51 protein-coding genes and 1 pseudogene (1 of these 52 running past the window's edge) are annotated in these 57671 nt (G+C 57.3%); 15 read left to right on the top strand and 37 right to left on the bottom strand.

All coding sequences use genetic code 11. From position 1 onward, the window contains the following. The 7 genes from ACW9HX_RS19625 to ACW9HX_RS19595 form a co-directional block, all read right to left on the bottom strand. Positions 1 to 29, bottom strand: the beginning of a protein-coding gene (locus ACW9HX_RS19625) for a YdcF family protein (protein ID WP_457381881.1). 610 nt of this gene lie to the left of the window's left edge; only the first 29 of its 639 coding nucleotides appear in the window; it begins with the start codon at positions 27 to 29; its stop codon lies off the left edge, out of view. Then, on the bottom strand, positions 26 to 733 hold the full coding sequence (locus tag ACW9HX_RS19620; RefSeq protein ID WP_457381880.1) for an HAD family hydrolase: 708 nt from the start codon (positions 731 to 733) through the stop codon (positions 26 to 28). The genes ACW9HX_RS19625 and ACW9HX_RS19620 overlap by 4 nt, the downstream gene beginning before the upstream one ends. Next, positions 699 to 1874, bottom strand: coding sequence for an MFS transporter (locus ACW9HX_RS19615; RefSeq protein WP_457381879.1), 1176 nt, complete (start codon positions 1872 to 1874; stop codon positions 699 to 701). Before ACW9HX_RS19615 ends, ACW9HX_RS19620 begins: the two co-directional genes overlap by 35 nt. Before the next feature lie 64 nt (positions 1875 to 1938). Continuing rightward, complete coding sequence (locus tag ACW9HX_RS19610; RefSeq protein WP_457381878.1) at positions 1939 to 3660, bottom strand: carbamoyltransferase family protein; 1722 nt, start codon at positions 3658 to 3660, stop codon at positions 1939 to 1941. A gap of 419 nt (positions 3661 to 4079) precedes the next feature. Further along, complete coding sequence (locus tag ACW9HX_RS19605; protein WP_457381877.1) at positions 4080 to 4973, bottom strand: NAD-dependent epimerase/dehydratase family protein; 894 nt, start codon at positions 4971 to 4973, stop codon at positions 4080 to 4082. 103 nt (positions 4974 to 5076) lie between these two features. Next, on the bottom strand, positions 5077 to 5988 hold the full coding sequence (locus ACW9HX_RS19600) for a LysR substrate-binding domain-containing protein (protein WP_457381876.1): 912 nt from the start codon (positions 5986 to 5988) through the stop codon (positions 5077 to 5079). A gap of 60 nt (positions 5989 to 6048) precedes the next feature. Further along, on the bottom strand, positions 6049 to 6639 hold the full coding sequence (locus tag ACW9HX_RS19595) for an NAD(P)H-dependent oxidoreductase (protein WP_457381875.1): 591 nt from the start codon (positions 6637 to 6639) through the stop codon (positions 6049 to 6051). Positions 6640 to 6840: 201 nt separating this feature from the next. Between ACW9HX_RS19595 and ACW9HX_RS19590 the strand changes: the two genes are divergently transcribed. Continuing rightward, complete coding sequence (locus ACW9HX_RS19590) at positions 6841 to 7155, top strand: putative quinol monooxygenase (protein ID WP_457381874.1); 315 nt, start codon at positions 6841 to 6843, stop codon at positions 7153 to 7155. Here the strand turns inward: ACW9HX_RS19590 and ACW9HX_RS19585 are convergent. After that, positions 7145 to 7909, bottom strand: coding sequence for a sulfite exporter TauE/SafE family protein (locus tag ACW9HX_RS19585; protein WP_457381873.1), 765 nt, complete (start codon positions 7907 to 7909; stop codon positions 7145 to 7147). The genes ACW9HX_RS19590 and ACW9HX_RS19585 overlap by 11 nt on opposite strands. 246 nt (positions 7910 to 8155) lie before the next feature. Between ACW9HX_RS19585 and ACW9HX_RS19580 the strand changes: the two genes are divergently transcribed. The 5 genes from ACW9HX_RS19580 to ACW9HX_RS19560 all read left to right on the top strand — a co-directional run bounded on the left by ACW9HX_RS19580 (position 8156) and on the right by ACW9HX_RS19560 (position 11079). Then, on the top strand, positions 8156 to 9037 hold the full coding sequence (locus ACW9HX_RS19580; RefSeq protein WP_457381872.1) for a LysR family transcriptional regulator: 882 nt from the start codon (positions 8156 to 8158) through the stop codon (positions 9035 to 9037). Between the two features lie 45 nt (positions 9038 to 9082). Further along, positions 9083 to 9658, top strand: a complete 576-nt coding sequence (locus ACW9HX_RS19575) for an NAD(P)H-dependent oxidoreductase (RefSeq protein WP_457381871.1) — start codon at positions 9083 to 9085, stop codon at positions 9656 to 9658. A 52-nt stretch (positions 9659 to 9710) separates the two neighbouring features. After that, positions 9711 to 10088, top strand: coding sequence for a MerR family transcriptional regulator (locus ACW9HX_RS19570; RefSeq protein WP_457381870.1), 378 nt, complete (start codon positions 9711 to 9713; stop codon positions 10086 to 10088). Between the two features lie 146 nt (positions 10089 to 10234). Further along, positions 10235 to 10744: a flavin reductase gene (locus ACW9HX_RS19565; protein WP_007953834.1), complete on the top strand. Its 510-nt coding sequence runs from the start codon at positions 10235 to 10237 to the stop codon at positions 10742 to 10744. Between the two features lie 59 nt (positions 10745 to 10803). After that, positions 10804 to 11079 (top strand): helix-turn-helix domain-containing protein, encoded by a 276-nt coding sequence (locus ACW9HX_RS19560; RefSeq protein WP_085713206.1) that lies wholly within the window; start codon positions 10804 to 10806, stop codon positions 11077 to 11079. A gap of 52 nt (positions 11080 to 11131) precedes the next feature. Here ACW9HX_RS19560 and ACW9HX_RS19555 read toward each other — a convergent pair whose 3' ends face one another. From ACW9HX_RS19555 to ACW9HX_RS19525, 7 genes are all read right to left on the bottom strand, one after another. Next, positions 11132 to 11689, bottom strand: coding sequence for a chorismate--pyruvate lyase family protein (locus ACW9HX_RS19555; protein WP_457381869.1), 558 nt, complete (start codon positions 11687 to 11689; stop codon positions 11132 to 11134). Between the two features lie 75 nt (positions 11690 to 11764). Beyond that, on the bottom strand, positions 11765 to 12130 hold the full coding sequence (locus ACW9HX_RS19550) for an ArsR/SmtB family transcription factor (protein ID WP_085713204.1): 366 nt from the start codon (positions 12128 to 12130) through the stop codon (positions 11765 to 11767). Positions 12131 to 12259: 129 nt separating this feature from the next. Beyond that, a complete protein-coding gene (locus tag ACW9HX_RS19545; RefSeq protein ID WP_457381868.1) occupies positions 12260 to 13711 on the bottom strand; it encodes an efflux transporter outer membrane subunit in 1452 nt (483 codons plus the stop codon). A gap of 9 nt (positions 13712 to 13720) precedes the next feature. Beyond that, positions 13721 to 16798 (bottom strand): MexW/MexI family multidrug efflux RND transporter permease subunit, encoded by a 3078-nt coding sequence (locus ACW9HX_RS19540; protein ID WP_457381867.1) that lies wholly within the window; start codon positions 16796 to 16798, stop codon positions 13721 to 13723. Continuing rightward, a complete protein-coding gene (locus ACW9HX_RS19535) occupies positions 16795 to 17895 on the bottom strand; it encodes an efflux RND transporter periplasmic adaptor subunit (RefSeq protein ID WP_457381866.1) in 1101 nt (366 codons plus the stop codon). Before ACW9HX_RS19535 ends, ACW9HX_RS19540 begins: the two co-directional genes overlap by 4 nt. 137 nt (positions 17896 to 18032) lie before the next feature. Beyond that, positions 18033 to 19190 carry an oxidoreductase gene (locus ACW9HX_RS19530; RefSeq protein WP_457381865.1) on the bottom strand — a complete coding sequence of 386 codons (1158 nt, stop codon included), beginning with the start codon at positions 19188 to 19190 and terminating at the stop codon, positions 18033 to 18035. Positions 19191 to 19419: 229 nt separating this feature from the next. After that, positions 19420 to 20382 (bottom strand): NAD(P)-dependent oxidoreductase, encoded by a 963-nt coding sequence (locus tag ACW9HX_RS19525; protein ID WP_457381864.1) that lies wholly within the window; start codon positions 20380 to 20382, stop codon positions 19420 to 19422. Between the two features lie 68 nt (positions 20383 to 20450). Here ACW9HX_RS19525 and ACW9HX_RS19520 point away from each other — a divergent pair, with 68 nt between their 5' ends. Further along, positions 20451 to 21587, top strand: coding sequence for an LLM class flavin-dependent oxidoreductase (locus ACW9HX_RS19520; protein ID WP_457381863.1), 1137 nt, complete (start codon positions 20451 to 20453; stop codon positions 21585 to 21587). 108 nt (positions 21588 to 21695) lie between these two features. Here ACW9HX_RS19520 and rfbA read toward each other — a convergent pair whose 3' ends face one another. From rfbA to ACW9HX_RS19495, 5 genes are read right to left on the bottom strand one after another with little or no spacing between them, the layout of a single operon-like run. After that, positions 21696 to 22619 carry a glucose-1-phosphate thymidylyltransferase RfbA gene (gene rfbA, locus ACW9HX_RS19515; protein WP_085734075.1) on the bottom strand — a complete coding sequence of 308 codons (924 nt, stop codon included), beginning with the start codon at positions 22617 to 22619 and terminating at the stop codon, positions 21696 to 21698. Positions 22620 to 22661: 42 nt separating this feature from the next. Then, complete coding sequence (gene rfbB / locus ACW9HX_RS19510) at positions 22662 to 23744, bottom strand: dTDP-glucose 4,6-dehydratase (protein WP_457381862.1); 1083 nt, start codon at positions 23742 to 23744, stop codon at positions 22662 to 22664. Positions 23745 to 23798: 54 nt separating this feature from the next. Beyond that, positions 23799 to 25976: a prenyltransferase/squalene oxidase repeat-containing protein gene (locus tag ACW9HX_RS19505; RefSeq protein ID WP_457381861.1), complete on the bottom strand. Its 2178-nt coding sequence runs from the start codon at positions 25974 to 25976 to the stop codon at positions 23799 to 23801. A 22-nt stretch (positions 25977 to 25998) separates the two neighbouring features. Continuing rightward, positions 25999 to 27249: a hypothetical protein gene (locus ACW9HX_RS19500; RefSeq protein ID WP_457381860.1), complete on the bottom strand. Its 1251-nt coding sequence runs from the start codon at positions 27247 to 27249 to the stop codon at positions 25999 to 26001. Next, a complete protein-coding gene (locus tag ACW9HX_RS19495) occupies positions 27246 to 28217 on the bottom strand; it encodes an acyltransferase (protein ID WP_457381859.1) in 972 nt (323 codons plus the stop codon). Before ACW9HX_RS19495 ends, ACW9HX_RS19500 begins: the two co-directional genes overlap by 4 nt. A 569-nt stretch (positions 28218 to 28786) precedes the next feature. Between ACW9HX_RS19495 and ACW9HX_RS19490 the strand changes: the two genes are divergently transcribed. After that, positions 28787 to 29131, top strand: coding sequence for a cupin domain-containing protein (locus tag ACW9HX_RS19490; RefSeq protein WP_096818693.1), 345 nt, complete (start codon positions 28787 to 28789; stop codon positions 29129 to 29131). Between the two features lie 94 nt (positions 29132 to 29225). Here the strand turns inward: ACW9HX_RS19490 and mmsB are convergent, their stop codons facing one another. Continuing rightward, complete coding sequence (gene mmsB / locus ACW9HX_RS19485; protein WP_007962098.1) at positions 29226 to 30113, bottom strand: 3-hydroxyisobutyrate dehydrogenase; 888 nt, start codon at positions 30111 to 30113, stop codon at positions 29226 to 29228. A 9-nt stretch (positions 30114 to 30122) separates the two neighbouring features. After that, the gene (locus ACW9HX_RS19480; RefSeq protein ID WP_457381858.1) at positions 30123 to 31649 is read right to left on the bottom strand and encodes a CoA-acylating methylmalonate-semialdehyde dehydrogenase; all 1527 of its coding nucleotides are present in this window, start codon (positions 31647 to 31649) and stop codon (positions 30123 to 30125) included. Positions 31650 to 31798: 149 nt separating this feature from the next. Here ACW9HX_RS19480 and ACW9HX_RS19475 point away from each other — a divergent pair, with 149 nt between their 5' ends. After that, complete coding sequence (locus ACW9HX_RS19475; RefSeq protein ID WP_457381857.1) at positions 31799 to 32746, top strand: LysR family transcriptional regulator; 948 nt, start codon at positions 31799 to 31801, stop codon at positions 32744 to 32746. Positions 32747 to 33325: 579 nt separating this feature from the next. Here the strand turns inward: ACW9HX_RS19475 and ACW9HX_RS19470 are convergent. After that, positions 33326 to 35101 carry an NACHT domain-containing protein gene (locus ACW9HX_RS19470; RefSeq protein WP_457381856.1) on the bottom strand — a complete coding sequence of 592 codons (1776 nt, stop codon included), beginning with the start codon at positions 35099 to 35101 and terminating at the stop codon, positions 33326 to 33328. Positions 35102 to 35621: 520 nt separating this feature from the next. Here ACW9HX_RS19470 and ACW9HX_RS19465 point away from each other — a divergent pair. The 3 genes from ACW9HX_RS19465 (at position 35622) to ACW9HX_RS19455 (ending at position 38096) form a co-directional block, all read left to right on the top strand. Then, a complete protein-coding gene (locus ACW9HX_RS19465; RefSeq protein ID WP_457381855.1) occupies positions 35622 to 36968 on the top strand; it encodes an S-type pyocin domain-containing protein in 1347 nt (448 codons plus the stop codon). Continuing rightward, entirely contained in the window at positions 36965 to 37216 is a 252-nt protein-coding gene (locus ACW9HX_RS19460) for a bacteriocin immunity protein (protein WP_457381854.1), read from the top strand. The genes ACW9HX_RS19465 and ACW9HX_RS19460 overlap by 4 nt, the downstream gene beginning before the upstream one ends. A 79-nt stretch (positions 37217 to 37295) precedes the next feature. Then, positions 37296 to 38096, top strand: coding sequence for a hypothetical protein (locus tag ACW9HX_RS19455; RefSeq protein ID WP_457381853.1), 801 nt, complete (start codon positions 37296 to 37298; stop codon positions 38094 to 38096). A 462-nt stretch (positions 38097 to 38558) separates the two neighbouring features. Here ACW9HX_RS19455 and ACW9HX_RS19450 read toward each other — a convergent pair whose 3' ends face one another. The 3 genes from ACW9HX_RS19450 to ACW9HX_RS19440 all read right to left on the bottom strand — a co-directional run bounded on the left by ACW9HX_RS19450 (position 38559) and on the right by ACW9HX_RS19440 (position 40039). Continuing rightward, positions 38559 to 39101 (bottom strand): recombinase family protein, encoded by a 543-nt coding sequence (locus ACW9HX_RS19450; protein WP_457381883.1) that lies wholly within the window; start codon positions 39099 to 39101, stop codon positions 38559 to 38561. Between the two features lie 136 nt (positions 39102 to 39237). After that, positions 39238 to 39456 (bottom strand): hypothetical protein, encoded by a 219-nt coding sequence (locus ACW9HX_RS19445; RefSeq protein ID WP_457381852.1) that lies wholly within the window; start codon positions 39454 to 39456, stop codon positions 39238 to 39240. A gap of 286 nt (positions 39457 to 39742) precedes the next feature. Beyond that, positions 39743 to 40039, bottom strand: coding sequence for a helix-turn-helix domain-containing protein (locus ACW9HX_RS19440; protein WP_457381851.1), 297 nt, complete (start codon positions 40037 to 40039; stop codon positions 39743 to 39745). Between the two features lie 175 nt (positions 40040 to 40214). Here ACW9HX_RS19440 and ACW9HX_RS19435 point away from each other — a divergent pair, with 175 nt between their 5' ends. Together ACW9HX_RS19435 and ACW9HX_RS19430 are read left to right on the top strand one after the other, a co-directional pair. Then, entirely contained in the window at positions 40215 to 40571 is a 357-nt protein-coding gene (locus ACW9HX_RS19435; RefSeq protein WP_457381850.1) for a hypothetical protein, read from the top strand. Positions 40572 to 40636: 65 nt separating this feature from the next. Continuing rightward, positions 40637 to 41059, top strand: a complete 423-nt coding sequence (locus ACW9HX_RS19430; RefSeq protein WP_457381849.1) for a 3-isopropylmalate dehydratase — start codon at positions 40637 to 40639, stop codon at positions 41057 to 41059. 745 nt (positions 41060 to 41804) lie between these two features. On the opposite strand, the gene ACW9HX_RS19425 is transcribed toward ACW9HX_RS19430, so the two are convergent. The 5 genes from ACW9HX_RS19425 to ACW9HX_RS19405 all read right to left on the bottom strand — a co-directional run bounded on the left by ACW9HX_RS19425 (position 41805) and on the right by ACW9HX_RS19405 (position 45642). Beyond that, positions 41805 to 42395: a hypothetical protein gene (locus tag ACW9HX_RS19425; protein WP_457381848.1), complete on the bottom strand. Its 591-nt coding sequence runs from the start codon at positions 42393 to 42395 to the stop codon at positions 41805 to 41807. Positions 42396 to 42823: 428 nt separating this feature from the next. Beyond that, complete coding sequence (locus ACW9HX_RS19420; RefSeq protein ID WP_457381847.1) at positions 42824 to 43306, bottom strand: hypothetical protein; 483 nt, start codon at positions 43304 to 43306, stop codon at positions 42824 to 42826. After that, positions 43303 to 43500: a hypothetical protein gene (locus ACW9HX_RS19415; protein WP_457381846.1), complete on the bottom strand. Its 198-nt coding sequence runs from the start codon at positions 43498 to 43500 to the stop codon at positions 43303 to 43305. Before ACW9HX_RS19415 ends, ACW9HX_RS19420 begins: the two co-directional genes overlap by 4 nt. Before the next feature lie 188 nt (positions 43501 to 43688). Continuing rightward, positions 43689 to 43931 (bottom strand): hypothetical protein, encoded by a 243-nt coding sequence (locus ACW9HX_RS19410; RefSeq protein WP_457381845.1) that lies wholly within the window; start codon positions 43929 to 43931, stop codon positions 43689 to 43691. Between the two features lie 349 nt (positions 43932 to 44280). Beyond that, on the bottom strand, positions 44281 to 45642 hold the full coding sequence (locus tag ACW9HX_RS19405; RefSeq protein ID WP_457381844.1) for a site-specific integrase: 1362 nt from the start codon (positions 45640 to 45642) through the stop codon (positions 44281 to 44283). Between the two features lie 43 nt (positions 45643 to 45685). On the opposite strand from ACW9HX_RS19405, the pseudogene ACW9HX_RS19400 reads away from it, so the two are divergent. After that, positions 45686 to 45823, top strand: a pseudogene (locus ACW9HX_RS19400) (LysR family transcriptional regulator); the annotation flags it as partial. Here ACW9HX_RS19400 and ACW9HX_RS19395 read toward each other — a convergent pair. The 6 genes from ACW9HX_RS19395 to recC form a co-directional block, all read right to left on the bottom strand. Further along, positions 45820 to 46320, bottom strand: a complete 501-nt coding sequence (locus tag ACW9HX_RS19395) for an OmpA family protein (protein WP_457381843.1) — start codon at positions 46318 to 46320, stop codon at positions 45820 to 45822. The pseudogene ACW9HX_RS19400 and the gene ACW9HX_RS19395 overlap by 4 nt on opposite strands. Next, on the bottom strand, positions 46320 to 47588 hold the full coding sequence (locus tag ACW9HX_RS19390) for a diguanylate cyclase domain-containing protein (RefSeq protein WP_457381842.1): 1269 nt from the start codon (positions 47586 to 47588) through the stop codon (positions 46320 to 46322). Before ACW9HX_RS19390 ends, ACW9HX_RS19395 begins: the two co-directional genes overlap by 1 nt. Continuing rightward, complete coding sequence (locus ACW9HX_RS19385) at positions 47585 to 48160, bottom strand: YfiR family protein (RefSeq protein ID WP_457381841.1); 576 nt, start codon at positions 48158 to 48160, stop codon at positions 47585 to 47587. The genes ACW9HX_RS19390 and ACW9HX_RS19385 overlap by 4 nt, the downstream gene beginning before the upstream one ends. Positions 48161 to 48282: 122 nt before the next feature. Further along, positions 48283 to 50388: an exodeoxyribonuclease V subunit alpha gene (recD, locus tag ACW9HX_RS19380; RefSeq protein WP_457381840.1), complete on the bottom strand. Its 2106-nt coding sequence runs from the start codon at positions 50386 to 50388 to the stop codon at positions 48283 to 48285. Further along, the gene (gene recB, locus ACW9HX_RS19375; RefSeq protein ID WP_457381839.1) at positions 50385 to 54074 is read right to left on the bottom strand and encodes an exodeoxyribonuclease V subunit beta; all 3690 of its coding nucleotides are present in this window, start codon (positions 54072 to 54074) and stop codon (positions 50385 to 50387) included. Before recB ends, recD begins: the two co-directional genes overlap by 4 nt. Then, positions 54071 to 57523: an exodeoxyribonuclease V subunit gamma gene (recC, locus tag ACW9HX_RS19370; protein WP_457381838.1), complete on the bottom strand. Its 3453-nt coding sequence runs from the start codon at positions 57521 to 57523 to the stop codon at positions 54071 to 54073. The genes recB and recC overlap by 4 nt, the downstream gene beginning before the upstream one ends. Positions 57524 to 57671 lie beyond the last annotated feature (148 nt).

The raw sequence follows: 57671 nt of genomic DNA, 5'->3' as shown, positions 1-57671 counted from the left end.
ACGGTCGCGTGTCGCAAAGTCGGCGTCATGAGCGTGCAAACCTCTGGGCAACCTGCCCGCTGATAAACAGACCACCGTCGGCATAGACGTGTGTATCCACCCCGCCCTGCGAGACCGGGAGCGCCGTGAAATCCGCGTACGTCCGCAGTGCCCCGTGAGCGCTCAGCGTCGGATCGTCGCCGATACCGATGCACAGCGCGCCGCTGCTGACCGCCGACTGCACGCCGCTGACGGAGTCTTCGAAAACCAGGCATTCATCGCTCTGACGCTCCAGTCGGGCGGCGGCCAGGCGATAGGGATCGGGAGCCGGTTTGCCACTGCGCACATCGTCGCGACAGATGATGCAGTCGAAAACCGACGTCAGGTCGTGTTGCTGCAGGACGTGGTCGACTCGCGCCCGCCAACTGCTGGTCACCAGCGCCAGTGGCACGCGCCCATTCAATTGGGCGATGAACGCAGCGACGCCCGGCACCAGAGGGCAAATCGAAACCTCTTCGATGGCATCGACTTCTTGCTTGATGGTCATGCGCTGCTGTTCGTCGAACTGACCAAACAGGGCCTGCAGGGTGTAACCGCCCGGGCGGCCGTGAATGTGGTCGTCGATGAAGGCCTGATCGACGGCAACACCGTACTTGCGCGCCACCGTCGTCCAGGCCAGTTCGATGACCTGGCGCGACTGGATCAGCACGCCATCCATATCAAAGCAGACGGCTGTAAACGTTCGTTGTGTCATCGGTTGCACTTCGCATTTTCTGGTGAGCAATGAATGCCAGCACGGTTCCCATCAGGGCAAACAGCGCCATGACATACCAGGACCATTGTGGCTGCGTCTCGTACAGATACCCGGCAAAGGGTGTGGCCAAACCCATGGGCAAGGCAACCGCCAGCGAGTAATAGACACCCTGGGTAAACACCTGGATATCCGGCGGAGCATGGTCGCGAATGCAGCGCATGATCGCTGAGTGGTACGCCGCGAAACTCAAGGCGTGCAGACATTGCCCCAGCAGGATCACCGGCACCGCATCGCTGTCGGAAAACAACGCCCAGCGCGCCGCCGCACAGACACTGGAAAACATCACGATGGATAACGGCGAACAGAACGACAGGACTTTGTTGGAGAACGCGAAATAGGTGATTTCCGCGATCACCGCCACTGACCAGAACACCCCGATGGCAGTTGAAGAGTAGCCCTTCACACCCCAGCCGATCGAAGCCGTGGAAAAGTACAGGGTGTGACTCAGTTGAATAAAACTGGCGGCGGCAATCGCGATCAGCAGGCCCTTTTGGGCGAACAGCGCCTTCCAGTCGGGGCGCTTCGTCGCATGCTCGGGCGGTTGTAGATGCGCCAGCGTGACCTGACGCTTTAGCCACAGACACGCAAGTGCGGTAAGCAACATGCACACCGCAATCACCACCGGCACCCATGACTGGCTGTACTGCGCAAACAACAGGCCGCCGAGGGTCGATGTCAGGATAAAGGCCGAAGAGCCCACCGCTCGAACCCAGCCGTAGTTCTGCAGGGCTTGTTTGTCACGCTTGAGCAGATAGGACTCGGACAATGGCAGCACCACCATCCACAGCCCGCCAAACAGAATGCTCAGGCACACGAATCCCCACAGGTGCACCGGCATGAAATAGAACAGCAACGTACAAAACGCTGCCGAGAAACCGAGAAACGCCGCGAGCCGCAGTTGGTCCACGCGCCAGTCGGCCACGTAGGTGATCAACACTCCGGTTACGACCTGGGGCCAATAGACCGCCGCGATCAGCAAGCCAATCTGGCTGGCGCTGAAACCCAGCGAATTCAGCCAGGTCGGCCAGAACGGATAGATGATCCCTTCTGCCGCAAAGAACCCGAAAAAGATCAGATACATGAATCAACCATACGCTCGACACTCCTGAGCAGGGCTCCAGCGGAGCCCTGTAACCATCCATCCATTATTCGAAGCGTTGTTGGGTGAAGCTGTTTTTGCCTTTGCGCCAGACAATCAGTGATTCACTCATCACCACCAGATCGACCATCCCTTCTTTCAACGCATCCAGTGCATCCTGAGGCGAACACACAATCGGCTCTTCGTGCCGGTTGAACGAGGTGTTGATCAACGCTGCCTGACCGGTCCGCTCATGCCAGGCATTCAACAGGCGATGCATGAACGCATCGCGCTCCGGGCGAATGATCTGCGGCCGCGCCGTGCCGTCGATGTGCACCACCGCCGGACTGGCCTCGCTGAACTGCGGATGACAATCGTAGGTCATGGTCATGGTGTCTGCCGCCACTTGGTCCTCATCCCAGCCGACGTAGCAGGCCGCTGCCTGTTCGATGGCGGTGACCGGGCCGAACGGCATGAACTCGGTGCGGTGCATGCGTTTGTTCAGCCAGTCGTTCACTTCGCCGTCCTGCGCGTGATAAACGATGCTTCGGTTACACAGTGAGCGCGGGCCGAACTCCATCTTGCCCTTGAACATGCCCAGCACCTGGTTTTCCATCAGTGCGTCGGTCAGCACGTCGATGATGTTCGACGGTGTGTGATAACCGAGTTCAGGGTAGTCGCGATGGATCAGATTGATGTTCTGCGAAACGCTGCGCGATTCCGGGCCGAGGGTCATTGCCGGGTTCTTGAAGCGGGTGCCGTTCTCCAGATACGCCGCCCCGACGGCCGCCGCCAGTGCCAGCCCGCCATCGCCCATGCACGGCAGCACATAGACGTTTTTCACGCCGGGAATCTCGCGCAGGCGCTGGTTGAGCTTCACGTTGCCAAACACACCGCCGGCCAGGCACAGGTTGGCGCTGCCGCGTTGTTCCAGATGATGTTTGACGACCGCCACCAGCAAATCTTCGGAGTGACGCTGCACGGCGGCGGCGATGTCCTCGGGGGTTTCCCGGGAGAACAGGGTTTCCAGTGATTCGCTGTAGTTGTTGTAGGACGGCAGGAACAGGTCGCCACAACTCGCCTTGATGCGCCCGTCTTCGAAACGGATCATCTGCTGCATCACCCCCAGCAGCTTCTGCGGATCGCCGAATGCGGCCAGGCCCGTGACCTTGCCTTCATGCCGGTTGGGTTTGTAGCCCAGCAAGTGGGTGATCCGGCCGTAGAAGTAACCCAGGCTGTCGATGCTGGTTTCGCGCTGCAGCACGGTGGTTTCGGTCGGGCTGTACCAGGTGACGGTCAGGGACTGGAAGTCGCCGCGCCCGTCACAGGTCAGGGTCAAGGCCTCATCGAACGGCGAGCAGACATAGGCACCAAGGGCATGACATTCATGGTGGTCGATGTAATACGCCTTGCCGGCCAGGCCATTGGCGGCAATGTACTGATCAAATTCGGCGCGCTTCTCTTTGTCGTTGCGGACTTCATCGGTGACACGCTGGCGGAACTGCGTCAGGCCCTCGGGGTTGTTCCGGACCTCCTCGACGATCCGGTCGAAATACAACTCAAGGTGTTTATCGGCGTTGAAACCGGCATTCCATCCGTAAGCCACGTAGTCGAGATCTTCCAGCGACACGCCAGCCTGGCTCAACACAAACTCGATGGATTTGGCGGGCCAGATCTTGTGGTCCTTGATGCGGGTGAAACGCTCTTCGCTGACTGCCGAGAGAATCTGACCATCGCGTACCAGGCAAGCGCCCGACAAATCGTTATTGGTAATGCCCAAAATGACCATAACTACTCCTTGTTCTTGCCAATTTCGCGGATGAGTGTGCCCACGACCGAAGAGCGCAATGCTCCGGCCAAGGCGCTTGGCGCCGTGTCATGAACCGTGAGGAGGCGAAATCGTCTGGTTCGCCCGGGATATGCCTTTACGAGCAGGCAGCAGAGGTGCGTATTGCCATCGCAAATTCCTTTTTGCAGAAAAATTCCACGGGCGTTACCCACCGACCTGGCCTCATGGCCAGACAACCAGTGGGTGCCCGCTATCCTACAAACCGGCCAGCTGCGTTGGCCATGTCTGTGCGGGGACCAGACTAGTAGGAAATTTCTGAACGTTTCGATGAGCCTCGGCACCCTGTCCTTCTTTTCCGGGGCACAAAAAAACCTGTGGGAGCCGGTTGGCTCCAACAGGTTCAAGAATGGTGTGTGGGCTCACACCATTTCGTTGCGAATCCAATCAACCACCGACGTGCGCTTTGGCGCCCAGCCCAACAGTTCGCGGGCGTTTTTGCCGCGTACCCGGCTGTTGGAGCCCAGGCCATAGTTGGCCATTTCGTAGCCCCACTCGGCTTCGGCGTCTTTCAGCGACCAGTCTTGCGGCTGGCCCAGGTTCAGGGCTTCGGCCATGGCGGTGGTCATGTCGATGAACGACGCTTCGCCGCTTTCGACAAAGTAGAACGTGCCCGGGACGTTTTTGGTCAGGGCCAGCAGGTACAGCGCCACCACGTCTTCGATGTGCACGTTGGACCAGATGTTCTGGCCGGTGCCGACGTGACGCACCACGCCGCTTTTGCGTGCCTGTTTCAACAGGCGCGGCAACTGCACGCTGTCGCGATTGACGCCCAGGCTGTGGCCGTAGATCAGGGTGTTGCAGATGACGGCCGAGTTCACGCCGTCCTTCGCAGCCGCGAGGATCAGGTTGTCGATGGCCACCCGTGCGGCCTTGTCGACGGTGGGCTCCGGCAGGTTGTCTTCGAAGTAAATGACTTCGCTGGATTTACCGCCCGAGGCATCGCCGACGATGCTCGAACCGCTGGTGTGCAGGAACACTTTGTTCGAGCCGCGCAGGGCATCGAGCAAGGCTTCGACGGCGCCGCGATGGTCGCTGCTGGCTGCGTTGATCACAGCGTCGGCGGCGCGGGCCTGCTCGGCCAGCAGTGCCTTGTCGTCGAGGGTACCGATCACCGGGCTGATGCCCAGTGCTTTCAACTCATCAGCCTGCTCGGCGCTGCGCACCAGACCTGTGACGGTGTGCCCGGCCTGGATCAGACCGGTGGCGATGGAGCCGCCGATAAAACCGGCAGCGCCGGTGACGAATACGTTCATGGAGAAACTCCCTGCGTGAATAAATGATGGAGCGAGTATCGACCGCCGAGCCCGGTGGAAAAACCCGCCCTCAACCAATTCACTCTTGCGCAGGGATCACGAATCAGCCTTTGAAATCGGCGCTGGCGTAAGCCGCCAGTTTGCTCTGGATGAAATCCAGGAAGCACTGAATTCGCAGCGCCAGCTGCGAGTTGCGGTAGTACACCGCGTTGATCGGCTGGCGATAACCGCTGTTGAATTCCGCCAGCAACACCTTGAGGCGCCCGGTGCGAATGTCGTCGATGGTCATGAAATGCGAAAGACAGGCAATGCCCTGGCCTTCCAGCGCCAGATGCCGAACCGTCTCGCCGCTGGAGGCGCTGATCGCCGGGGTGATCGGCCAGCGATCGCCGTGCACATAACGCAGCGGCCACTGGTTGAGGCCTTCGTTCTGGGTGAAGCCGAGCAAGATATGTTGGCTGAGGTCAGCCACTTCGACCGGCGCGCCGTGCTTTTCCAGATACGCGGGGCTGGCGACGATCAGCAGCGGACTGCAACCGAGCGAGCGGGCATGCAACGTCGAATCGGCGAGGGTGCCGATGCGGATGGCGACGTCGGTGCTTTGTTCCAGCAGGTCAATGATCAGGTCATTGCTGTTGAGTTCGAGCTGGATGTCCGGGTACAGCCGCCGGAATTCGTCGATGTACGGCACGATGGCGTGGAGCATGAACGGCGATGCCGCGTTGATGCGTAGTCGTCCTGACGGGGTTTGCTGGCGCGAGGAGAGGCGCTCTTCCAATTGATCCATCTGGTCGAGAATCAGCTTGGCCTGTTCGAAGAAATACTTGCCCTCCTCGGTCAGGTCCATGCGCCGCGTGGTGCGGTTGATCAGCGTGGTGTCGAGCTTGGCTTCCAGCCGCGACAAGGTGCGACTGACCGCCGACGGCGTCTGTCCGACCTGCTCGGCGGCGGCGGAGATCGAACCGCATTCGATCACGCAGACGAAAATCTGCAACTCATCGGATCTGGCTTTCACGGGTGTCCTCGAATCGAAAGGCCTGCTGCGCAAGCTCAGGCCTTCGATAGTAGCCGAGCGTCAGGCCTTGAGGCCAAACACCTCGCTCAGATGCTGCTCGTAGCGCGCCACGTCCGCCTCGATGTTCGGGCGCTTCATCACGTCCACACAGAGGAACGTTGGCAGGCCGGTCATGCCGAGGAACTGGTTGGCCTTGTGGAACGGAAAGTACACCGCGTCCACACCTTTGGCTTCGAAGAAGTCGGTCGGATCATCGAACGCCTGCTGCGGCGCGTTCCAGGTCAGCGACAGCATGTACTGCTTGCCCTGGATCAGACCGCCGCTGCCGTACTTCTGCGACGAGTCGGAACGGGTGCGACCATCGCTGGCGTAGAGGCTGCCGTGGCCTTCGGTGAAGACTTCGTCGAGGTACTTTTTCACGGTCCACGGCGCGCCCATCCACCAGCCCGGCATCTGATAGATGATCACGTCGGCCCAGAGGAATTTGGCGACTTCTTCGGCGATGTCGTAGCCCTCGTCGATGAAGGTGGTCTTGACGTCGACACCGCCGCGATCCAGCACGCTCAGCGCCGCTTCGTGCAGGGTGGTGTTGTAGCGACCGTCGGAGTGGGCGAATTTTTTACCGCCATTGAGCAACAGCACTTTTTTCATGGGAGAGCCTCGATCGGATTCCGATGCGCAGCGCAGAGCGCTGGATGGAGAAGGGGAAAAATTGAATGGCGGCAGATTAGCGATCCACCTCGCGCGGAATAAGCCGCGGTTGCGCAAAATTCATTTGAGTAAAACGCACGAATCGATTGCCGATTGTTGCCTTAGGATTGGCCGCCATCTGAATCTGAGGAGTTTTTTGCGATGAGCGAACGCCAGGGTTTCATCCTGCACGCCAAGACCCGCCCGGAAAAAGCCGAGGCCTTCGAAGCGTTTTTCCGCGCTTATGTTGAGCCGAGCCGCGCGGAACCCGGCTGCATCGAGTACCACATGCTGCGCGACAAGGAAGATCCAACCCTGTTCATCTTCTACGAGATCTGGGAAAGCCAGGCGCATCTGGACGTGCACTCGAACCTGCCGCACATGCAGCAATTCCTGGCCCAGCGCATGGAGTATCTGGAGCGGGATTTCGATATCCGTCCGATCGACATGCTCAGCGATTCGTCCGCTAACCGCTGATCAACAGATGGGCGCCGAGCGCGCCCAGACCAATGAAGAAAACCCGCTTGAACAGCACGGCGCTGATGCGCTGGCGCAGCCATTGGCCGAGCAGCATGCCAAGCATCGCCGGGATCAGCGCCAGCAAGGAGGCGCTCAGTTCCGCGCCGCCAAGTGAACCGCGCCAGAGCAATCCACCGGCCAGCGCCAGGGTCGACACGGTGAAGGACAGGCCCAGCGCCTGAACCAGTTCATCGCGGCTCAAACCCAAGGCCTGCAGGTACGGCACCGCCGGAATCACGAACACGCCGGTGGCCGAAGTGATGACGCCGGTGACCACGCCACACAGCGGCCCCAGCCACGGTTCATGGCGGCGACTGACACTCAGCGTCGGCAGGAACAATCCGCTCAACGCATAAAGCAATAACGCCGCGCCGAGCCCGCGCACCACCCAATGCCCGCCTGCCATGCCGACCCACAAGGTGCCGATGGCCGTACCGAAAAAGATCGCCAGCAGCATCGGCCACAGCCGTTTCACCAGGCCGCGCAAATGCCCGCCGAACGCCAGTTGCCAGACGTTGGTCAAGGTTGCCGGAATGATCAGTAACGCCGCAGCCTGCGACGGCGCCATAGCCAGACCGAGCAGGCCCATGGCGACGGTGGGCAGGCCGAGGCCGATCACGCCTTTCACCAGACCGGCGATGACGAAGGTCATCAGCACCAGCAAAGACAGGGCCAGACCGAGGTTTTGATAAAAATCTGCGAATGCGTTCATGGCGATACTGTGCGCCTGCGCGGGTGAACTGAAAATCTGTCATACACTGAGGCAGCCTCTCGCCCTGACTGAGGCTAGTAGATTTTTTGCGGCCACTGGCCTCTTCGTCGGATCGCCGCCCGGACCAAGCCCGCTCCCACAGTGTCTGTGTTGTACGCAGAACTTGTGTTCGACATCGGACCTGTGGGAGCGGGCTTGCCCGCGAAGGCGTCGGGGCTGACACCACTGATATTGAGGCTGTCCGGAATGCACTTCGACCTCACCGACCTTCGCCTGTACCTGCACATTCTCGACAGCGGCAACATCACCGCCGGCGCCGCCCGCAGTCATCTGTCGCTGCCGGCAGCCAGTGCGCGGATCCGCGCCATGGAAGCGTCGCTGGGCACCGAGTTCCTTGAGCGCGGGCGCCGTGGCGTTACGCCGACGCCGGCCGGCAAAGCCCTGGCGCAGCACGCACGCGTCTTGCTGCAACAGGCCGAACGTCTGCAACAGGACCTGGCCGAATACGCGCGCGGCGTCAAAGGCCAGGTACGTCTGTTGTGCAACACCACGGCGCTCAGCGAATACTTGCCGGAGGTGCTGGCGGATTTCCTGCGTGAGCATCCCAATCTCGATATCGATTTGCAGGAGTTGCCCAGCGCTCGCATCACCCATGCCTTGCGCCAGGGGGCGGCTGATCTGGGCATTGTGTCCGACGCGATCGACACCACCGACTTACAGACCCGAGACTTTCGCGACGACCCACTAGTACTGATTCTGCCTCTGGAACATCCACTGTCTGACGCGACGGAAGTCAGTTTCAGCGACGCTTTGCGTCACGACTTCGTCGGGCTGCATGCCGACAGCGCGCTGGCGGTGTATCTGGAGGAACAGGCGCTGCACAGCGGCTCGCGAATGCAGATCCGCATCCGTGCCGATGGTTTCGATGGCGTAATGCGCATGGTGGCCCGAGGTGCCGGTCTGGGCATCGTGCCGCTGGCGGCGGTTCAGCGTGCCGCGCCGCAAGCCTTCAAGACCCTGCCGATGAATGAAGCGTGGGCCAGGCGCAAACTTTTGCTGTGCGCCCGGGACTTCGCCGCACTCCCCGCCTACGCCCGCGCCTTGCTGGACGCCTTGACTCTGCCCTGAGGGGCAGACTTTACCCTTGAGGTTTCTTCTTCAGGGACAGTCATCATGGGCAAGCGAATCCTGCTGATTCTCGGCCATCCATCCAGCGAAAGTTTCTGCGCCGCACTGGCCGGACACTACCTGGCCTCGGCCCGAGAAGCCGGGCACGAGGTGCGACAACTGTTCCTCGGCCAGCTCGATTTCGACCCGGTTCTGCGCGACGGTTACAGCCGAGCTCAGACACTTGAACCGGATCTGCTCCAGGCTCAGGCCGACTTGCTGTGGGCCGAACACCTGACGCTGGTGTACCCGATCTGGTGGGGCGGGATTCCGGCGCTGCTCAAAGGTTTTTTCGACCGGGTCCTGCTCCCGGGCTTCGCGTTCAAATACCGCGAGGGCAAAGCGTTTCCCGACAAACTCCTGCACGGTCGCAGCGCCCATTTGCTGGTCACCATGGACACGCCGCCCTGGTATTACCGCTGGATCTATCGCATGCCCGGCCTGCATGAGGTGCGCAAGAACACACTGGCGTTCTGCGGTATCGAACCCCGGCGCACATTGACCTTCGGACCAGTGCTCGGCGCCAGCGACCATCAGCGTGAAACCTGGCTGAAGCAGGCCGGTTCCATTGCCCGCCATTGAGTTTTCCGTTATTGCTGCGAATGTCCGCTGACGGAGAAAAAGGGATTTGCACATGTACATCGGCCAGGCCGCACAACGTTCGGGAACCACGATCAAGACCATCCGCCATTACGAATCGATCGGTCTGTTGCCCGAGGCGCGGCGCCAGGGAAAATACCGGGTTTACGATCCGCAGACGGTCGAACTGCTGAGCTTTATCAAGTGTGCCCAGGCGCTGGGTTTTCGCCTGAGGGAATTGCAGACGATCTTTGCCGGCCACCCCGAATTGACGCCCTATGAAAAGGCCCGCCACGCGATTGCCGGCAAGCAGCAAGAGATCGCAGCGCAGCTCCTCACGCTCACCCGACAGCAAGAGCAACTGAGCGCGCTGGAAGTCAGTCTTGAACACGCGCAACAGCAATGCCTGTCGAGCGTATCGACTGCAAAATAAGCACAAGGAATAGCTTGCAAGGTACGTATACATACGTACTATATCGCCAGAGCGAACGTGTTGCCCGATACCCGTTTTCGCACAACGACAACGGACAAGGAAGAACGGATCGGCTCCATTAAACCTACATGGAATGAGGTGACGCGATGGTTGATTCAACGGAGTTTCGTAATGCAATGGCGATGCTGGGGAGTGCCGTCACCATCGTCACGACCGATGGCCCTGCGGGGCGTTTCGGCTTTACCGCCTCGGCGGTGTGCAGCGTGACGGACTCACCGCCCACGCTGCTGGTGTGCGTCAATCGCTCGTCGTCCAATCACGAGCATTTCAAGACCAATGGCGTGCTGTGCGTGAACGTCCTGACCGGCGATCATCAGTCGACATCAGGGGCGTTCGCCAATCGGCAGTTGAGCATGCAGGAGCGTTTTTCCAGCGTGAATTGCCAGACTCTCAAGACCGGTTCGCCGGTGATCGAAGAGGCGCTGGTCAGCCTCGATTGTCGGGTCAGCAAGGTCGATGAAGTGGGCACCCACAGCATCTTCTACTGTGAAATCCTCGAACTGCAGCAACACAGCGAGGCCACGGAAGGCCTGGTCTACTTCAACCGCAGTTACTACCGTCTGAACGACGAACTGCGCCTGGCACCCGAGCAGTGATCCAGACACCCGCCGGCATCGCAGATTGCTAGCCGGCGGGTCATGACAGGGATGTAACCATGCTATTCAATGAAGACAACTTCGCGGATATCGACCTGAACCTGATCATCATTTTCCTGGTGCTGTTCCGCGAACGCAGCGTGTCACGCACGGCCGAACGACTGCACGTCAAACAACCCGCCATCAGCGGATCGCTGGCACGCCTGCGCAAGCGGTTCGATGATCCTCTGTTTCTGCGTTCATCCAGAACCATGCGCCCAACCTCGAAAGCCGAGGAACTGGCGCAAGCGCTGACGCCGGCTATCAAGCAAATCGAAGCGGTCATCCGGCTCTGAACAAATTGCGAAAAAAAACCTGCGGGAGTTCGCTCCCGCAGGTTTCATTTTGTCAGGCCGATTTGAGCGCCTGAGCGTACTCGACCCGTGCCCAGAACGCCGGCAAAAAACACTCGCTGACCAGCAGCGCCGAGCCATTGCGGGTGAAGCGCGAACGCCGGGCCAGCAGACGTTTGGCCTGCGGCGCGTAGCGATAGGACAACGCCGCCAACGGTGCGCCGGGGGGCAGCAAGGCGCACTGGAAGGGCTCGCGCAGAGTTTGCTCCGACGTGTAGAGAATCTCCGCCAGCGGTCGACGACCATAACCGTTGAGATCCGACCAATCGCCATTCAGCGCCGGCACGCTGGTCAGGCTGCGCGCAGTGACGCAGGCCTCGCCATCCAGTTTCATCACTACCTCGCGCACCCAGCCGATGGTCATCGGCGGCACGTTCAGCGCTTGCGCTTCTTCAGGATTGAGCGGGCCATGGGACTGCTCGACCACTTCGATTGAATAGTCGCCCATGGCTTTCAGACGCGGGGTCAAGGCCCCGGGCAAAAACAGCCAGTGATGCTCGGAGCCGGTCAAATCCGACAGGGGTCGCGACGACCAGTAATGACTTGTATCCATACCCGCACACACCTTCCTGGTGATGGTGAATTGATTGGTTGCCGTGGAAGGCCAACCCTTCACCGGCGGTGTCTGTCACTCGGTTCCGTTTTCTTCGGTCACTTCGTGTTTGCTGATGACGCTGATGGTCTGTTCATCGGTCTTGACCGCCGACAGCAGCGAATCGAGCAGGCCAGGGAAACGCACGTCCATGTCTTCACGACGCAAGGACAGCAGGTTTTCCCGACCGTAGGGGCGTTGCCAAATCAGACCGCTGTCGCGCAGAACCCGCCAGTGGTGGGTCATGGTCGACTTCGATGCGCCCTTGAGGATCCGGCCGCATGGGTGTTCCTGGCCATCGGACAACACTTTCAACACGGTCAGGCGTAGCGGGCTTCCCAATGCATTCAGCACATTTTCCAGAAGGATCTGATCCTGATTGGGATGATTCGGGACGTTCATAGGTAGGTACCCTTGATGATATAGGCGGGAAAAATCCGTCTTGTATTCGTCTATACGAGAACAGTAAGACTATACACAAGATGCTTTTTTCCCGCGACAGCCGCCCTGAAGGCGGCGTCCCGGAAAACACTACAGAGCACTGCTCTGTGCCGTCTCCAGCGCAGGGGCCTGGAACCCGCCGCCCAGCGCTGCCATCAACGAAACCGAACTGTCGATGTGCTTGCTGTTGAGGAAGGCCAGGCGCATTTCGTCCTGAATCAATTGTTGCTCGATATTCAGGGCATCGAGGAACGTGTCCTCCCCGGCCTTGTAGCGCGACTGCGACAGATCGTAAGACGACTGCGCAATCGAACAGGCATCGCGCTGCACGACAATCTGCTGCTCGAAAGAACGCAGCTGCGTCACCGAAATCGCCACCTCATGCAGCGCCGAATTCAACACCCGGTTGTATTGGGCAATCGAACTGTCGAGTTCAGCGTTGCCGGCCTTCAGATCCGAGCGCAGACGCCCCGCATCGAAGATCGGCAGCGACACCGTCGGCGCCACGTTCCAGAACTTGCTGACCCCGGCGAACATCGCATCACCGATCAAGGCATGGGAACCCGCCGCCGCCACCAGGTTGATGTTCGGGTAGAACGTGGTCTTCACCGCCTCGACGTTCTTGCTCTCGGCCTCCACCCGCCAGCGCGCCGCAACGATGTCCGGACGACGGCCGAGCAACTGGGCCGGCAACTGCGCCGGCAATGCCACCACGCTGGCCTGCAGATTCGATGGCCGCTCAAGCGTGTGCGCACGATCGACGCCCTTGCCGATCAGCGCCGACAATTGCAGCCGAGCGATTTCGATGTCTTCGTTGGCGCCGATCAGGGTCGATTCCGAACGCGCCTTGAGACTCTGCACCTGCTTGAGTTGCGACAGGTTGTCGAGACCCGAGCCGTAGCGCGAATTCGTCAGTTCCACCAGTTTGCTCAAGCGTTCGAGATCACGCTGGTTCAGCTCCGACACCTGCCAGGCGTACGCCAATTGGTTGTAGGCCTTGGCCACGTTGACCGCCAGAATCAGCCGCGACGATTGCAGATCGACTTCTGCCGCCCTCGCACTGTTGAGCGCCGATTCCCAGGCGGCACGCTGGCCGCCCCAGAGGTCGAAGGTGTAGCTGAAGTTCACCGCCAGATTGCGTGCGGTGAAGTACTTTTCACCCTCGCCGCTGTAGTCCTCGAAGCGCGACAGCCGGCCGCGAGTGACACCCGCCGACGCGTCCATTTCCGGGTAACGCTCGGCATCGCGCAGATCGAGAAATGCATTGGCCTTGGCGACCCGGGCAGCGACTTCCTGCAAATCCGGGTTGCTGGCATACGCCTCTTCGATCAACGCGCCCAGACGTGAATCGCCCAGCGACGTCCACCAGTCCGCACGGGGCCATTGGGCCGGTGGCAGCTTGTCTTTCAGGCTGTCGGACGGCGCATCGCCGACCGCCAGCAATTTGCCCTGATGATCGATCCCGGCGTAGTTCACACAACCCGCCGCCAACAGGATGGACGCCGCCAGGGGCGCCAGCATCAAACGTGTAATCGAATACATGTCACGTCCTCACAGGATGGGTTGCGGCACACCGGCCGGTTCGGCTTCGGGTGCGTGGCTCGGCTGCTTGATCGAACTGAGCAGCGTGTACACCGAAGGCAGAATGAACAGGGTGAACAAGGTGCCGATCAGCATCCCCACCACAATCACCAGGCCCAGGCCGAAGCGGCTGTTGGCGCCGGCACCGCTGGCGAACAACAGCGGCGCGAGGCCGACCACCATGGCAGCGGTGGTCATCAGGATCGGCCGCAGACGCACCTGCGCGGCGTGCTGAATGGCTTGCACGCGGTCCATGCCTTGCTGGCGCTGCAACTCGTTGGCGAACGCGACCATCAGGATCCCGTGCTTACTGATCAGACCGATCAGCGTGATCAGGCCGATCTGGGTGTAGATGTTCATCGAAGTCATGCCCAGCGCCAGCGGCACCAAAGCCCCGCAGATCGACAGCGGCACGCTGATCAGAATGATGAACGGGTCGCGGAAGCTCTCGTACTGCACGCTCAACACCAGATAGATGATCACCAGGGCCAGGCCGAAGGTGAACGCCAGGCTGTTGCCTTCCTGCACGTATTGGCGGGCGTCGGACTGCCAGTCGAAACTGAAGCCGGCCGGGAAGTTTTCCGATTGTTTCTGCAGGAAGCCCACCGCATCACCCAAGGTCACGCCCGGCGCCGGAATGGCCTGGAACGTGGCGGAGTTCTGCTGGTTGAACTGGGTCAGGCGATTCGGCTCGACCTTCACGCTGAGAGTGGCCAGCGTCGACAGCGGCACCGGATTGCCCTTCTGGTCTTTCACGTAATACAGCTTCAGGGTTTCCGGAGTCAGGCGATCTGCCGACACCGACTGCGGGATCACGTCATAAGAGCGACCGTGGAACGAGAACCGGTTGACGTACTTCTCGCCGATCAGGCTGTTGAGCGTCTCGCCGATGTCCTGCATGCGGATGCCCAAGGCGTTGGCCTTGGCCCGGTCAACCTGGATTTCTACCACCGGGTTGTTGAAGTCCAGATCACTGTCGACCACCGCGAACAGACCGCTGGCCTGAGCCGCTTTCTTGAGCTGGTCCATCTCGTTGTACAGCGCCAGATAGTCCTGATCGCTGCGGATCACCATCTGCACCGGCAGACCACCGGTGGAACCCGGCAACGGCGGCATCTGGAACACGAAAATGCTCGTGCCTTCGATCTGGTTCACCCGCGCCTGCAAGTCAGGCTGGATGGTGTTGGCATCGCGGCCGCGTTTTTCCCAGTCCACCAGGTTGATCCCGCCGACGCTGTTGGACAGACCGTCGGAACCGTTCGCCACCCAGTTGCTATAACCCTCGGGGATTTCGTTGAAGGTTTTGTAGAGTTCGTGGGCGTAGGCTTCCAGGTAATTCAGGTTGGCGTGCTGCGGCGCCTTGATCGCGGTCAGCAGGATGTTCTGGTCTTCCAGCGGCGCCAGTTCAGTCTGCGCCGAGCGATAGAGGAACGGCAGGCTGAAGAAAATCACCAGCGCCACACTCAGGCTGATCCAGCGCCGTGCCAGCGAACCGCCGAGCAACGCGCCATAACGACGGGACAGGTACTGGAAGAAACGATCCGCCTTGACCGCCATGAAGCCTTCGCTGGTTTTCGCGTCCAGCAGACGGGTGCTCATGATCGGCGACAGGGTCAGGGCGACGATGCCGGAAATCACCACGGCGCCGGCCAGGGTCAGCGCGAACTCCTTGAACAGCGTGCCGGTGAGGCCGCCCATCAGACCGATCGGCGCGTACACCGCCGCCAGGGTAAAGGTCATCGCCACCACCGGCCCGGCCACTTCACGGGCGCCGATCAATGCAGCGTCGAACGGTGTCTTGCCCTCTTCGATGTGACGGTGAACGTTTTCCACCACAACGATGGCGTCGTCCACCACCAACCCGATGGCGAGCACCATGGCAAGCAAGGTCAGCAGGTTGAGGCTGAAACCGAACATCTGCATCAGCATCGCCGCGCCGAGCATCGAAAGCGGAATGGTCACCAGCGGAATCAGCACGGTGCGGAACGTACCCAGGCACAGGTAAATCACCAGCACCACAATCACCAGCGCTTCGAGCAGGGTGTAGCTCACCTCGTCGATCGACGACTGAATGAAGTGCGCCACTTCGAACGGGATCTGCACGGTCACGCCCGGTGGCAGGGTTTCCTGGATCTGCGGAAGCAATTCACGCACGCGTTTGACGATGACCAGCGGGTTGCCGGTCGGTGCCGCGTCCAGACCGAGAAACAGTGCCGGTACGTCGCTCATTGCACCGCTGGTGTCGGTGGAGGCTGCGTTCAGTTCCACGGTGCCGACGTCACGCACACGGATGATGTGGCCGTTGTCGTTGCGCAGCACCATGTCGCGGAAATCTTCGACGCTGTTCAGGTCAGTGTTGACCCGCAGGTTGCTGACCACGTACAGGCCTTTGACCTGGCCTGGTGCGGCCTGGAAGTTGTTGCCTTCGATGGCCGCCGAAACGTCCTGCCCGGTCATGCCATAACCGGCCAGACGCTGCGGATCGAGCCACAGGCGCATGGACAGTTTCTGCTCGCCCATGATGTTGATTTTGGCCACGCCTTCGATACCGGCGAACATCGGCTCGACGACGCGGGAGATGTAATCCGACATCTCCGGAATGGTCAGGTTGGAACTGGCGAACGCGACGTAGGCCACGCTGGTGAAGCCGCCGGAAGTACGTTCAACCACCGGGTCGTAAGCGTCCTTCGGCAAGCGGTATTTGATCTGGTTGACCTTGGCCATGACCTCGGTCAGCGCCGCGATGGAGTCACTGTTGAGCGCCATGCGGATCGTCACCTGGCTGCGCCCCTGGGTCGAGGCCGACGACAGATAGTCGATGCCTTCGACCGAGGCCACGGCCTGGCTGATCGGTTGTGTAACGAAGCCTTGCATCAGTTCCGAAGAAGCGCCGGGATACTGGGTGGTGACCGTGATGGTCGACGTTTCCAGCATCGGGTACTGGCGGATCGGCAGGTTCATCAGCGCACGCACCCCGAACAGCAGGATCAGCGTGCTGACCACCACGGCCAGCACCGGGCGGCGAAGAAAGAGGTCGGTGAAATTCATTTTTCCAGCCCACTGAGTTTAAGAGCAATCGTGTCCGGCACGCCTTCCACCGCCACGCCGTCGTGGAGCTTGAGCTGACCGGAAGTCACCACTTGCACACCTTCGATCAAGCCCTTGTCGACCACCGCCCAGCCGTTGCGACGCTCGCCGACCTTGATGCTTTCACGCTTGACCTTCTGCACGCCGGCCTCGTCGGTGTAGACCGAGAACACGCTCTCGCCGTAGGCGTTGTAGGTGATCGCGGTTTCCGGAATCAGCAGTTCGGCGGTCTGCGGCAGGGTCACCGAGACCCGTGCATACATGCCGGGACGCAGGCGTTTTTGTGTGTCGGTGATGACCGCTTGAACGTTGATGGTGTGGGACTGGTTGATCTGCGGATCGACCGCGACGATCTTGCCGGCGAAGGTCGCATCACCCCAGGCATCGACCTTGGCCTGTACGGTCTGGCCCAGTTGCACCTGGGAGCCATCGCGCTCGGCCAGGGTGAAGTTGACGCGCAGCAGGCCCGGATCGGTCAGAGTCGCCACCGCGCTGCCGGCTTGCAGGTACTGGCCCAGATGCGCCTGGCGAATGCCGAGGGTGCCGGCAAACGGCGCACGAATGTGCCGTTGGGCGATCTGTGCCTGCATGCGTTCCATGTCGCCCTTGGCCGCGTCGTATTGAGCGCGGGCACTGTCAAAGGCACGACGGCTTTCGGCACCGGTCTTGGCCAGCTCCTGGACACGGGCAAACTGCGCCTTGGCCGATTCGTACTCGCCTTTCAGGCGAACCAGCTCACCTTGCTCCGGTGCGTCGTTGAGCTTGAGCAGCACCTGCCCCGCCTTCACTTCATCACCGGACTCGAAATCGATGTCCACCACTTTGCCGCTGACTTCGGCCGACACCAGCACCTGACGCTGCGCCTCGAGTTTGCCGATGGCTTCGAGGTAGTAGGTGTACGGTTGTTTCTTGACCACCGCCAGACCGACCCGAGTGCTGGGAATCCGTTGCTCGGCCGCGGCCGGTTGCGGAGACCAGAAACGCCAGCCCAGCGCGGCGGACAGCACCACGACCAGAATAATAAAAACCAGCGACTTAATAATATTTCGAGCAAGCATGTGGCACTCCCTTGACTCTTTACTGCGAGCACAAAAGTTTGAGATTTAAGAAAATAAAGGTGCAACTTGAAACGGGCGCGTTATTGATCCCTGTGAACACTCACTTATAACGCGCCCGCTTTTTTATTTATCCGCTATTACGCCGCGGCCAGTACGTTGGTTTTATCCAGGTAATACTTGCCGATACCGTGCAAGTTCAAAGGCGACAGGGTGAAGTGCTTCGAACCGGTATGAATATCGCGGAAGCAACGTTCCAGGAAGTGCGACTTGTAGACGGCTTTGGAACCGGCCATCGAGTAGATCTGGTTGACTGCATTGACCGAATTTTCAGTCAGCACCGACGCTGCCAGACCGACGCGGGCGCTGACCGGTTCGCCGATGGTTTCACCGCGATTGATCACCTGATGGATGGCATCTTCCAGCAGCAACTGTGCGGTGTGTACCGACGAGATGGCGCGACCGGTCTTCTCGAAGATCACCCCTTCCAGACCTGGGTCGGTGTTGACCGCACGGTCGTTGCGGAAGTGATCCACCGCCGCCCGGGCCACGCCCAGCACGGTGGACATCGCCGCCAAAGTGCCGAACTCGTAGTAACCGGTGGCGTAGGCCCGGGAGCTGCGCGCTTCGGGGGATTTCTTCAGGGTTTCGACGTCCAGCGAGTACGACTTGTGGACGATGACGTTGGAGCACTGGAAGTGATGGCTGCCGGTGCCGCGCATGCCCAGGGTGTCCCAGGTCGGCAGAATGGTGCACTGGCTGGCGGGGACGAAGAACATCCGCACTTCCGGGGTGGTGTTGTTTTCGGTGCCCTTGACGGTGGCGGTGCAGACCAGCCAGTCGGCGTGGGCCGAACCGCTGGCGAACGCCCATTTGCCGCTCAGCAGGTAATCGTCACCCATTGGCAGCGCTTCGCCACCGGAGTGGATGGCGCCGATCACGAAACCGTCGCAGTGGTTGTAGATCGCTTCGGAAGTGGCTTCCGGCAGGTAGTCCGACAGGCGCCCCATCGCCACTTGTACCGCCAGTTGCCAGGACAGAGAGGCGTCGTGCCGGGCAAACTCCAGCACCAGCGCGGAAGTGGTCTGGATATCGACCTGGGAGCCGCCGAACGCCCGGGAGACCGACGTACGGCCAAAACCGTCCTTGAAGAATCGGGACATCACATCCTTGTGAGTCGCATTTGTCTGCTCGCTGTACTCGCGGTGCTGAACAATCAGCGGATTCAGTGCACGCACCTTCTCGAGCCATTCATTGGATTCGGAGGGAAGGCTGTTCCATTGCATTAGATTTTTCATAACGGCTCCTAGCTATTATTTATTTACGATCAGCAGACGAAAAAACAGACAAACTTTTATTGTTGTAAACCCCGATAAAAATGTACGTCTACAGTCGTACATTTGACAAGCATTATTCTCAGACTTCTTTCACTTTTCAGTGAAAGGCAAATAACTGTCCGACAATAATTAACAGCGCAAGATGCCACCCGAACTTGCAAAGCAAGTTACGGCGTTTAAATCCGATTGATTACTTCACGCCGGCACGCCGGTCACTGACCCGCGACAACGAGGCCCAGTCCTGATCAGCCTGGCCATGGGCCATGCCGTCCAGCAAGTTGTCCTTCAACACACTGGCAAACGGCAGCGGTACCTGGGCAGCCTCCCCGGCCTCCAGCACCAGACGGACGTCCTTCAATCCCAACGACAATTTGAAGCCTGCCGGCTCGAATGTGTCATCGGCCATCTGCTTGCCGTAACCCTGATAGACCGGAACGGGGAACAACGTCGAGGTGATCATGTCGATGAATGCCGCACGGCTGATGCCGTAGCCACCGGCCAGGGTCGAGGCTTCGGCCAGGGATTCGATCGCCGAAGCGACCATCAGGTTGGCCGACAGTTTGGCGGCGCACGCCACGTCGGCGGCTTCACCGAAGTGCCAGGTCTTGCGTCCCAGCACATCGAACAGCGGCTGCACCCGGGCCAGTGCTTCGGCAGGCCCGGAGGCGAGGATATTCAGATTGCCGGCGGCCGCCACATCGACTCGCCCCAGTACCGGAGCCGAGACGTAATCGACGCCACGGGATTCATGCAGTGCCGACAGCTCCCGGGCCAGTGCCACGGAAACAGTGGACATGTTGATGTGAACGCTACCGGCCTGAAGTCCTTCCAGCGCCCCGGAATCGAGAAACACCGAGCGGATCGCCGAGTCATCGCCGAGCATCGAAATCAGCACCTCGGCCTGCGCAGCCAACGCGGGTGTATCAACAGGTTCGGCGCCAGCCCTGGCCAGTTCCGCCAGCGGTGCCGACGAGCGATTCCACACGCGGACCCGATGCCCGGCCTTCAGCAGGTTCAGCACCATCGGCGCACCCATCGTGCCCAAGCCGATAAATCCCAGTTCCATGTCGCGCTCCTCTCTCGATGAGGTCTTCAAATCCGTTTGTAAAATGACCCACGATTGCGATTGTACGTGTACAGGCGTACATTTCAAGTGCCGCGTTGATTCATTCTTCGCGGCAAGGGTTTCAAACGTACCTTTACCCAAGGCAAGGAGGCTTTATGCAATTCGGGATCTACACCGTTGGCGACGTCACACAGGACCCTACCAACGCCCGTACCCCCAGTGAATCCGAGCGCATCCAGGCCACCCTGCAAATTGCGCAGAAGGCCGAAGACATCGGACTGGACGTGTTCGCCACCGGCGAGCACCACAATCCCCCGTTCATCACCTCCTCTCCCACCACGCTGCTGGCCTACATCGCAGCGAAAACGCAGCGCATCATTCTCTCGACGTCCACTACGCTGATCAGCACCAACGACCCGGTGCGCCTGGCCGAAGAGTATTCGCTGCTGCAAAACCTCTGCGGCGGACGCATGGACCTGATGCTCGGCCGTGGCAACACCGCGCCGGTCTATCCCTGGTTCGGCAAGAGCATCGCCGACGCCCTGCCTCTGGCGATGGAAAACTATCGCCTGCTGCATCGGCTCTGGCGCGAGGAAGACATCAACTGGAGCGGGCGCTTTCGCACACCGCTGAACCACTTCACGTCGATCCCGCGACCGCTGGACGACCTGCCGCCCTTCGTCTGGCACGGCTCGATCCGCACACCGGAAATCGCCGAGCAGGCGGCCTATTACGGCGACGGATTTTTCGCCAGCCACATCCTCTGGCCCCGGGAACATTTCATGGCGCTGGTCGAGTTCTACCGCACGCGGTTTGCCCATTACGGACACGGCACGCCGGAGCAGGCGATCGTCGGCCTCGGCGGGCACATCTTCATGCGTCGCAACTCCCAGGATGCACGTCGGGAGTTCCGTCCTTACTTCGATAACGCGCCGGTGTACGGCCACGGTCCATCCCTGGAAGAGTTCATGGAAATGACCCCGCTGGCCGTGGGCAGCCCTCAGGAAATCATCGACAAGACCCTGACCTTCCGCGAGCACTTCGGCGATTACCAGCGCCAGTTGTTCCTGTTCGACCACGGCGGTATTCCGCTGAAGACGGTGCTGGAACAACTCGACATGTTCGGCAAGGAAGTGTTGCCGGTGCTGCGTGAAGAAACCCGCAAACGCCGCTCGCCGCTGGCGGCCGAAGCGCCGACTCACGCCAATCGCCTGGCGCGTTTGCAATCCGTATCGGCCGAACCGAGCTCCACGGTCAAAGCTGCCCAACTCGACAGCGTGACCGGCCACTGAACCTGTGGGAGCGGGCTTGCTCGCGAAGGGGGCGTCACATTCAACAACATCGTTGACTGAAAGACCGCTTTCGCGAGCAAGCCCGCTCCCACATTGATCTCGCAACGGTCAAGCAGCGCCTTTCAGCGGGCGCTGCGCGTCCATCGAAACCACCACATCATCGTTGATCAGCCGCGCCAGATACTGACCGTATCCGGTCTTGCTCATGCTGCCCGCGTGCACCAGCAATTGCGCGTCGTCGATCCAGCCTTTGTTATAGGCGATCTCTTCGAGGCAGGCGATTTTCAAACCCTGGCGTTTCTCGATGGCCTGCACGAAGTTGCCGGCTTCCATCAACGCATCGTGGGTGCCGGTGTCCAGCCAGGCCATTCCGCGGCCCATCACCGACACGTTCAGCTTGCCGCGTTGCAGGTAGACATTGTTGACGTCGGTAATCTCCAGTTCACCACGCGGCGACGGCTTGATGTCGGCGGCAATCTGCAGCACTTCGTTGTCGTAGAAATACAGACCGGTAACCGCGTAGTTGGACTTCGGATCGCTCGGTTTTTCGCAAATGCTCAAGGCCTTGCCGGCAGCATCGAATTCCACCACGCCAAAGCGCTCGGGATCGGCCACGTAGTAGCCGAACACTGTGGCGCCCTCATCGCGAGACGCGGCTTGCAGCAGGGTTTCACCAAAACCGGCGCCGTAGAAAATGTTGTCGCCGAGTACCAGACACACGTTGTCTTCACCGACGAACTCACGACCGATGATGAACGCCTGAGCGAGGCCGTCCGGGCTCGGTTGCACCGCGTAACTCAGGCTCAGGCCCAACTGGCTGCCGTCGCCGAGCATGCGCTGGAAGCCCGGCAGGTCTTCCGGGGTGGAGATGATCAGGATCTCGCGGATTTCCGCCAGCATCAGCACCGACAGCGGGTAATAGATCATCGGTTTGTCATACACCGGCAGCGACTGTTTCGAGACGCCCAGAGTGATCGGGTGCAGACGCGAACCGGCGCCGCCAGCCAGCAGAATTCCTTTGTACTTGGCCATGCTTTTTTCCTTTCAAGCAGTGAGTTTTGAATGACTGAGAGTTCAGGCCACGAGGGCTTCGTTGCGTTGCTCGCCGAGGCGCTCCAGCGCGTAGGCACCGGACATCACCCGCACCCACCAGGCGCGGTTATCCAGATACCAGTCGACGGTTTTCTTCATGCCGCTTTCGAAGGTTTCCTGTGGTGTCCAGCCCAGCGTCGCGTGGATTTTCCCGGCATCGACGGCATAGCGTTTGTCGTGGCCCGGACGATCCTTGACGAAGGTGATCAGGTCGCGGAAGTGCGCGATGCCTGCCGGTTTTTCCGCACCGCGCGCTTCGAGCAGATCGCACAGGGTTTGCACGACTTCCAGGTTGGTTTTCTCGTTGTGGCCGCCGATGTTGTAGGTCTGCCCTACTTCGCCGCGGGTCACCACCGCATACAGGGCACGGGCGTGATCTTCAACGAACAGCCAGTCGCGGATCTGCGCGCCATCGCCGTACACCGGCAACGGCTTGCCTTGCAGCGCATTGAGAATGACGTGAGGAATCAGTTTTTCCGGGAAGTGATAAGGCCCGTAATTGTTCGAGCAGTTACTCATCACTACCGGCAAGCCATACGTGCGATGCCAGGCGCGAACCAGATGATCTGAGCCGGCCTTGGTCGCCGAATACGGCGAGCTTGGCGCATACGGCGTGCGCTCGGTGAACGCCGGATCTTCGGGTTCCAGGTCGCCATAAACTTCATCGGTGGAAATGTGATGGAAACGGAACGCCGCCTGACGCGCCGCGTCCAGCCGGTTCCAGTAACCACGTGCGGCTTCGAGCATCGTGTAGGTGCCGACGATGTTGGTTTCGATGAAGGCTTGCGGGCCATCGATCGAGCGGTCCACGTGGGACTCGGCGGCCAGGTGCATCACCGCATCCGGTTGAAGGCGAGCAAACAGCTCATCCAGCGCCGGCTTGTCACAGATGTCTACCTGACAGAACCGATAACGCGGCGAGTCGGACACATCGGCCAGCGACTCGAGATTGCCGGCGTAGGTCAGCTTGTCGACGTTGATCACTTCGCATTCGGTCTCTTCGATCAGAAACCGCACCACGGCCGAGCCAATGAAGCCCGCGCCCCCTGTCACTAAAATTTTCATCAGCGCCTCCCCTGGCAAAATGATGATTTAACGTCCTTCGATGCTATGTGCAGGTCAGTTCAACAACGCGACCCAGTATTGCGACAGCCCTTGTTCGAGAATCAGCAGCGTCTGGATGCAGACGAAGCTTTCATCGGTGGTCGCCGAGGTCGCGTTGAGCGGGCCGAAACCACCGTCCTGCTTCTGATGGGAAGCGATCCAGTCTTTCGATTCCTGCAAATACGTTGGCTGCGCATCGAGCAGATACATCGCCGCAATGGCCATGTAAGTGCCCACCAGACTGACCGCTTTGCCCGGCCGGTAATGGAACGATCCGTTGGCCAGTTGCAGCTTTTGCAGCCAGGCGACGGTCTGTTCGGCATCGACGATGCGTCGGTTGAGAATGAACAGCGTCGACACCACGCGGTACACCGAAAAGGCGTCCGGCGGATACCCGGGCTTGTTGGCGAAACCGCCATCGGCCGAGCGGCAGCGCAGGGCAAAAGCCATCACGCCCTGCTCGTCCGGGGCCTTGGCTTCGAGCGCATGCAGCGACAGCACCGCCAGGTTGGTGTGCCAGATGTCCGAGCCGAAACCCGGCACATCACCGAACCCGCCATCGGGGTTCTGACACGCTTGCAGGTAACGCACGCAACCGCCGATATCGTTCGGCAACGCGCCCAGCACTCGCAGTGACAACACCGCGCAGTAGGTGGCGAACACATCGCTCAGATGCCCCGGCTGCTCGGCGAATCCGCCGTCGGTGTTTTGCGAGGCCCTGATGCAGTCGATCAGGCTGGCCTTGTTTTCGATTTGCAGACCCAGAGCATGCAAGTCCGAGATCACGTGCAACCCGGAAAACACCTGCCAGGTCTTGTCGGCACGAAAACCCAGTGGCGCGGTTTCGGCGGTCAGCCCGTACGGCGTTTCGTTCGACGCCCGAGCCTTGGCCAGCCACGCCAGATAACGCTGCAGATCCACATTGATGGTCGGCACACCGTTCGGGTGAATGCGCTGCACATCGCCACCGCCATCGATCACTTGCAGTTCACGGTTTACCAACGCCGCATCGTCATGATGAGCAACAGCAGCGGCCGGCTCGATGGACTGTAAGGCGTGGGCGGCGGCGAGCTGGGTTTTCAGGCTCTTCAAGTGCAGCGGCAGGTACGTCAGGTTGCCGATGCTGAAGATCCCCGGCTGACGCGGCGGCGCCCAGAACTGCCGAATGAACGGCACGGTCGGGTCATCGGGTGTCGACCAGAAATAGCCCTTGCCCATGAACAGCCCGCCATTGCGAGTGTCATGAAACTCCAGCAAGGCTGCCGTCACCGAAGCGCGGTCAGCGTCACTCGCGCCAGACGGCAAGGCCTGGATCGCCTGCAACAGCAGCGCCACGTCGTAGGCGGTCTTGATCGGGAATGGCGACTCGTGATTTTTGTATGAGGTGTGCCAGTCGCAACGCACTTTGCCGTTGATGCCCACCCGGTCCCAATACCCGCCGTAGGCCGGATCGCGGAACAGCGACAGGGTTTGCAGCAGAAACGAACGGGCCAGATTCGACAGCGCGTTGTCGTCCCGCACATCGGCCAGACGCGCCAGCACCAGGCTGACCTGAGCGCGCACGGCGCAGCGGGTCAGGGACACATCGACACAGGATGCACTGTCACTGCCGGCCACGCGGCCGATCAGATTTTCTGCGTGAATCTGCAAGTGCCCGACCAGTCCCAGACCCAACGGCTCATTGCCGATACGCGCCAGCAAAGCCGTGGCGCTGATGTCGAGATCGATCGAAGTGGCCAGCTCCAGCGGCGTCGACCAGTCGCTGCTGTACAGGCCGGCAACCGTGGAACGGGCGTAAAGCGCTTCGACCTTTTCCAGCAGACCGTGGATCGCGGCATTGTTCGCCGCGTCCTGCGGCACTCGACGCTGATAGGCAATCAGCGCAGCCAATGCGTCCAGTTGCAGCGCCAGTGTGCGGCAACGTCCCGAACCGTGGGGCGTCCAGTAGCGGTCAGCGAGCTCGTGAAAACCGGCGTTCGGCGCATCGTACAAACGCATCAGCCCGTCGTGGGCGAAACGCAGTTGACCATCGTCGCCGTGGTCAGCCTGGTAGAGCGTCGCCGCGACCTGATCCTGCAACTGCTTGTCAGTGGAAATCGCGACTTCGCCACCGGCATCGGTGACAGCAAAAAAACCGCCGTACTCAATGTCCTTGAGGCCTTGATCAAATACAAACTGCGGATGCAGCGGCATGGTGAATCCCTCTTCCTTGAGGTTAGGCAGCTTTGCTTTCGGTCAGCGACACAACGCTGCCCTGGCACAACTCGATGATGCGCGTCGCGGCGCGGGCGGCACCTTCGCCGTCCGGCGCGGCCACCTGACGATGAGGCGCGTAATAGGCAGAAGCGCGTGTGTCTTTATCCAGCTCGCCCTGAATCAACTCGACGATAGCGTCGCGATCGTGACCCAGATGCGTCGGGAAACCGAGCAGCTCCAGGCGGCGCAGCGCTTCGAGTTCGTGATACTCGGATTTGGACGGCAGCACGAACAGGGTCGGAATCTGCAACGCGGCGATTTCCGTCACGGTGATCCAGCCCGGCGCCGAAATCAGCAGACTCGCTTCGCGCAGCAGGCCCATCCAGTCCGGGTAGTACGGCACGCAAACCACGCCGTCCTGGGCCTGGATATCCTGACGGCCGAGCAGTACCAATTTCAGTTCCGGGTTGCGCTCGCGCAGGACCTTGAAGCTGTCGAGGTAGGCGGCGAGCAGTGCATCCTTGTTCTGTGCAAACATCGTGGTGCCGCTGATCGAGGCAACAACGAACGGCGCATCACCCAGGTTCAATTGCTCACGAACGTTCAAACCGCTTTGGACGTTGATGTCGCGGATCATCGGCCCGACAAAATGCGCCTTGCCACTGTTCAGTGCTTCGGCGACCGGTGTGCCTTGATCAAGGGAAGCCACGTACGGCTTGTCGGTCAGCACCAGTTGGCTCTGATTGATCATCCAGTTGAACTGGCTGTGCAGCGCGGTACGGGCCCGGGCCATTTCCAGCGCGTTGACTTCGAAGCCGCCGTCGGCCAGGTCGTGGTCTTCAAGCTGGCAGAGCGTGAAGTCATAACGCTCGGTCACGAACACCAGCGGCGTGCCGCTGAAAATCGCGGCCAGGCAGGCGGCCATGTTGTAGTCGGACACCAGAGCGGTCGGCTTGTACTCGGCAATCAAAGCCAGGTAAGACAGAATTCGCTCACCGGACAAGAAGGTATTGGCGATATAACCGCCGATGTAATTATTCCAGTCGAGTTCTTTCGACAAGTTGCTCTTTTTCGAGTAATCGACCAGACGACCGGCAATATCCACCACTTCAACGCCGGACTTTTCGAACATTGGTGTAAAGGTCGGCTGCAAAGAAGCCAGTGCCACGGTCAACGGCATATCCGGACGTTGCTTTTTAATCGCCTGAGCGATCGAAAGCGCGCGCATGTTGTGGCCTGAACCGGTCGGATTGGGGGCAAATAAAATCATTCTTGAATCTCCATTAGTTGAACAACGCCATGAACCACAGTGTTTTCCAATACATCCCTTATCACCACTGAGTACGGCTTTATAACTGCACCGTCACCGATACTCAGTGGACCTACCAAGATGGCGCCCTCGCCAATGACACAACGACTTCCAATGCGCACAGGTGCCTCCTCCCAGGGCAGTGAGCGGAACGAATGATCATGAGTAGACGCAACAATCGTGACGCCTTCGGCCAGCTCGCTGAAGGCACCGATGCTCACGCCACCGGCAGCTTCGATAACCACGCCTGGAGCCAGTCGGGCACCGGTGCCCAGTTCAATGCCGCCCAGTTGCGACATGCCGCCCTGGCGGTTGCTGCGCCCGATCAGAATGCAGTCCCGGGCAATTTCCACCGAGGCACCGCCGCGCAATTCGGCATCGATCAAGGCCTCGTCGCTGATGTCCCAGGTTGCGGTGTCAGGGTTCAACACCTTGAGCCGCGGCACTGACTGCGTGGACCGATCGAGCATCGACGGCAAGCCCTGGCGCGCCCGCTCCCGGACTTTGGCCAGCACCGGCGCCGGGCTCGGCAGGCCGTCCTCGACCACCGTGCGCTGGGCGATGACCCGTGCTGGACGACCGACCACGATGGCATCGGCCGGTACATCGGCGGTCACCAGCGCCCCGGCAGCCACCACCGCTCCCGCGCCGATGGAAACGCCAGCGGCAACGGTCGCTTTGGCGCCCAGCCAGACGTTTTCGGCAATGTGTACCGGTGATTGCGCGGTGCCCAGGCACTTCGCGCCGGTGGCCAGCATGCTGGACGCGCCGATGGAGGTGAACTGCAAATCACACTTGAATCCGATGAAACAATCATCGGCGACCCGAACGTTTTGCAGGCGGCTGCCAGCACGAATCCAGACATGCCGGCCCAACTCACTCGCGTTATCCACGATCGTCGAAACTTCAACTACATTTATGTCGTCCACAATAAAGCCTCATTCCATTGATGCCGGGCACATAAAAATCCGATAGGCGTGCGTATCCCGCAGATATAATTCCGCCGATGCACAAATAATAATTAACTGCTTATTTAAGGCTTCAACTCAAAGCACGCATGACATTGCGTCTGCGCCACTTGTTAACTGATTGTTCCATTAAATACCCGCCTTTTATAAAAGACGGATAAATGTGCACGCCTGTGCCAAAAGCCAAGTCAGTTTTGTGAGAAGAAAAGCCGATTCAAGTCTGTCCGTGACTCTGGTGTAGCTCCATTAGGGTGGGATTGTCCTTTAGTACGAATGTTATAGTACAGACGATTTTGTTTTGCAATAGGTGTCCGAATGGTTATCTCGTTTTAGTCTAAAAATTGATTGAACTTTTACGGTGCATGCTTGTATTAAAACCGTCATATATGCACAGCATTGGTGCAATGCCCGGTTTTTCAGGGCTTTCCTCGCTCAGCGCTAACAGGCATCTGGAGGTCGAACCCAGACATTCCAGGCTCGCTTGCCAACGTTAGGGTGGCGACTCAAACTGCCTTTGGCCTGGAGCCGTCATGCCTGCACCTATCACCGTTCTGCGCGACACCCACCCGCTGCCAGTACTCGACGCCTGCAAATGGGAAAAGCTTGAGGGCGACCCGCACACCGTCAACCTCAACGCCTACACCAGCGAAGACGGCAGCAAGATCATGGGCACCTGGATCTGCACGCCGGGCAAGTGGCGGGTGGATTACGTGAAATGGGAGTACTGCCATTTCCAGGAGGGCTACTGCATCATCACCCCGGACGGCCTGGAGCCGATCCATCTGCGTGCCGGCGACATTTTCGTCGTCGAGCCAGGCATGAAGGGCACCTGGGAAGTGGTCGAGACCGTGCGCAAATACTTCGTTTTCGCCTGATACAAAAAAGCCGGGAAACCACCCGACGTGATTTACCGGCAACACCTACTGCATTGGGTTTGCAGACCTGTGGCGAGCACAGGCCTGACGACGATTACTGCGGCTTGCGATAGCTGTTGATGATTGCCGAGAAGTCCTTGCCACCTTCCCCGCGCTGGCTCATCGCCTGATACAACTGCTGCGCCACCGCGCCCAGCACCACAGGCTGATGCGCCTGACGCGCCGCCTCGGTGGCCAGCCCCAGATCCTTGAGCATCAGCTCGGCGCCAAAACCACCGGTGTAACCACGCGAGGCCGGCGCCGTTTCGACGATGCCCGGCCACGGGTTGTACATTTCCGAGCTCCAGCAACGCCCGGTCGAACTGTTGATGATCCCGGCAAGCACACTGGTGTCGATCCCCAATGCATCGCCCAGGGCCATCGCCTCGCTGACGCCAACCATCGAAATGGCGAGCAACAGGTTGTTGCAGATCTTGGCGATCTGCCCGGTGCCGACTTCACCGCAATGCACGATGTTGCGGCCCATTTGCGCCAGCACCGGTTGCAGGGTGGCGAACAGTTCCGGGGTGGCGCCGACCATGAAGGTCAGCGTCCCGGCAGTGGCGCCTCCGGTGCCACCGGACACCGGTGCGTCGGCCATGGCCACGCCTTGTTTGGCAGCGGCCGCTGCCACGTCGCGTGCGGTCTGCGGATCGATGGTGCTGCAATCCACCGCCGGCACGCCTTTGCCGATCCCGGCCAGCACGCCGTCTTCACCGAGCCAGACGCTGCGTACATGCACCGCGGCCGGCAACATGGTGATCACCAGTTCCGCATCCTCTGCGGCTTCGCGAGCCGAGGCGCGGATGGTGCCGCCCAGTTGCTCGAGTTCCGCCAGCACGGTTTTGTTCAGGTCCACCAGATTCAGCGAATGCCCGGCCTTGATCAGGTTGCGCGCCATCGGCGCGCCCATGTTGCCCAGACCGATAAATGCGATTTTCATGGCCATTCCTCAGCGCAGGTTGATGGTGGTGTTCACGCCGTCATTGACGCTGTCGTCATCGAACCAGCGCGCCGTGACCGTTTTGGTCTGGGTGTAGAACTGCACCACTTGCTTGCCGTATGGGCCGAGATCGCCGAGTTTCGAACCACGGGAGCCGGTGAAGCTGAAGAATGGCACCGGCACCGGAATCGGAATGTTGATGCCGACCTGACCAACGTCGATTTCAGTCTGGAATTTACGCGCCGCCGCGCCGCTCTGGGTGAACAGACCCGTGCCGTTGCCGAACGGGTTGGCGTTGACCAGCGCAATGGCCTGATCGAGAGTGTCGACTTCCAGCACCACCAGCACCGGGCCGAAGATTTCCTGGGTGTAGATCTGCATGTCGGTGGTCACGCCCGAGAACAGGGTCGGGCCGACGAAGTTGCCTTTCTCGTAACCCGGCACGCTGATGTCGCGACCGTCCAGCTCCAGTTTGGCGCCTTCCTTGATGCCGCTTTCGATCAGATCGAGAATCCGCGCCTTGGCCTTTTTCGAAATGACCGGGCCGACATCGGTGCCCGGCTCGCTACCCGCGTTGACCTTGAGTTTCTGCGCCAGCGCTTTCAGATCCGGCAGCCACTGCTTGGCCGCGCCCACCAGCACCACAACCGAGGTGGCCATGCAACGCTGACCGGCCGCACCGAAACCGGCGCCGACCAGGGCATTGAGCGCTTGCTCGCGATTGGCGTCCGGCAGTACCACGGCGTGGTTCTTCGCGCCCATCATCGATTGCACGCGTTTGCCGTGTTTACCGGCCAGGTCATAAACGTGGGTGCCGACGGCGGTCGAACCGACGAACGAAATCGCCTTGATGTCCTTGTGGGTGCACAGGCCATCGACCACGTCTTTGCCACCGTGCACGACGTTGAGCACACCCGCCGGGACCCCGGCCTCGATCGCCAGTTCCACCAGCAGCATGGTCGACAGCGGATCCTGTTCGGACGGCTTGAGCACGAAGGTGTTGCCGCAGGCGATGGCCATCGGGAACATCCACAGCGGAATCATTGCCGGGAAGTTGAACGGCGTAATGCCGGCGCAAACGCCGATCGGCTGGCGCAGGGTGTAAGTGTCGACGCCGCCGGCAACGTTTTCGGCGAACTCGCCCATTTGCAGGCTACCGATGGAGCACGCGTGCTCGACCACTTCCAGACCACGGAAAATATCGCCCTCGGCATCGGCAATGGTCTTGCCCTGCTCGGCGCTCAGCACCACGGCGATGCGTTTGGAGTGTTCGCGGATCAGCGCTTGCAGCTTGAGCATGATGCGCATGCGCGCGCCGATCGGGGTCAGCTTCCAGGTCTGGAAGGCGTGCTGGGCGGCACTGACGGCGGCGTCGACTTCAGCAGCGGTGGCGAAAGGGACTTTGGCCAGCACCTGCTGGGTCGCCGGGTTGACGATGTCGTGCCACTCGGTGGTCTGCGACTCGACCCACTCGCCGTCGATCAGCAGCTTGACCTTCTGGATCGTGGTTTCGTTGGGCGTAAGCGATGCGTTCATGCTGGTCTCCAGAACTTGTTTTTATCTTAGGAGCCAAGGCGAAAGGTTCGCCTTGAGATGAGGCGTGTGTCACGAATTGGTTGTCGGACTGTTTTTGGAGTATAGATGTGCAAACTTCTAATAAGAACGCACATATAAGCCCGTCCATCATGCAAAAAAACATCACGTCTTTAGGCTCGCTGAACTGGGATGACCTCAAGTTTTTTCTCGAAGTCGCCCGCACCCGCAAGGCCAGCACCGCGGCCAAACGCCTGGCTGTGGACTACACAACGGTGTCGCGGCGGATCAGTTCGCTGGAAGCGGCGTTGGGCACACTGCTGTTCGAGAAATCCCGCACCAGCGGTTTCGTGCTGACCGCCGAAGGGCAGCGTCTGCTGAGTTACGCCGAGTCGATAGAAAGTACGTTGCACATGGCCTGCGAACAGGTGTCCGGATCCGGCGTCGCGCTGTCCGGGCATGTGCGAATGGGCTGCACCGAAGGTTTCGGCAGCTTCTTCATCACCCCGCAGCTGAGCCATTTCGTCGATGCCTACCCGGCGATCTCGGTGGACATCCTGCCGCTGCCGCACTTCATCAGCCTGTCCAAACGCGAGGCCGATATCGTCATCGCCCTCGAACGCCCGGAACATGGGCCTTACGTGTGCTGCAAACTCTGCGACTACCGCTTGCAGCTGTACGCGACCCAGGAGTACCTGGACAAACACCCGCCGATCCGCCGCCCCGCCGATCTGGGCAAGCATCAATTCATCAGTTACGTGGATGACCTGGCGTTCAGCTCGGAGCTGCTGTATCTGGCGAACGTGGTGCCCGGCGCCAGCGCGAACCTGCGCAGCACCAGCGTGATCGCACAATTCGTGGCGGCGCAGCAGGGGCGCTCGCTGGCAATCCTGCCGTGTTTCCTCGCGGCACAGGATCCACGCCTGTTACCGGTGTTGCCGGAGGAAATCGATATCACCCGGCAGTTCTGGATGTACTGCCGGGAGGATCTTCGCAAGCTCAAGCGGATTACCCTGTTGTGGGATTACATCCGTGAAGTGACCGAGCGCAATCAGGCGCTGTTGATGGGGCAGACCCGGGAGATGGAGTTCGCCGACTGACAGAATTTCAAGGAATCAGGTGGCCGCATCGTAACGAGGTCAGCTGGCCTTTTCCAATGGTTTGTAACAGCGGTTGGTACGCAATTTGTAACTCTTTGACGTCGACATTCATTGACGCACATGCACGCGATAAGGACCCCATGTGGGCACCAATGAAGAGATGCTGAAACGCCAGTGTGATTTTTTATGCGTGAAACTGACGATACGTCGGTACTTGCAAGTGTCTGTCTAACTCATCAAATGCGGGTCATCACTCGCGAGTGAAAAATCGCACACAACCGAATTTGGCTAATTGCTCAACAAAGGTTAGGAGGCGTGAACCGTCTTCACCTTGCACCTTCTTGTTGGTGGCTGTTTCTCCCAACGCTGCTCTTTGGAGAACCACAATAGTGACGACTCCTGCATTGCTGGGAATTAACGTTCCTGATGCTAGGTTTAGCAGTGGGTGACGGTTTCCGTCGCGTACTGACGAACCCCTTTTGCAAATAAAAATCGACCTCCCTTACTAACTAAATCATGATTGATTGCCTCATAAACTTCAAGCGATGCTATGGCTCATGAGGCTGGATGAACGATATGCTAAATGCCTAACAGCCTATCTAAACTTTCTAGCCTGTTAGTGTGCTTAGACTTTAATCGCTTATAGCCCGCGAACAAAGCCTGAAAGTATTTAATGGAGAACCTGCCTTCAAAATGCAAGAGATCATTTAGGATAGGAGTTTTGTAAGTCATGGCAGATGTGGAGAATCTGGCAACTTCCTTCTTTGGATTACTGTAGGTGGCCACCATCCTTTCGTCAAATTCCTTAAACACTTCCGAGTTAGGAAAAACGTACCCTCCGTGCGGCACAACGAACTTAGCGAGATCAAACACACTCGCATCTGGATCTCTGGATGTCGCTGTTAGACCGCGTCGCTCGACATTGATATACGTAAATTGCTGTTTGAAAAATGCAGCCGTGTGCGTAATTCCTACGGCTTTTCTTACTTTAAGCTTACTGAATAGCTTGTCCAATTCAGGGATGAGCAATACTCGCTCTACAAGTTCGGGATTTATCTCAATGAGAAGCTTTATTACATCATCAGATTTCATGTTCTTCCAATATCTTAGTATCAGCGCCTCCTGAATTTCGGGAGCTGCCGCAGATATATGTAGCGCCACAAAATACTCTTGAAAAGAACGGTGCGAAAATGCTACGTCCAACCCATCTTCGGTGAGTAGGCAGGCCGCTGTCAGTAGATCTTGCAAGTATGATTCTGGTGCAAAATCTTTCCCCATGCTTTTCCGACTTTTCTCAATATAGGTTAGGCATGAGATTCTGGACATTTTGAACTCGCGCCTTTCGTAAGTTTGCAGAGAAAACAAACTGAAAACTCTTGAAAAGTCTTGAATATCCAACGTGGTAAGCCGAACTCGGTTGTAGCCTCCTTTGTAAGCATCATGCCGACGAAACAATGCTTCAAATGCCTGATTGTAAAAGATGCTTAATTTTGATGGGATTTCTGAGTTCTCTCCATATGTAAGCAGCATGATCGAGAGCAGGAGAGGGTTTGACAAAAACGATTCATGTTCATTATAGAGCTTATCTCGCAGCGCTTTAACAAATTTTCCTTTTATGTCGAAATCAAAAGGTAGTTTATTGACAAGAGTGATCGCTGTATCGAGGTCCATTGGCATAATATTAAATATAGAGAAAACCTCCAATCCATTGAATGCTTCATCTGGACGTGATGACAGAATTATAGGACACTTGGAATACTTGTCCGATATCTGCTTAATCTCTTTAATTAGCTTCTTTCTTTTATCATGAGTTACTTCGTCATAGCCATCAAAAAAGAAACAAAAGTGTCCGGACTTTTTTGATTTTTCTAAAAAGTTTCCAGCCGTGTTAAATCCGTAGTTTGCTAGAGTGGCTTCGATAAACAAATCTAGGGATGAATCAATTTCGTTTAGATCCCTGAGTTCCACCATGACGGGAACATACCTTTCAGAGTTGATACAGTCTAGAAATAGATGCTTCATCAATATAGACTTGCCGGTTCCGCCGATTCCAGCAACTATAATTCTTTTTGAAAACTCTAAGCAATTGGATATGTTCGGCTCCTTAAGCTCAAGATTATTCGCGTAAACCCCGATAGGCACATAATAATCGTAAAGTGAGGTCGGCTCGTTTCGAATGAAAAATGATTTTGATTTTGAATACTTAGCGATAGTATTTGAAAGATAGTTTCGATAAGCAAGCTTTAGTGCGATACGGAGATCTTCATCTATTCTTTCAAATGAATTCTTGGCGACAGTTATAATTCGATCGTAATTTTTCGCGATAAATCCGGCAACAGCTGCTTCAGCTAACATCGAACGCTCCTAGCGGGCTCAAATCATGCAATACAATGCCACAAAAACAGCTATACCTCCACTTGCAAAAACGGTAGAGGTGCCAAGTTATAGATTTCCAGATCCAGCGCCGCGAGAGATGAGTAACTGTAGGGTTTCATGAAATACTGTCTGGCAATATAATTCAGGACGAATTCCTTGCAACAATGCGGTGTGAGAAAGTGTTTTCAAGCAACAATTTCTCATGTTCACGTTGCCTATTGCGGTTTTTTACGCCGGCTGGACTGGGTAAGTTTGAAAGGCTGAGCTTCTCCGAGGTGACCGCTTGGCGTAATCCGCGTAACAAAAGCTAAATGCGATGTGCCAGCATTCACCACCCCGCTCCAACCCGGTATCCTTCTCTCACCAGCAAATGACATGGATCAGGGGAGTTTTCAGTGTGGCTTTTGGGATTTGTCCTACAGCCAATACCTGAGCTTCCCGGTAACGTCATTCTGCACCAGCTACAAGCTGAAATTCCCCAAGGACGAAAGGAAGTTGAATGTCTGGTTATGTGCCCAACCCACCAAAGGGCTACCGCAATAGCGGTGTTGAGCCTGTAGATATCCATGCCCAGCGTTGGGCTGAATACAAAGACCTCCCCCCAAAAGAAGAAGCCAAGCCAAACCGCTTGGGGTGTGTATTCGCCAAGAGCTGCGATCTTCCAGACGGCGTGATTGACCACAAGAACCCAGCCGGATTTATTCCCGTCGAGAAAGTGAGCAACTACGGCGAGTTTGCCATTCTCGGTGGCAATGAAACGGATGCAGACGGGAACATCCCTCTCAAGAAGATTAGTGGTAGCGCGTTACCCGCTGCACTGGGCAGCCTTCTATTGAGTGGTGGCGCTGCGGCTGCGGGTGCGTCTTGTGGTGGCTTGTGCGCTGCTGGAGCAGCTGTTGCTGGTGGGAGTGCTGCAACGAGTGCAGGAGCTGCGGGGGCGGGGGCTGGAATAGTTACTGCTGGCGTAGTCCTTGGCTCGTTATTGGGAGCTGTAGGACTGATGGTGCCCGGTAATCTCGGAGACAGCAGTTTGTACTCCGAAGACCAACTAAAGGCGCTAAAGGAAGGCCGCACACGGGTTCGGATTCACGTCGAACAGCAGGCAGATGGCACTCTGAAGGGGTACGGGTACAACACCCAAAGCCGCACTGACTGGGAGATGATTCCAGTCGTGCAGTTCGTTGAGCAAGGCTCTCAACAGGTGGCAGATTTTGGTGACGGGGTAACCCTGATCTGGACACCAGCCGTTGACCCCTCCAGCACGTCAGGGATTCCACCGTTAGAGGGTGCACCACAAGCACCGCAGATATGGATTTATCCGCCGACAGAACAAGCGGATAACATCATTGTCAGCCCGCTCTACCCTGATGAATACAAAGACTTCATTCTTGTATTCCCGGCTGACTCTGGTATCTCGCCGCTCTACATCGTTATCAGCGCTCGCCATTCACCAGGTGTCGTGACTGGCAAAGGACAGGACGTATCGGGTATCTGGCTTGCTGGCGCTGGCACAGGGCTCGGTGCCCCAATCCCCACAAGAATCGCAGATCAGTTGCGAGGGCAAAAATTCAAGAGCTTCGATGACTTCAGGGCTGCACTCTGGACGGCCGTAGCCAATGATCCAGAACTTTATGCTCAATTCAAACCTACCAACCAAGGCTGGCTATCCAAGGGAAATTCTCCATTCGTGCCAAAAGCAGAACGCAACGGTAAAAATGGTCGCTACGAGATCCACCATATAGAGCACATCCAACATGGCGGCGCTGTCTACGATGTTGATAACCTCTCCGTAGCCACGCCAAAACGTCACGTTGAAATTCACAGGGAAGACAGGCAGAAACTATGAAAAATACATTCAGTGAATACACAGAAAGCGAGTTCGTAGCCCTGCTACAGCGAATCATTGACCACGATGGCACAGAGCCGGAAGTGGACGAACTGGTGTTCCACTTTGAAGAGGTCAGCGAGCACCCTGCTGGTTCCGACTTGATTTTTTACCCGGAAGACGGCGCCGATGACTCAGCATCCGGTATCACTAAAACTGTGAAGGAATGGCGTGCTGCTCAAGGCTTACCGGGACTCAAGGGCGATTGATTCAGTTTCCTGGGAGAAGGTGTGACAACAAGGGCACTGCTATCGAAGTGGAAGCTAAAAATCCCCGAGGAGAGGCTGCATGAGTATTTATGGTGTCGCAGACTATCTAGCACGAGCCAAGGCATACATTGAGATCGGTGATGAAAATGCACTACGCCATGCATGTCTTGAACTGAGATTCAGCCTGGAAAGCATCGTTTACCAGAGACTCCGCAAGATCGGGGATAAGCTACCAAAGTCGGTATATAAATCATGGCAGCCTCAGAAAGCGCTCAAGCTTCTACTCAGCTTCGAACCACGAGCAGACCAAGATGTAACGCTTGATATCTGTTTGGAAACAGTCGATGGAGCCCCATCCGGGAACTGGAAGCACATCGGCGAATACAAGATGTTTTCCGTGAAATGGTTAAACAAGTCCTATAACAAACTCGGGAAGTTTTTACACCTAACCTCCCTCTCAGAAGACGATAGTCCTCCACAGATCAATGCCGCTGACTTGCAAGAAATATTTGATGAAATTGAAAGGGTATCAACCGCTAGTCTTGTACTAACGATGAACTCAATAACGACAGTGGCCTGTGCAGTGTGTAAGTCGGAGATGTATGTGAGCCTGTCCCAAATTGAGGAGGGCTCAGTGGTTGAGTGCTACAAGGACTCTTGTGGTGCAAAACATAACATAGTGAAGCTTGATGAGGATCGTTTCACGGCGGATCGCATCGGTTTCAAGTCCGTCCCCTGTAATAAATGCGGGAAGGGGTTTTCTATCGAAGACGTTAAGCATGGCGAGCTGAAAGACTGCTGGAACTGCGGTCAGACTCACGTAGTTGGGTGGGGATATAGCACATGGCCAACTCCCGAAAACAGCACCATTGAAGGATGATATTTGGAGAGTCTGTCACTGCCACGTAAAAGACCAGCGGTGACCCATGCTCATTGTGGAAAAGTAAGTCAGTAGCCCGCCCACACCAAAGGACTGTCATCCTGCACGCGGTTAGGGTGATGGTGTGAGCGGGCGAAGGAACTCTACAACAATCTTGCTTGTTTCCAAAACTACCCACCCCCCTATTTTGGGGATCGGATTACACATTCGAATCCGTATGTACAGGTACTGCAATCCGGTTTGGGATGTTGAAGATTGATCGACAGCGCTTAACTGTCAGGGCAATAATTGAGCATGCCTCATGTAAACATTCTGTGAATCCGTAGGAATGGCGTTTGATGGTCGGCGTATAGCTTGAGACTGCGCAGGGTTGCGTGTGGGTTGTTCTAACCGATAGCCATTAACATGCAGCACTCGACTTAATCGTTGCTCACAGAGGACTGTGCGGCTTCTCGCTTACCACTATTCCTTCATGGCACGCTGAACCGTACTCAAGCTCACACCAAGAGCCTTTGCCACCTTACGGAACGATGCGCCCTCTTCTGCCATTGCCTTGCGAATGGCCTCGTCATCCACCGTCTTCACACGCCCTTTATAGACGCCTGCTGCCTTGGCCTTCTGGATTCCTTCTGCTTGGCGCTCACGGATCAATGCACGCTCAAACTGAGCAACACTACCCAGTAAGCCCAACATGAGTTCCTGCATTGGGTTGGCTTCGCCAGTGAAGTGGAGACCTTCCTTATGGAACTGCACCGCCACACCTTTGGCAATCATCCCTTTGACGAGTGAGAGCAGGTCTTCCAGTGATCGAGCCAGGCGGTCGATGCTGTGGACGTGGAGAACATCCCCCTTGCGGATATGGCGAAGCATCGCCTGCAACTCAGGCCGGTCTGTTGTTGCACCAGACACTTTGTCTGTGAACACCTCATCCAACACCACACCATCCAACTGGCGCCCAGTGTTTTGATCAACAGATGAAACCCTGATGTATCCGATGCTTGCCACAATCCACACCCATTGTATTCATTTGCCTCTAGAGGTTAGGAGTATGAATGTATTCATTATCTTTGATCAACCCTATTGAATACGAATATCGTATTCACCGACAAGCGGTCATTAAGGTGTACCCAATTGAATACGATCAGGCTTGCCGTATTTGGTTAATTGCGTCAGTGATGGCAGACGCGTTGGCATCGAGAGTTTCCAGAGCTGTTACAGCGTTCTCATGGGTTTCGCTTGAGCCAGTAGCTCTAGCCCAGAGGGCCACCTCTTCGATTGCAGCAGCTAAAGCATGTTGGTTATGCAGCAAAAGGGTAAGCACGTCCGCTGTGACGATGTGGGCATCTGTATTGTCTGGCATGTCTTCATCCTTGAGCGTTGAGCAGATGGGCTACAAGGCTCATGCTCCTGATGTGACGGAGGGGCACAAGCCACGACGATTTGCTTACGTTTTTTAGATTTACTACTAGGTTGTGAGGGTGAGTATGTAGTGCGCTTAGCCTAAAGGTGCTTCAAGCCCAGGTTTAATCAGTGTCGCAGCTTGATCGCTGCATAAAGCTGACGCACAGCCACTGCCATTTAACCTGATACGAGCCCTGTTCAAGCACCTGATAGTAATCGTTTCTGGCTAGGTGTCGGTCGAGGGGTCAACTTGAAGATGCGGTAGAAGAGCAGTGGTCAACAAAGGGCTCAGTGGTAGAAGCCGCGATAGCGTTCTCTAGCTCCTGTGCAAATTCGCAGAGAGTAACGCCAAGCACCAAGCACAGCTCTCGGAGCTGAACAATATCCAACCGACGCGTGCCACTTTCTACGTCACTCATAAACGATTGAGGGCGGCCCAAAGCCTTTGAGCACTGAACCTGTGTCAATCCGGCCGCATTCCTATACCTCTTCAAAAGCGACACCAATACGTAGTGTTCAGGTTTATAGATCGTTTTTGACATGGTGGGCCGTTTCGCAAGATTCAGCCCTGCAAGCTATATCCGGTTTTCAGATATCTGAAATTCAGATATTCTAGCTCTGCACTCGCTTCCAAATAGGTGATGCTTCAGCCAAGGACGCCCCTCCTGAGGCTGGTTTGGGCCACTAAAGACAATGAATGCTCGGAATGGAATCGTTATGAACACTCTCACCATGTCGACTGCAACTCTGATCTTGAGCCTTCTGTGTAGCTCAGGGCTACAGGCAGCTAACAAGTTGTCATCAGTGCAAGGCGCTACAGAGCTTTACGCTCTTAAACTTGAGCTTTGTACAGCAGATTTAAGTTACTGCCAGGAATTTCCAGTAACCGAGAAAACAAACCGAATTTACATGCATGATATTCTTTCTTGTACTCAGACAGGGAAAGGATTGGCACTGATTAAAGCTAATGAAAGCTCTAAAGAAAACGAGCTTACTTATAAGGTTACTTGCTCAGGCAAGAGCTATGGCGCTCCGATAATTAACACCTATATACCCTCGAAAGACTTCATGTAGGAACGTAACCTTCTTCAAACCAATAGCACTCAAATCTTCTTTCTACCTAAAACAAGGAAGGACTCATGCGATCACTGATAGCTGCTGTTGCGATTGCAGTTCTGAATGGCTGTGCGTCACCTCCATCTGGCGGGGATGTAGGGATAGCACCTGCAAATCGATTGCTTGCCTATCAATCAGAAGACAGGGGACACGATGCCCGTATCACAGTTATCAGGGAGGGAGACGTGATTGGTGCGGGTTGTCTATTTGCTATTTTTATCGATGGCAAGCTTGCGGCACGATTGGCAGGAGATGAGAGAGCTAGTTTTTATGTGAAGCCGGGAAGAAGACTAGTTGGTGTGGGGCCAGATCCGGAGGCAACCGGACGGTGTGGCGGTTCTAGTGCGTTCAAAAGAGAGCTGGCAACATGGACACAGATTGGTGAGAACCAAACATTCAGAGTTGTCCTCCAACCAATGATGGACATTCGTGCATCTTCATACTAACAGCCTACTTAGACATACCATACGCCGTAAAAAACCTCTGAGCACCGATGGGTGCTCATGGGCTGTGCGTATACTTTAAGCGTAAAGTCGATCAAAAGCGATTGTGGAACCTTAAAGCTATCGCACACAGACTAGATGCCAATCAATCGTCTGGAAATTATTGATGATGTATCGTGCTCACCGTCACGGCGTGAAGAGTGTCTGGTATTTTGATTCACTCCATTCCTCTTTCCCTGAACGGTTCACCAAGTGAATATTCTGTGTGTGTTCACACAGGAGCTTGCTGATATCTGATTTACAATCAGAAGTTGCATTCAAGAGTTTGTAACTCTCTAATACGATCAGTGTCCGCAAGTGAGCCGGTAGGCGAATGCTTTTCAGGAGAGAGGAGAAGCGAAGCCCTCTCGCCTTTGATCTTTCTCCTGAGTTTACTCAGAATAGGCTCTCTGTCTTAACGACAGAAAAGTTATTATTTAAGACCATGTTCTTTGATTTGAGGGATCGTACCCCTCTCTTCTTTCCAGGCTTCACTAATACATATCCTGTGTGTCCCACACAGAAGATTATATTATTCTAAAATTAACCAATTCAAAGCTTACGCTTTAACAGTCGCTCGCTTTGCTCTCTCTCTTTCCGACGTTAATTAAAAAATGATCAATCGTGACCAAGACTGGCGTTTTGGTCACGTACGCAGGGTGACACCCTGAAGAAAAAGCATCGTTCGCCTTGCTCTCTCTTTCCGACGTTAATCCGCTCGTCGGAAATCGCGTAAGGCTTTTCCATAGCCGTAGTAGTCGCCCTGTCGATAAAGCTCAAGTATCTCATCGGGCACTGGTTTGAGAGGGCGATATCTCTCGATTCTAGTGGTGTAATAAGACTGACTAACCTCGAGCTCAGCATCAGCATTGAGGCGCTCGAGAGTTTTTGGCTGGCTGCGTTCGAGGCATTTGATAATGCCGTTCGCTACGAAGCGGGCAGCCTTAATAACTCTTTCCGATTGACGTTTTTCATACCCGAGCTTTTGTAGCGACACTGTTTCAAAGGTGGGAAGCCAGAGAGCGGCACGCACGTCCTTCATCGAAACATTAGAAACGCTCCGAGATTGTCCTACTGCTGTGAGGGTGCTACCAAACAGAATATCATCAAGCCACGCAGGTCTTTTTTTCTCTGCCAAGAGAGAAGGTAGAATCACAGACACTGGATTGACTGTCACGATACGTGGGCGACCAACCCTACGCTTGGTTTTTTCATCATGGATTGCGCAGGCGTCGTTTGCTGCGGCTTGAAAAGCGTTGCACCCATTTGCCAATGAGTTCGCTGTAGCTTGTTCTTGCATGGTAATTCTCCTTTGGTTCGTTCAGTTCATAGGCATTTCCTCTCGGGTATTGCCGGTTGTTTTGGTTAAATCACAGGCGTAAAAACTCCGCATGATGCACTGCGTCGGAATCGACTAATGATCACCATGAGGTTTTGAGCGGTCTGTTTGAGGTGCGCATTATACCAGAGCGGACACCGCTCGTCAAAAAAAGCTTGACATTTTGCTTTTCTAAAAAACGCTCCTCCTCATGAGCTTGTCATGAGTCAGCATTCATAACCGTGAGGTGGGAGCTGCTGTGTCAAATCTCAGCAAGCGAAAAGCCCCGCACAGATTGGGTAATCTGCCGGGGCCATCGTTGGGTTGGCTTGCATTTGGAATGTTCTCTGAACACGTTGTGGGAGGTTCTAGTAGGTGTTGCTTACAGCGCCTGTCACTAGATCATTCGGTTACCCAGGAATGACCAACGGGGAAAATGTATTGTTCACTTCTTTGTCAATTTCTGACATTCGCTTGTTGCGAGCGTCATCGATCTTCTTTTGTTCTTTCGCTTCCGCTGCTTGAATAAGTTGTTGACGTAGCAAGTCTTGATATCGGACGTATTCACCTTGTAGGAATTCAACGTACTCAGATTTCACTCGGATACGAATGTCATCAATATCCCTCTTCTGCTTTTCGTCTGGCTTTCTCATCCAGCAAGAATGATTTAGGGCTTCATGTGTAACACGTTGATCGCGAGCGACTGTATAGCCCTCTGCCACTTTCGAAGCTACCGATTCGAGGAAATCATGGGGTAGTGGCGACCGCACAAGCTCCATGCACTTGGTAGTGCCTCGATACACATTTACCCATCCATCAACACGGGCTTCGAATTCAGCATCGTTCCACTTAGGTGGAGCTCCGCTTACTACAATCTTAGTCTTCTCGCTCATTTAATTTTCCTCTTTTGAATTAGTGCGATCATCTTCTGCACTATGGCAGCTTGATAATTTTTAGTGGCGTAGGTATTTTTTGTATCGCTGGTATCTACACAGGTCATTGCGTCACTATCACCATGAACCTTTTCTACAACTTGGGTGGCCTGTTGCTGTGCCTCTGCGTCGTTCATACGCTTTTGCAAATCCACGACTGAAGTAATCCAGACTAGCACTCATAGCAATTCATCCTTGTTATTCAGTTTCTTCCGACCAGTGCCTCTTAGGTTGCTTGCAAAAGTCGTAAGCATTACTTGGAGTGCGTGTTGCTTATTTGTGTAACCCGTATGATCCATGATGAACTCAAGCTGTGCGACCGCCCTGTCGTTCAATTGCACTCTCATTGCTTATATCCTGCAATTGCTTGAGCCTGTAGATAATCACTTACCGACACACCAACAGCTTCAGCAATACCTTTAATAACTTCATAGCCGGTGACGCTGAACATCAACTTAACTGAAATCATTGCTGATTGCTTTGCATGCCATACTCGCCAGCGGCAAGTATTTGAGCAAGTTCGGGCGTGACTCCTTTTATTGGCCAGCATTGTTCCACAACTGGAACATTGTTTTGTTTCGGACATAATAGATCCTCCATTGGATTGGTGGTAATAAAGGCTTGACGTTTTTTTTAAACAGTCTGTATTCGAGACATTAAAAAAGGTCTAACCGTTCAGTAAGACCTTTTGAAATTAGGGGGTAAGGAAATAGCTAAGCTTGGTAAATGTTGCTCAGACAGGCGGTGTCGCTTCTCTCTCCTTATATACGCAATTTTACACTATAAAATTCACTTTTGTCAATACGTTGAGCTTATTTGTCAAGCACTTTCTCCAACTATTTTCTAACTCAAAAGTTGGCATGCTGAATTACTTCCTGCTTATGCTCAAATCAATATCAGTCACCGAAGATATCAGAGGTAGAGGAATTTCTTTATCAGTCGGAGTGCATTGGACACAGTAATGCGTTCAACATCCTCGCAATAACTTCAACAGGAACACCAGCTCCATATGTATCAAAAGTAACCGTACCCGAAGCATGTCCCATGACAGCCTGAGCGTGGGTTGTAGGAACGCCCTTAACCTGCATAAGAGTCGCCAACGAGTGACGCAGAGAGTGGAATGTCAGCCCCGGCTTATGATCGTTTCCCAGAGACTCTGGGATAGCCTGACGATTGGCCCAATCTCCGGCTGTCTTGTATCCAATCTGTGCAAGATTCACGGAATGTGATGGCTCATCTTGGTCAGTTTTGCGGGTTTCGACGTAACGTAGAAATGCTGCAAGGTCGAATCCGTAGGCACCATCAGTCAGTGGCACCAGACGCTCACTGCGTTTGTTCTTGATCGACTTACCCTCACCGACCTCGTTGATGTGTATAGCGGTGATGCCTGATGCAAGAGTTTGAACATCGCTGACCGTCAACTGTGAGATTTCATTCAGACGCCCACCAGTGATAGCTCCGAGGCTCAACAACCAGCGTTTCCACGAGGTCTCTGGCAGCGTGTTGGAGTAAGCCACCAGCTTGCCTACCTGATCCTGAGTGAACGCCTTACGGCTCGATTCAGTGCCCTTCGTGAGCTTCAGTTTCTTGTCGTAAGACTTGGATATGTGACCGTTTTCAACTGACCATGCGAGGACTGTTGACAGCTTCACAATCAGCTTATTGACCGTTGAGGGCATGCGGCCATCTGCAAGACGATCACGGAGAGCTACAAGGTCAGCTCGTGAGTGCGTTCTCATGTCCAGCTCTCCGAGAGCCGCAGAGATGGTTCCGTGGCAAATCTTGGTTTCCTTAAGGGTCGAGACCTTCTGGCTCTGTCCACGGTCAGCCAAGTAGAGACTCGAGAGAATCTGAAAGGTCATCGCAGGGGCCAATTCAGATAAAGACACAGAAGGCTTCCGGGAGCTGGTCGAAACGCCCACAGGTCCAGAATTGCTATCGTGCAAACCGCCCCACACCTTTGTCACGTCGCCATCCCGCCCAGACTCAAACATCTCCGCTGAAACACCACGGAAATGCTCCTTCAGCTTGCTCCATGAAGCCTCTGGATTCTCCAAATGAAACGCCCTGACGTAGCCTGAGAGCTGCTCTGAGGCATCCATAGCCTCCCTTCTGTTGCTGGTCTTCAGGGAAACCGAAACAAGCTCCGTGGTGCTACCTGTAGCCCTGAGACGCATGTAGTAAATACCGTTGCGTCTGTAGTGATAGGGCTTAGCGAGTCTTGTGGTCGGCTTCGAGGGAAAAGCGAGGGTTGTAACGGTGCTTGTAACAGCAGGTCGAACTTCAAGGATACTCATGGCGGTTAGCCCCCGTAATCATTGGGTTAACCTGAATTCCTTGAAGTTCTGGATGTACTGCCGGGAGGATCTTCGCAAGCTCAAGCGGATTACCCTGTTGTGGGATTACATCCGTGAAGTGACCGAGCGCAATCAGGCGCTGTTGATGGGGCAGACCCGGGAGATGGAGTTCGCCGATTAGTCGGCGCTGACCACGATCGACACCCGACGGTTTTCGGTGCGGCCGGCGGCGGTATCGTTGGAGGCCACCGGTTCGCGGCTGCCAAGGCCTTGCAGCTGAATGTTCTCTTCCTTCATGCCGACCGTGGTCAGCACTTTGCCCACACTTTTTGCCCGGCGCAGAGACAGCTGCTGGTTGTAGGCTTCCTTGCCCGAAGCGTCCGTGTGTCCATCCACTCGCACCCGCTCGATACCAACACCGAGCAGGGCCTTGCCGATACGCTCAACGATCTCGGTACTTTGCTTGTTCAGGCTTTCGATGTCGCTGCCAAACAGCACTTTGCCCGACAGGCCGAACTCCCAACCGTCGTCGGTCAGCTCAAAGCCTTGCTGTTTGAGCACGGCAATCTGCGCCGGCGTCAGGCCTTTTTGTGGGGCGGTCTGGCATCCGGTCAGGGCCAGCATGGCCATCAACATCAGTGTGGAAAACAGTCGAACGGAAAGTGAGAACACGGGCATCAGCTCCTGGTTTTAACGGGATCGACCGGGTGCTCCGACCCGGCCGTGAATTGGGCGCCACGCGACAGGCGTTTGGCTTGATACATGGCGGCGTCGGCCGCATCAAGCAAGGTGCCGGGCGTGGTGCCATGATCGGGGTAAACCGCAATGCCGATACTGAGCGAGGTCACCACACTGGTGTCGCCAGGTAGTGCAATCGGGGTGTCCATGCTGGCGAGGATCTTGTCGGCAATGCGCTCGGCGTCTTCGGTCTTGTGCAGCGGAGTCAGCAGAACCGCAAACTCATCGCCGCCCAGACGTGCCACCAGATCCTCTTCGCGCAACTGCGCCCGCACCCGGTTCGCCACCGCCACCAGCACCGCATCGCCAGCGGCATGACCAAAGCTGTCGTTGATCCCCTTGAAACGATCGCTGTCGAGAAACAGCACCGCCACTCGTTCGTTGAGTTTTCTGGCGCTGCGCAAAGCGCGGATCAGGCGACCCTCGAAAAATGCGCGATTGGGCAACCCGGTGAGGCTGTCATGGCTGGCTTGATGGGCGAGGGTTTCATTCTCGCTTTGCAGGTGGGTCTGCCAGGACTCCAGTTCATCGAGCAATGCATTGAAGTCGTTACCGAGGTTATCGAGTTCGGCAATTTTCGCCGGAGGCACGCGCAGGTCCAGTGCCCGTTCGCTGCGGGCGGCGTGGGCCACTCCTGCCAGGCTGTGCAGTGGGCCGATAATCCCGCGCAACTGGCGGCGCGCCAGATAGAGCGCTACCCAGGCACTGACCGCAGTACAGAGAATGATGCCCGCCAGACCGCTCAGCAGAAAACGCATCAAGCTGCCCCCGTGACCAATCAACAGGACTCGGCCGATCTCGCGATCCTGATGCAGGATCGGCAGACTGATCGGTCTTTCCAGCACGATCCGCGTTATCTGCATTTCCAACCCGGAAAAAAAGCCGTTTTCCGGACGCTGCCATCGCGCAAGCACCTGACCCTGACTATCCAGCACCTGCGCGTCCGCTACCTCTTCGGTCGACGCGATCAATGCCAGCGCCTCCGTCGCAGCCGGCTTGTCGTTGAACACCACTGCCGCTTCCACGGTGTAACTGATCGAACGAGCAATCAGGTGCAGGTTGTGATCGGCATAGACCCGCAGCGCCAATACGCCGAGCAGGGTCAGGGACACACTGGCCATCGCAACGGCAACCAGCGCGACAATCAAATGCCCGCGACCGATGACCGAACCCAGGGTCGGACGCCCTGTGGATTTGTTGCGTCTCATGGGGCCGCCGGCTTGCGGCGCGACAACTGCAGCACGCTCGGATGAATGCGCACGCCGCTGCGGGCAACGGAGTCGAGATTGACCTCGAACGACACCTGCTCATCACCGACACGCAGACAGAACAAGCTGCCGACCGTGCACTGATCGCCGCCCTCGCTGATGCTCAATACCGGGTGGCCAATCAGCGAAGCGAACAGGCGACTGCGTTCATCGGCGGTGAGTTTGCCGATGTACACCGCATCGCACTCGCTGACGATGGAAGGGTTGTCGGCCAGCAGACGACGCACAGTGACAGGCCGCCCCGTGGCCTGGGTCGTGCCTTTCACCAGGTCGTCGGTGTATTCGGTGGGGCCGACGATGCACAGGCGCAATTGCGCAGGTTCGACAGGCCAGCGGGCATAACTGAGAATGCCGAGGACCACCTGAGTGACGGATTTGGCCCGTTGTTCAGCCATGCCCACCGGAGTTTGCGGCTGGGCAGCAGCCACACCCGTGAGCAAACAGAGCAGACCGGCAAGCAATACTTGCTTGCAGCCAACTACGCGCTCTGTCGCCCAGACAGCCAGCTTCATGCAGGGATTCTCTTGGATCGTAACGAGATGATGCCGCAACGATAGCACAGCGTTGGAACGCCAGCGATACAGTCCCCTCTGACTGGCTGGTCAGATAACGCCGGGATCTGTCAGCATTTTCATTATCGAGATCCCACGCCCTCCTCCAGTTCCAGCATCAGACCGCTCAAGCGCTTGACCTTGCGCTGCACGGCTTCCTCAAACACTCCGGATCGCGTTTCAATCAACGTGAACCAATGCTTGGCTCGGGTAATACCGGTGTAGATCAGCTCTTTGGTCAATACCGGATTCAGGGCGTCGGGAAGAATCAGCGCGGTATGAGCAAACTCCGAGCCTTGCGACTTGTGCACCGTCATCGCGTACACGGTTTCGACATCATTGAGTCGGCTCGGCAACACGAACCGAACCCCACCGCGCCCGTCGTTACGCGGGAATGCCACCCGAAGGACCGCTTCACCGGCGTTCGGCCCGTCACGTTCGGGCAATTTGAGGGCGATGCCGATATCGCCGTTCATCAGCCCCAGGCCGTAGTCGTTGCGGGTCATCAGGACTGGACGGCCTTCGTACCATTGCTGGTCGCTGTCGATCAGCCGCGCCTTGAGCAGCGCGTCGGTGATACGTTGGTTCAGCCCTTCGACACCCCACGGTCCTTTGCGCACTGCGCACAGCAACTGGAACGTATCGAACGCCTGCAAAACCTCACGCGCCCAATCGAGCCAGCCGGGATGCTCAAGGGAGGCTCCGGCAGGCGGACGCTGATTGCGTAGAACGCTCAGATAATGTCGATAACCGTGCGGTCCCTCGCCATGCCCTTCCAGTACAAGACGCTCCAGTGCGTGGTCATGCTCACCGTTGAGCGGCAACGAAAACACGTCGTCGTGGTTTCGCGCTGCCAACAGTTGGCGAGCTTCATCCGGCAGTTGCTGATTCACCCGTCGCGCAAGCTGGCCGATGCCACTGCCCTCGCCGAAACGCCGCGAGTGCCGCAACATCACCACTTGCTGCGCCAACGGATGCTTGCCGTCGAGGTCCTCGTGCAAATCACTGTCCCGCAAGGACTCGCCGCTGACGGACTCCAGCCACTGCCGGGTCTGTGGACTGTACCAACCCGCCTCGGCATCGCGGCACAGATCCCCCAACACCGCACCGGCCTCGACGGAGGCCAGTTGATCCTTGTCGCCCAGCAACACCAGGCGAGCGTGTGACGGCAACGCATCAAGCAGATTGGCCATCATTTCCAGGTCGATCATGGACGCTTCATCGACCACCAAAACATCCAGCGGCAGGCGATTGCCGGCATGGTGACGGAAGTGTCGGGTGCCAAGACGGCTGCCAAGCAAGCGGTGAACGGTGGTGACCTCGGAAGGAATCTTTTCCCTGACGGCGTCAGCAACCATCAGCGATTGCACTTGCTGGCTGATGGACTCGGTCAACCGTGCAGCCGCTTTACCCGTAGGAGCCGCCAGGCGAATGCGCAAAGGTTGACCGGCTTCGACCGCCGGAGCCTGAAGCAACGCCAGCAAACGTACCACCGTAGTGGTCTTGCCGGTGCCAGGCCCGCCCGTGACGATGCTGAAAGCACCTCGGGTCGCCAGTGCGCAGGCGAGTTTCTGCCAGTCGATCGCGCCGGCTTTCTTTGCCGATCCAAACAATTCGTCCAACCGCTGCGACAGATCACCCGGCGTCGGTTCATGCTCCGCCAGGCGCTGACGCAGAGCGGTGTCGATTCGTCGCTCATAGGCCCAGTACCGCCGCAAGTACAGGCGTTTACCGGACAGCACCAGAGGGCATTGCCGTGCAGACTCACTCTCATCGGCAGCCAGCGCCACCAGCGAACTGTCGGCCAGCACCTTGCACCAGTGCGTCCCTTCCAGGGTTTCAAGCAATTGCGATGGCAGCAACAACACACCCGATTGCACATCGCCCTCCGGTGGCAGGGACAGGGCGAAGTCCGGGGCCTTGAGGGTTTCGAACAAATCCAGGCACACATGGCCGTGGCCGAGTTGATGACTGGTCAACGCGGCGGCAAGCAATACCAACGGATCAACGTCAGACGCCAACTCGTAAAGAAATGCCACGAACGCCTTGTCCAGCGCCCGCAGCCATCCACGCTCGACCCAGAGGTTCAGTAACTGCAACAGGTCATGGGCTCGCGTCAGAGGAGTGAGTTGAGCGAGGCCGTCGGCATCCAGCGAAACCGGCGGAAAATCCGCGATGGTGCGGCTCATAGCAATTCTCCCTGTTCCCACGCGGGCTCGGCTTTCGGTTCCGGTTTGCCCTGGAACATCCGGTCCAGACGCTCGATCAGCTCCCGCGGGGGCCGCACGAAATACACACCACCGCTGTCAGCACGGGTGCCCCGCAGGAACAGATACAGCGCACCGCCAACATGCCGGTCGTAATCGTAATCGGCGAGGCGGGCCTTGAGCTGACGATGCAGTGCCAGCAGATACAGCACGTATTGCAGGTCGTAACGGTTTTCCAGAATCGACTGTTCCATGGCCTGTTCGGTATAGGCGGCGTCATCGACACCCAGCCAGTTGGATTTGTAGTCCGCCACGTAGTAACGACCGTCATGCTCAAAGGTCAGGTCGATGAAGCCTTTGAACATGCCGTTGAGTTGCACCGCTTCGGCGGCGACCCGGGCAACACCGTTGTGGGTGAACTTGCGTACCTGCTCGTCGAGCCTGACGACATCGACCTTGTGGCTGGCGAACCAGAACTCCATCTCGACCCGATACTGTTTCAATTGCTCCAACACCACCGGCGGTCGACCGGAGCCTGCCGGCATCGGCGATTTAAGCAGATGGTGCAGCCAGTCGCTGAGGGTCGTGATCCAGCCTTCCCAACCCCGTCGATTGCAGCGCCGGGCGATCGCGTCTTCCAGTGCTTCGCGTGAAACCGCGAACCCTTCATCACCTGCCCATTCGAGCAGTCCATGGAGGAACGTCCCCGGATTCGGACCTCGGGGGAAGCGATGAATCTCGGCGCCTCCCGGAATAATCTCTCGGGGGGCATCCGGCTCAAGACGCTCGTCGTCGAACAACTTCTGTGCCTGCGGGCTGTCCGGTGCTTCTTCACTGCCCATGCTCAACACATCACTGATGCGCAATGCGCTGTAGGAGGCGATCCACCAGTTTTCGCTGGCTTTGCGTTTGGGGATCAGCGTGGCACTTGGGGTTGCTTCGTTGCGTGGCGGACGGTAGCGCTCGCTGGTTGCCAGCGGCATTTCAACGATGCTCAGCGCAGGGCAATGTTGCTGCAGATCGTCGAGCCAGCGAGTCAGACCACTGGACTCACTCAGTGACACGCCACCACCCAGCAGATAGCCAAGTGCAGAAAGATGCAGGACCGAGCTGCTGTTATTGCCGCGTTTGAGGTCCGTCACGCCAAGCCAGCAGGCATGTTGTGCCCGGGTCAGAGCGACGTAGAGCAAACGCAGGTCTTCCGCCAGCCGCTCATTGTCGGCCAGGGCAATCAGCTCAGGGTCAGGCTTGAGACTGACCTGAGCCTTGCCGGATGCATCGTGGTAATGCAATGGCAGCCGGCTGCCGTCCACCGGTTTGGCCGAGCAGATGAAAGGCAGAAACACCAGTGGATACTCAAGCCCCTTGGACTTGTGGATCGTCACGACCTTGACCAATTGCTCGTCGCTTTCAAGGCGCAGGATCTGCTCCTCACCCGCTTGACCGGATAGCGCAAGGTGCTCGGCCAAATGCCGGATCAGCGCCTGCTCGCCATCAAGTTCGGAGGCCGCCTGCTGCATCAGCTCCGACAGGTGCAACAGGTTAGTCAGCACCCGTTCACCATCACTGCGTGCGATCAAGGTTTGCGGCAGATGGAAGTCATGCAGAAAGCGCCGCAACATCGGCAGCACGCCTTGTTTGCGCCAGATCTCGCGATAGGTTCGGAACTGCATGACGCGTGCTTCCCAGACCAACTCGTCCTGATTCAGGCGCTCCAGCTCAGTCAATGGCAGATTCAACGTGGTGCAGGCCAGGGCTGCTTTCAACGAGCGCTCGACATCCGGTTCGGCACAGGCCTTCAGCCAGGCCAGCAGGTCATGTGCTTCCTGGGCCGCGAAGACAGAATCCTTGTCCGACAGATAAACGCTGCGTACCCCTCGGGCAGCGAGCTCGCCGCGTATCGCTTGGGCCTCTTTACCATCGCGGACCAGAATCGCGATGTCTGCCGGTTGCAGGCCGCGAAAATCCTTGCCGTCCTGTGCGAAACCAGCGCTGCCTGCTTGTCCCCCATTGAGCAAGGCAGTGATTTCACTGGCGCAGGCAGCAGCCAACTGTTGGCGGTAGACTGCGCCGGAGACTGGCTGCTCGGTGGATAAATGCCAGATGTTCAGGGCCGGGACGTCTTGCCCGAAAATCTGCAAATGCTCCTTGCGCCCCTGAGAGTCCACGGGCTGAAACGGTACCGGGTTGTCACCGTCTTTCTCTCGAAACAGAAACGCGCCGCGCCCCTGTTCACGGGACTCCGCGCGCTCGAATACCTGGTTCACCGCACGGACCATCCCGTGACTGGAGCGAAAGTTCGTGCCCAGCGTATGCAGTCGTCCTGCGGTGGCTATTCGCGCGCGCAGGTAGGTGTAGATGTCCGCACCGCGGAAGGCATAGATCGCTTGTTTGGGATCACCGATCAGAAACAGCCCGGTTTCGGGATTGTTTTCCTCGATGCGATAGATGCTCTCGAAAATCCGGTACTGCACCGGATCCGTGTCCTGGAATTCGTCGATCAGGGCGACCGGAAACTGCTCGCGGATAAGCGTGGCGAGTCGCTCTCCACCTTCGGATTGCAGGGCCGCGTCGAGTCGCAGCAGCATGTCGTCGAAACCCATTTCGGCGCGTCGACGCTTCTCTTCTTCGAAGCGCTCGCCCACCCATTTGGCGGCGTGTTGCAGCACCGCGGCATCGGGAGTTGGCAGCCCGTCGAGACTCGACTTGAGTGCCTGCATGGCGTCCAGTCCCGGATGGCTCGGTGGCTCGCCTTTCCAGGCTTCGGCCATACCGTCCGGCGTGAGTCGGGTAAATCCGGTACCGATATCCAGTTGTTCCAGTGACTCGTCTTCGGCCCAGGCCTTGAGCTTTTCGAACCAGGGTTCGAAGTAACGGGCCTGCATCTTGCGCCCGTCGACTGTTTTACTTGCGACGCCCTGATGACAAATGGCGAGCAGCTCATCCGCCCACTGTTGCCACGGCTTTTTCAATTCAACCAGTGCCGCGCGGCGTTCCTGCAGGCACTTCTCGATCAGTTCGGCCGGAGTATCAACCGCGTTGTCTTCGCGCTCAGTGCCGAAAAGACCACGTACGCGAGGCAACAGGACGGCCGGGCCTCCCCAGTTATTGCGAACCCAGTTCAGTGCATCACCCTGCATGGGATAGCAGAACAGGCGCCAATAGTCGCGGAGCACTTCGCCGAGCAGATCGCTGTGATCGGTTTCCAGGGTCTGGGTAAACAGGCTGCCGCTGTCGAATGCGTGTTCGCGCAGCATTCGCTGACACCAGCTGTGGATCGTCGAGACGGCAGCCTCGTCCATCCATTGCGCGGCGATATCCAGGCGGTTGGCGCAACCGGGCCATTGCTGAGGGTCGAACTGCGCGCGCAGCTCATCGATCAACGTATCAGGAGGCGGTGTCTCGTCACGGAAGAAGCGTGCGGCCTCGGCCAGGCGTGTGCGAATACGTTCGCGCAACTCCTTGGTCGCTGCGTCGGTGAAGGTCACCACCAGAATCTGCGGTGGCAGCAGCTCGCGACCGAAGCCGCTGACTTCACCTCCGTGACCGAGGATCAGGCGCAGATACAACGCGGATATCGTGAACGTCTTGCCAGTGCCCGCGCTGGCCTCGATCAGTTGACTGCCCTTTAACGGAAACGCCAGGGCAAGTGGCTGCTTTGCACTCATGAACGTCCCTCCGCGCTGGCCAACGATTGCCAAGGGGCTTCGAACACGGGGCGGTATAAAGCGTTGCACCAATCGGGGAATGTCTCTTCGGCCAACAATGCATCGTAATCCGGGAATTGCCGCGCCAATGCGGGGCTTTCGCGTCGTTCACCTTCGCTGGTCTGGCCATCACCCTCATAGGCTTTCCGGGCAGCGGCTTCAGCCTTCAGCGGGTCATTCTGGCCCAGCCATGCAAAAGCGGTTTTCACCGCAACCGGGAGCGGTTGACGCATTCCTGACTGCCAGGCAAGCAGCAGGTCTTCGAGTATTCTCCAGGCCCGATCCTGCTCCATCGGTTCAAGCAAAAGGGTGTCGTCACTGGCGACCAGCGCAGTAGTCAGAGAAAGACCGGTCGCACAAGCAACCAGATGATTGATCCATGGTTTGATCAGACGGTGCCATTTGCGGCTCTTGATCGACCCGATGCTGTTGGGGATCGTCGTGACCGACAGCACACCGCCATCAGCCCGTTGATGCAGACCTCCAAGCCATCCTTCCAGGCGCAACCCTTGCCATTCAAGACTGATCGGGATCGCACTGGTCAGCGGAGTCGGCCACAGCGTCAGTAACTGCTGATAGCGTTGCAGCAAATCAGGAAGCGGTTCGATCAACTCTCGCTGCAGGCACTCGCCGAATCCCGCCATGGGCAGCAACCCACTGTTTTGCAGGCGCCGGGCCTCAGCCTCCAGAGCCTGATCAACTCTCTCCGGATACCTCAAGGCCGCGTCGAGCAAACTGCCGCTGAGGGTATATCGCTGCAACGCATCCAGCACAAAGGGTTCTTCATCGGCTTGAGGTAATTGCGCGGCTTCGAAGTAAACCTTCAATCGCTGAGTGAAAAAGTGTCGCACTGGATTGCGCAGGAAATCCTGCAGCAGTGCAAGGCTCAACGGCTCCTCCTGGACATGGGGTTCAAGCATTCTGTTCACATCAACAGGCTCATGAGGCTGATGCAGCATCTGCCATTCGCTGGCGTAACTGAACAGCTCATCTCCCTCGTGAAAGTAACGTGAACTGAATGGCTGCAGCGGGTGTTCCTGAGTCATGGCATGCAAAAGATCCGCGCTTTCATCAGTCGTTCGCCAACCGTTGGCGAGATGATCACGCAACTGACCGATCAGCACCGACGGTGGCCGCTCACTGTTGTCACGAATGCTGCGTCCAACCCAACTGATGTACAGCTGATGGCGAGCAGACAGCAGTGCTTCGAGCAACAGATAGCGATCATCTTCACGGCGGGAGCGATCTCCCGGCCGGTAATCGCTGCCCATGAGGTCGAAGTCCAGCGGTGGTTGTGCCCGGGGATAATCGCCATCGTTCATGCCCAGAAGACAAACCAGCTTGAATGGAATTGCCCGCATCGGCATCAGGGTACAGAAGTTCACCGCACCGGCCAGGAAGCGTTGAGACAGACGTCCCTGATCCAGCCCGGCCAACCAGGCCTCCCGGACAACGGTCAGCGGCAACTCGTCTTCCAGTCCGACAGACTCGCAGGTCTCCAGCCATGTTTCGCGCAGCTCCTCAAGCTGAGTCAGCAAGTAGTCGTCATGCTCATTGCTCGCTTTGAAAAACATCTGCATCAGTTGCTGCAAGCGGCTCCCCCACTCTTGAGGTTTCGCAGGTTTCAGCAATTGCTGGTGCGAGTACTCCAATGCATCCAGCAGCGCCACGAGCGGACCGATCAACGCGGCATCGAGCCCACCGATTTCATCGTAAGGCTCGATGCCCGCGCAGGCACTGGAATTGCCAACCGCGTAACCAAGGAGCATCCGCCTCAGGCCGAAACGCCAACTGTTCTGCTCCAGCTCTTCAGGCAATCCCAGCCCGGCGCGTTGCTCGGCGTCCATGCCCCATCGCACACCTGCGCCTTCGATCCAGCGATGCAGTGTCGGCAAGTCCCGCTCCTCCACACCGAACCGTGCGCGTAAAGCCGGAACATCGAGCAAATCGAGAATTTCGCTGACGGGGAATCGACTGTCTGGCAGCTTGAGCAGATGTTCAACAGCGATCAGCAATGGATCGCGACCGCGTTGCCCCTGGTCTGCCAGTGTGAAAGGAATGAACCGTGGATCATGACGATCCAGTTGCCCGAACACCGCGCGGACATGCGGTGCATAGCTGTCGATGTCAGGCACCATCACGATCACGTCGCGGGGGCGAAGTTCGGAATTCGCGCTGAAGCGGGCCAGAAGCTGATCGTGGAGAATTTCTACTTCACGCTGGGCACTATGGGCGACATGGAATCGAATCGACTGGTCTTGCTTCAGATCGACATCGGGCCAGAGCTCACGCGTCTCGCTGAGCGGACGCAGCTCCAGAATGTCATCCTGAAGTTGATTGAGCATGTTTTGCGGGACTGCTTCGCTGAACAGATCGATACGACCATTGCGAAATGCCGCGCGATAGCTATTGGGGTCGTCATAGCTGTCGAGTAGATTGATGTAGTCACGACCTTGCTTGCCCCAGGCGGCCAGTAGCGGGTGGGCATGTTGATGCAGTGACTCCGAATCCAGCACCAAGGGCATCCCGCTCTTGCGAGCCTGGCGCTTGTATTGATGACGCAACAGATCCTTGTCGGCAACGATATCGGCCCAATGATAACGGCAAGGGTTGTGGACACAGAGCAGGACCTGGCTGAAACGGGCCAGCCCTGCCAATGCTTCGAGCACTTGCGCGGGCAGTGAGGAAATTCCGAAAACGATTACCCGTGACGGCAAACCTGTCGGTGCTTTTTCAAGGTTGTTGATGCGCTCGATGAATCGCTGGTGCACGCCTGCCCGACTTTGAGCCATGCCTTGCTCACCAACATCTTCAAGCAACGCACGCCACAGTTCTGCCTGCCAGCAACTGGTAACAGGCAGCGGTTTTATTTCGCCTCTGACATTTCGTAGTTGATGACGCCCCTCGGCCCAATCCTCAAGCCAGTCGGCACGGTACACCTGATACTGATCGAATAGATCAGCCAGACGCTCGGACAACTGGTAGCGCTTGCGCAAGTCGGTGTCATGGGTCAGGAATCGTTGCAGTGGTTCGAAATGCGGCAGGTCGATGACCTGCGGCAACAAGCGCATCAGTCGCCAGGTCAACGGTTCCTTGTCGAGCAAGGACTTTGCCGGGATCTCATCTCGCCCCAGGACCATGCGGTAAAGCTGCCACATGAAACTACCCGGCAATTGCACGTCAATTGCAGCAGCAATACCGCAGCCGCCAAGGTCATCCTCTTCTGGATCCTCGGCTAATGCCAGTTTGAGCCATTGGGCTATGCCATTGCTCTGCACAAGCGCAATTTCGTTCTCCAGGGGGGCCAGCGGATAGCGCCGCATTATGCTGATCACAAGGCTGCGCAGTTCGTCCAGGCTGTTGCTCTGAACCACCATGAATGCAGCGTTGAGGGACTGTGTGTCCGGCATAAGGCTTCCTTGGAAAAATACTAAAGCTAGGGCTGAACCTTAGCATTGTCGGCAGGCGAGGACAGCCGCAAGGCGTCCGAGAATGCCGTACGAACTTTCCTGCGGGCAAAACAAAACCCCAACTGCTTTCGCAATTGGGGTTTCGGAA

This window comes from Pseudomonas sp. SDO52101_S400 (genome assembly GCF_054071635.1).
This window is presented reverse-complemented; position numbering and strand designations above follow the sequence as displayed.

Coding starts and splice junctions, on each gene's coding strand:
- ACW9HX_RS19460 (WP_457381854.1), top strand. CDS start 36,965: ATGAAAAATACATTCAGTGAATACACAGAAAGCGAGTTCGTAGCCCTG.
- ACW9HX_RS19470 (WP_457381856.1), bottom strand. CDS start 35,101: ATGTTAGCTGAAGCAGCTGTTGCCGGATTTATCGCGAAAAATTACGAT.
- ACW9HX_RS19490 (WP_096818693.1), top strand. CDS start 28,787: ATGCCTGCACCTATCACCGTTCTGCGCGACACCCACCCGCTGCCAGTA.
- mmsB (WP_007962098.1), bottom strand. CDS start 30,113: ATGAAAATCGCATTTATCGGTCTGGGCAACATGGGCGCGCCGATGGCG.
- ACW9HX_RS19580 (WP_457381872.1), top strand. CDS start 8,156: ATGCACTTCGACCTCACCGACCTTCGCCTGTACCTGCACATTCTCGAC.
- ACW9HX_RS19550 (WP_085713204.1), bottom strand. CDS start 12,130: ATGAACGTCCCGAATCATCCCAATCAGGATCAGATCCTTCTGGAAAAT.
- ACW9HX_RS19420 (WP_457381847.1), bottom strand. CDS start 43,306: ATGAGCGAGAAGACTAAGATTGTAGTAAGCGGAGCTCCACCTAAGTGG.
- ACW9HX_RS19390 (WP_457381842.1), bottom strand. CDS start 47,588: ATGAGACGCAACAAATCCACAGGGCGTCCGACCCTGGGTTCGGTCATC.
- ACW9HX_RS19535 (WP_457381866.1), bottom strand. CDS start 17,895: ATGCTTGCTCGAAATATTATTAAGTCGCTGGTTTTTATTATTCTGGTC.
- recC (WP_457381838.1), bottom strand. CDS start 57,523: ATGCCGGACACACAGTCCCTCAACGCTGCATTCATGGTGGTTCAGAGC.
- ACW9HX_RS19595 (WP_457381875.1), bottom strand. CDS start 6,639: ATGAAAAAAGTGCTGTTGCTCAATGGCGGTAAAAAATTCGCCCACTCC.
- recB (WP_457381839.1), bottom strand. CDS start 54,074: ATGAGTGCAAAGCAGCCACTTGCCCTGGCGTTTCCGTTAAAGGGCAGT.
- ACW9HX_RS19435 (WP_457381850.1), top strand. CDS start 40,215: ATGAACACTCTCACCATGTCGACTGCAACTCTGATCTTGAGCCTTCTG.
- ACW9HX_RS19405 (WP_457381844.1), bottom strand. CDS start 45,642: ATGAGTATCCTTGAAGTTCGACCTGCTGTTACAAGCACCGTTACAACC.
- ACW9HX_RS19395 (WP_457381843.1), bottom strand. CDS start 46,320: ATGCCCGTGTTCTCACTTTCCGTTCGACTGTTTTCCACACTGATGTTG.
- ACW9HX_RS19590 (WP_457381874.1), top strand. CDS start 6,841: ATGAGCGAACGCCAGGGTTTCATCCTGCACGCCAAGACCCGCCCGGAA.
- ACW9HX_RS19610 (WP_457381878.1), bottom strand. CDS start 3,660: ATGGTCATTTTGGGCATTACCAATAACGATTTGTCGGGCGCTTGCCTG.
- recD (WP_457381840.1), bottom strand. CDS start 50,388: ATGAGCCGCACCATCGCGGATTTTCCGCCGGTTTCGCTGGATGCCGAC.
- ACW9HX_RS19620 (WP_457381880.1), bottom strand. CDS start 733: ATGACACAACGAACGTTTACAGCCGTCTGCTTTGATATGGATGGCGTG.
- ACW9HX_RS19530 (WP_457381865.1), bottom strand. CDS start 19,190: ATGAAAAATCTAATGCAATGGAACAGCCTTCCCTCCGAATCCAATGAA.
- ACW9HX_RS19560 (WP_085713206.1), top strand. CDS start 10,804: ATGCTATTCAATGAAGACAACTTCGCGGATATCGACCTGAACCTGATC.
- ACW9HX_RS19455 (WP_457381853.1), top strand. CDS start 37,296: ATGAGTATTTATGGTGTCGCAGACTATCTAGCACGAGCCAAGGCATAC.
- rfbA (WP_085734075.1), bottom strand. CDS start 22,619: ATGGCCAAGTACAAAGGAATTCTGCTGGCTGGCGGCGCCGGTTCGCGT.
- ACW9HX_RS19480 (WP_457381858.1), bottom strand. CDS start 31,649: ATGAACGCATCGCTTACGCCCAACGAAACCACGATCCAGAAGGTCAAG.
- ACW9HX_RS19440 (WP_457381851.1), bottom strand. CDS start 40,039: ATGTCAAAAACGATCTATAAACCTGAACACTACGTATTGGTGTCGCTT.
- ACW9HX_RS19585 (WP_457381873.1), bottom strand. CDS start 7,909: ATGAACGCATTCGCAGATTTTTATCAAAACCTCGGTCTGGCCCTGTCT.
- ACW9HX_RS19570 (WP_457381870.1), top strand. CDS start 9,711: ATGTACATCGGCCAGGCCGCACAACGTTCGGGAACCACGATCAAGACC.
- ACW9HX_RS19615 (WP_457381879.1), bottom strand. CDS start 1,874: ATGTATCTGATCTTTTTCGGGTTCTTTGCGGCAGAAGGGATCATCTAT.
- ACW9HX_RS19500 (WP_457381860.1), bottom strand. CDS start 27,249: ATGATTTTATTTGCCCCCAATCCGACCGGTTCAGGCCACAACATGCGC.
- ACW9HX_RS19385 (WP_457381841.1), bottom strand. CDS start 48,160: ATGAAGCTGGCTGTCTGGGCGACAGAGCGCGTAGTTGGCTGCAAGCAA.
- ACW9HX_RS19520 (WP_457381863.1), top strand. CDS start 20,451: ATGCAATTCGGGATCTACACCGTTGGCGACGTCACACAGGACCCTACC.
- ACW9HX_RS19445 (WP_457381852.1), bottom strand. CDS start 39,456: ATGCCAGACAATACAGATGCCCACATCGTCACAGCGGACGTGCTTACC.
- ACW9HX_RS19540 (WP_457381867.1), bottom strand. CDS start 16,798: ATGAATTTCACCGACCTCTTTCTTCGCCGCCCGGTGCTGGCCGTGGTG.
- ACW9HX_RS19565 (WP_007953834.1), top strand. CDS start 10,235: ATGGTTGATTCAACGGAGTTTCGTAATGCAATGGCGATGCTGGGGAGT.
- ACW9HX_RS19505 (WP_457381861.1), bottom strand. CDS start 25,976: ATGCCGCTGCATCCGCAGTTTGTATTTGATCAAGGCCTCAAGGACATT.
- ACW9HX_RS19475 (WP_457381857.1), top strand. CDS start 31,799: ATGCAAAAAAACATCACGTCTTTAGGCTCGCTGAACTGGGATGACCTC.
- ACW9HX_RS19410 (WP_457381845.1), bottom strand. CDS start 43,931: ATGTCCGAAACAAAACAATGTTCCAGTTGTGGAACAATGCTGGCCAAT.
- ACW9HX_RS19465 (WP_457381855.1), top strand. CDS start 35,622: ATGTCTGGTTATGTGCCCAACCCACCAAAGGGCTACCGCAATAGCGGT.
- ACW9HX_RS19555 (WP_457381869.1), bottom strand. CDS start 11,689: ATGGATACAAGTCATTACTGGTCGTCGCGACCCCTGTCGGATTTGACC.
- ACW9HX_RS19605 (WP_457381877.1), bottom strand. CDS start 4,973: ATGAACGTATTCGTCACCGGCGCTGCCGGTTTTATCGGCGGCTCCATC.
- ACW9HX_RS19575 (WP_457381871.1), top strand. CDS start 9,083: ATGGGCAAGCGAATCCTGCTGATTCTCGGCCATCCATCCAGCGAAAGT.
- rfbB (WP_457381862.1), bottom strand. CDS start 23,744: ATGAAAATTTTAGTGACAGGGGGCGCGGGCTTCATTGGCTCGGCCGTG.
- ACW9HX_RS19425 (WP_457381848.1), bottom strand. CDS start 42,395: ATGCAAGAACAAGCTACAGCGAACTCATTGGCAAATGGGTGCAACGCT.
- ACW9HX_RS19430 (WP_457381849.1), top strand. CDS start 40,637: ATGCGATCACTGATAGCTGCTGTTGCGATTGCAGTTCTGAATGGCTGT.
- ACW9HX_RS19545 (WP_457381868.1), bottom strand. CDS start 13,711: ATGTATTCGATTACACGTTTGATGCTGGCGCCCCTGGCGGCGTCCATC.